Below are 55,220 nucleotides of genomic sequence, written 5' to 3' on the forward strand. Positions count from 1 at the left end.
CGGGGCTGGAGGCGCTGGCGCGGGACGCGGGGCTCGCCGGAGAGGCGCAAGCGCTTGTGGCGCTGGTCCGCGCGGTGCAGGATCGCCTCGCGGCCCGGCCGGGCACGCTGGAGGTGGCGCCGCTCTACCTCGGGCCCGGCGAGACGGCCGCGGGAGAGCTGCACCTCGGGACCCCGGGGGCGGCGAAACACGCCTGACCGGGAGAGGGAATGACCGAGGAAAAACGCTTTCTGACCAGCCTGTTCACCGAGGCCGTCGCGGCCGCGGACCCCGAGCGCGCGCTGCGCGCCGCGCTGCCCGAAAAGCCGAAGGGCCGGACCGTGGTCATCGGGCTGGGCAAGGGGGCGGCGCAGCTTGCGGCGGCCTTCGAGACGCTCTGGGGCGATCCGGTCGAGGGGCTGGTGGTGACGCGCTACGGCTATGCCGCGCCCTGCAAGCACCTGCCCGTCATGGAGGCCGCGCACCCGGTGCCCGACGCGGCGGGGCTCGAGGCGAGCGAGGCGATGTTCCGCGCGCTGGAGGGGCTGACCGAGGATGACCTCGTGGTCGCGCTGGTCTGCGGCGGCGGCTCGGCCCTGCTGCCGGCGCCGCCGGAGGGGCTGACGCTGGCGGACGAGCAGGCGCTGAACCGCGCGCTGCTGGCCTCGGGGGCGCCCATCGGGGTGATGAACGCGATCCGCAAGCATGCGAGCCGGATCAAGGGCGGGCGGCTGGCCGCGGCGGCGGCGCCCGCGAAGGTGGTGAGCCTCGTGGTCTCGGACGTGCCGGGGGACGACCCGGCGCAGGTGGCCTCGGGGCCGACGGTGCCCGACCGGGTGGACGGGCAGGCCGCGCTGAAGCTGATCGAGAGCTACGGCGTCCGGCTGCCGGACAACATCATGGCGCATATCCGGAGCGCGGCCTCGGCGGCGCCGCACCCGGACGACGCCTGTTTCGCGCGCAACGAGGTGCACGTCGTGGCCTCGGCGCGGATCTCGCTCGAGGCGGCGGCGGCGAAGGCCGAGGCCGAGGGCGTGCCGGCGGTGATCCTGTCGGATGCGATCGAGGGCGAGGCGCGCGAGGTCGGGCTGGTCCATGCCGCCATCGCGCGCGAGGTCGCGGCGCGGAACCGGCCCTTCGCGGCGCCGGTGGTCATGCTCTCGGGGGGCGAGACCACGGTGACGCTGCGCGGCGAGGGCGGCCGGGGCGGGCGCAACACCGAGTTCCTGCTGGGGCTGGCGCACGGCCTTGACGGCGCGGGCGACATCCACGCCATCGCGGCGGATACCGACGGCATCGACGGGTCCGAGGACAACGCGGGCGCCTTCGTCGACGGCAGCAGCGGGGCGCGGCTGCGCGCGGCGGGCGGCGACGTGATGGAGGCGCTGTCGCGCAACGACGCCTGGGGCGCCTTCGAGATGCTGGGGGATCTTTTCGTGCCGGGGCCCACCGGCACCAACGTCAACGACTTCCGGGCGATCTGGGTGCGGGGCGGCGGCTGAGCGCTGCGCCCGACTAGCAGAGCGCGCCGAGGAAGCGGGTCAGCGTTTCCGTCGAGAAGGGCTTGGGGCAGAACTTGGCGCCGGGATACTGCGCCTGGATCTCGTGGCTGAGCGCGTGGCCCGAGTGGAAGATCAGCGCGACGCCCTTTTCCTGGAGTTCGGTGGCGAGGGGGAAGACCTCGCCATCCTGCAGGCGCACGTCGAGGATCGCGGCGTGCACCGTCTCGGTCGCGGCGATGCGCCGCGCGTCCTCGATCCGGGCAACCGGCCCGAGGACGTCGAAGCCCAGGTCCTGGACGATGAGCTCGAGGTCGAGGGCCACGATGGCCTCGTCCTCGCAGATAAGTATGTTGCGGGCGCCTGTCGCGGTGTCCGCCTCAGAGTTCGCGGGGGTCATAGGTCAACCTCGTCGTGCGTTGCTCGACGCTGCTGTCCACGGTCACCTCTCCGCCAAGCTGCGTCGCGGCAAGGCGGACGAGCGTGGAGCCGAACCCGGCCTTGCCTTGCGTCACTTCACCAAGTGCTTCGGCGTAGATTTCGTTCCAGACGAGAGTCACCTTTCCGTCCTGCGCGTAGGCCCAGTGCACCTCGAGGCGGCCCTCGACCGGGCCAAGCACGCCGTATTTCGCGGCATTGGTGGCCCATTCGTGCAGCAGCAGCGAGAGCGCGGTCAGGTCCTTGGCCGCGATCAGGACCTGGGGGCCCTCGACCTCGGTCTCGGCGCTGTCGGTATAGGGTTCGAGCGCGGCGCCCACGGCGTCGGTCATGGTGACCGGCCCGCGTTCGGCCGGGCGTTGGGTCATGTCGTGGGACCGGGCGAGCGCGTTGACGCGGCTTTCGATGCCCTGGACGAGGTCGGGAACCGACTCCGAGGTGCGGCCGGCGACGCGGACCATGCCCGAGATGATGGAGAAGAAGTTCTTCACCCGGTGGTTCATCTCGCGGATCATGACCTCGCGCACGCGGCGGGCCTCGATCTCGGCGGTGACGTCGAAGACCACGCCGAGGAAGCGTGTCTCGCGGCCGTGGTCGGTCTGGTTGCCCACGAAGCGCAGCGAGCGGCCGTTGTGGCGCTCGGTCAGGGTGAAGGTCTCGTCCACCGGGGCGCCGTCGGAGGTGGCTTGCAGGGCCGCTTCGAGGCGCTCGCGGTCGCCTTCGCAGAGGGTGGCGAGGATGTCGGGAACGCGCGGCTCGGCACCGTCGGGGGCAAACTCGAAAAGCTCGCGGCCCTTGGAGTCGAGCATGAGCGTGCCCTTGCTCGGGTCGAGTTCCCAGACGCCCATCTCGGCGACCTCGAGGGCGAGCTGCAGGCGCTCGCGCTCGCGGTCGAGTTCGGCCTGCAGGTAGAGCGCGCGGGTCAGCTCGGTGAAGACGAGCGTCGCCCCCTCGCGCGAGCCGTCGCGCGACAGGTAGGGCGTGATCGCCAGCGTCCAGGTGCGGTCGCCCTCGATCTCGGTCACGCGCATGTTGCGCAGCTCGCTGGTGGCCATGACCTCCTCGATGGCGCCGATGACCTCGCGCGACTCGTTGAGCGCGCTGGTGACCTCGGCGAGCGGGCGGCCGCGGTCGGTCTTGCGCAGCGGGTAGATCGAGTTGATCGCCTCGGTGAAGTTGCGGATCTTGCCCTTGGCGTCGACCACCACCAGCGGCAGCGTGGTGGAGGCGAAGAAGTTCGACAGGTCGGCGTTGGCGACGGAAAGCTCGTCGACCTTGGTCTTGAGTTCGTCGTTGACGGTGGCGAGCTCCTCGTTCGTCGACTGGAGCTCCTCGTTCATCGACATCATTTCTTCGTTGGAGCTTTTCAGCTCCTCGTTCGCGGTCTCGAGTTCCTCGACCGTGGTGTGCAGCCGCGCGCGGGTCGAGCGCAGCTCGTCCTCGAGGCTCTGCACGTGGCTGTCGGAGGGCTCGACCTCTTCGACGTCGTCCTCGTCGTGCGCCTCGAAGCGGTCGCGGTCGCGGAAGACCAGGAGCAGGGTCCCGTCGGGCAGCGGATCGGCCACGAGGTCGAGTTGCTGGCGGCCGAACTCGGACTGCGCGACGAGATCGCGGGTGACCGACTTGTGGCTGACGCGGCCGGCCTTGCGGATCAGCGCAGAGACCGCCTCGCGCAGGCCGGGGCGGGCGATGGACTGCACGTGCTGATCCTCGACCTGGCCGGGCTGCAGTTCGACGTATTTGCCGAGGCGCCCGGTGGAAGCGAGGATCTGGCCGCTGGGGGTCAGGTGCAGCGTGGCGGGCGCGTAGCTTTGCAGCACGCGTTCGGCCACGTCGGTGTTCTCGAGCGTGTTGCGCGCCGCCTCGCGGCTGCCGCCGCCGAGCGCGCTGCGCCGGGGCGAGGGCAGCCGGTTGCTGGGCATGGTGCGCAGGTGCAGCGGGTATTCCGTGCGCGCGTTGTTGCGGCGGAAGATGCGCGCCTGCTGGTTGATGGGCGGGAACAGCTCGTCGAAGCGGCCGACCGTCTCGGAGGGGCCGAGAAAGAGGATGCCGCCGGGCTTGAGCGAGTAATGGAAGATCGGCAGGGCCTGGGTCTGCAGCTTTTCGCCGAAGTAGATCAGCAGGTTGCGGCAGGACAGCAGGTCGATGTTGGAGAACGGCGGATCGCGCACGACGCTGTGCACCGAGAACCGGATCATGTCGCGGATCTGCGCCGGGATCTGAAAGCTGCCCTCGCGCGCGATGGTGTAGCGGTCGCGCAGTTCCTCGGGCACGTCGGCCAGCGCGGCATGCGGGTAGACGCCCTCGCGGGCGATGCGCAGCATCTGCTCGTCGATGTCGGTGGCGAAGACCTGCACCTTGAAGGAGCGGCGCTGCTCGTGCAGCTCGTGGGCGAAGATCATGGCCATGGTATAGGCCTCTTCGCCGCTGGAGCAGCCCGGCACCCAGACGCGCAGTTCCTCGCCCTCGAAGTCGCGGACGAGATCGGGCACCACCTCGCGGCGGAGCGCCTCGAAATGCTCGGGGTCGCGGAAGAAGCGGGTGACGTTGATCAGCAGCTCGCGGAAGAGCACCTCGCACTCGTCGGAATCCGTGCGCACGCGGCGCAGGTAGTCCTCGGCGTCGCGCAGGTCGAGCACCTGGATGCGGCGCTGGATCCGGCGGACGAGCGTGGATTTCTTGTAGCCCGAGAAGTCGTGGCCGACGGTCTTTTTCAGTACCGCGCAGATGTCGTCGACGCTGTCCTCGATGGTGCGCGCGAGCTTTTCGTCGCTGATGCGGTAGACGGTGCGGGCGTAATACTGGTGGATGCTCTCGATGATGCGCGAGGGGCGGCGGACGAAATCCACCATGCCCGTGTTCTGCGCCGAGACCGGCATGCCGTCGTATTTCGCGGTGTCGGGGTCCTGCACGAGGCAGAGCCCGCCGTGTTCCTTGATCGCGCGCAGGCCCGCGCTGCCGTCGGCGCCGGTGCCCGACAGGATCACGCAGGCGGCGAAGCGGCCCTGGTCCTCGGCGAGGCTTTCGAAGAAGTCGTCGATGGGCCGGCGCAGCCCGCGCGGCTGTTCGAAGTCGGTGAGGGTGAGCTCGCCGTCGCGGACCAGAAGCCCGTGGCCGGGCGGGATGATGTAGACGCGGCCGCGCTGGATGCGCTCGCCGCCGGCGGCCTGCAGCACCTCGAGATCGGTGTGCCGGCCCAGGAGCTCGGCCAGCAGGCTTTCGTGGTTGGGGTCCAGGTGCTGGACCACGACATAGGCGAAGTTGCTGGAGGCGTCGGCCTCGCTCAGCATCTCGCGGATGGCCTCGAGCCCGCCGGCGGAGGCGCCGACGCCGACGATGCAGGTGCGTTCGCTGGCGGTTTCCGCCTCGGAGATGAGGCTTTCGTCAGGTCTGTCGTCGTGGCTCACCGGTCGTCGTCCATCGCAAGTTTGGCGATCATCGCCACCGAATCCGCAAGGCACTCGGCCGAGCCCTCCATCGCGAGGCCGTACTCCCGGCCAAGGGTTTGCACGTCCTCGAGGTGACGGTTGAGCTTCACGTCGTTCTCCTCGAGCCGCTGGCGGCGGCGCGCGGCCGTCATGTCGAACTGCGACGCGAGGATGAACTGCGTGTGGCCGAAACGGTCGCGCAGGCGCGACATGAAGACGAGGTTGAGGAAGGTCGAGCCGTCCTTGCGGTAGTTCAGCACGGCGAAGCGGCCGTCATCCTGGCTGTCGTCGTGGATGAAGTCGTGCAGTTCCTGGTGCGAGGCGGCGGCGGTTTCCTCGCCCTGCAGGAAGCGGCAGTTGCGGCCGATGACCTCGTCCTCGGAATAGCCGGTGAGACGGCAGAAGCCGTCGTTGACAAGCACGAGGGGCGTGTCGCCTCCGGTCTCGGACAGCGCGAGCGCGATGCTCGACGTCTCGAAATAGGCCGCGAGGGCCCTGGGCAGTTCCGCGGTGGTGGCACTCATGTAGGGATATTCGCTTTGGGGGTCTGCGCAGAAAAAAGACGTATCTTGCCTGTCATATGCGCCGGAATGGCCAGATGACAAGCCGATTGCGTTGCCTCGCGGTGCGTTGACCGGGGCTCGTGACGTAAGCGGCCGCGGGGTCGGCGACCGCGGGGCGCTTCTGCGCGCCCTTGGCACGGTGAACGCGGATACCCGGAATGTGGTTCCGGCCCGCGTTCGGGGCGGGGCCCGCGCGGTCCGGCGTGCGGTTGCAGGGAACGATCCGCGCGCCCGCGGTGTTGGCTGCGCATGGACCGGGACAGCCTGACAGCCAGAACCATCGCCATCGCGCGTTCCGTCGAACTGCAGATGCTCGCGATCAGCACCGGGATCATCGTCGGTGTCTGGGGCTTTGCGGAGCTTGCCGACGAGGTGATCGAGGGCGAGACGCAGGGCATCGACCGGCAGCTGCTGCTGCTGCTGCGCACGCCGGGCGACCTCGCGGACCCGCTGGGCCCGCCGGTGGCCGAGGAGATCGGCCGCGACCTGACGGCGCTTGGCGGGATCATCGCGCTGACGCTGGCCACGCTGGCGACCTGCGGCTTCTTCCTGCTGCTGCGGCGCTACGGCTCGGCCTTCTACATGGGCGCGACGGTCGGCGGGGGCATCCTGCTGTCGAGCGTCGCGAAGGGGCTGTTCGATCGCGCGCGGCCCGATCTCGTGCCGCACGGCTCGATCGTGCACACGGCGAGCTTTCCCTCGGGCCACTCGACCATGGCGGCGATCACCTACCTGACGCTGGCGGTGCTGATCGCGCGGGTGCTGCCGCAGCGACGGCTCAAGGTCTACGTGATGACCGTGGCTGTGCTGCTGACGGTGCTGGTCGGCGTGAGCCGCGTCTACCTTGGCGTGCACTGGCCGACGGACGTGCTGTCGGGCTGGCTGGTGGGGCTGGCCTGGGCGATGCTCTGCCTCCTCGGCGCGCGTCTGCTGGCGCGGCATGGCCGGGTCGAGCCCGATGCCGACGAGGGCGATCCGGAGACGGGCGCGCCGGGGCAGGGGCCCTGAGCGCCTGGCGGCGTGCCAGGGACATCCCGAAACGCCCGACCGCCCGCGCGCGCCGATGCCGCCCGGACGCAAGACAACAAGAAACGGAACAGACACCATGCGCCTGCTGATCACCATCGTTCTCGTCCTCGTCACCGGGATCCTGACCCTCGGCTCCTTCCTGCACCTGGCCGAGACCGATGTGTGGTGGGTGCGCACGACCGACTTCCCCCGCCTGCAATACGGCGCCGCGCTGCTGGTGCTGCTGGTGCTTCTGGCGCTGCTGGCACGGTGGGTCTCGCGCCCTGTGCGGGTGGTGCTGGTGGTCCTGGCGCTGGTCTCGCTGGGCTACAACGTGTTCAAGCTGGCGCCCTACATGCCGATCGGCGGGCGCGACGATGTGGCCAGCTGCGACGCGGAGGACAGCCTGACGGTGCTGGTGGCCAACGTGCAGATGGAGAACCGCGAAAGCGCGGGGCTGCTGGAGCTGGTGCAGGCGCGCGAGCCCGACCTCTTCCTCGCGCTCGAGACCGACGCGTGGTGGGACACCGAGCTCTCGCCCCTGGGCGAGGCGATGCCGCAGACCGTCTCGCACATCGACGACGATTTCTACGGCATGCATCTCTTCTCGCGCCTGCCGCTGAGCGAGACGCGGGTGATGTTCCCGGTCGAGACCGACACGCCCTCGATCCTGGCCAAGGTCGAGCTGCCCTCGGGCAACGAGGTGCAGTTCATGGGCCTGCACCCGCGGCCGCCGCACCCGGGGCAAAGCTCGGTCGGGCGCGACGCGGCGCTGATGTGGGCGGGGCTGCGGGCCTGGAACTCGAAGGTGCCGGTCGTGGCGGCGGGGGATCTGAACGCCGTCCCCTGGGAGCGCAGCGCCATGCGGATGCAGCGCATCGGCCAGTTCCTCGACCCACGCCGCAGCGAGGGCTTCAAGGCGAGCTTCAACTCAAGTTCGTGGTGGATGATCTGGCCACTGGACCAGGTGCTGCACCAGGCCGAGCTGAGCCTCGTGTCGCTGGACATCCTGTCGAGCTTCGGCTCGGACCACTACCCGGTCGAGGCGACGCTCTGCGACCGCCCCTCGGAGCACCGGCCGCCGTCGATCGTGGACGGCGACATGGACGAAGCCGAGGAGACCATCCGCGCGGTGCTGGACATGCAGCGGGAGAGCGAGGAGCGCGACCGCCGCGAAGCCTCGGACAGTTGACCGCGTGCGCGCGGGCGCACGCGCGCGCGAGGCTCAGGTGCGTTGAGCCGCGTCAATGATCCGCGGGCGGAGTTGCTCCACCCTCGTTCCGGGACGCCGGTGTCCCGCAACGAGGGGGAGATCACCATGACACGTTCCGGACCACTCGCGACGCTCGCCGTCGCAATCGCCCTGGCACTGGGCGGAGCCGCGGCCCTTGCCGACAGCGCGGGCGAAGAGGAATACCGTGTCGCCTGCGCGGGCTGCCACGGCGAGAGCGCAATGGGCGACGGGCCGCTCGCGGGGCTGCTGAACATCTCGCCCCCGAGCCTCGTGGGTCTGTCGCAGGCCAACGAGGGCAGCTTTCCCTTCGAGGCGGTGCTGAGCACCATCGACGGCCGCGACGGCGTCCGGGCACATGGCAGCCAGATGCCGGTCTGGGGCGAACGCTTCCAGGCCTCGGCGACAAGCCAGCGCGGCGAGACCGCCGACATGGTGGCGCGGGGGCGCATCCTGTCGCTGGTCTACTACCTGCAATCGATCCAGGAGTGATCCGGGCCGGGCGTGCGTGACGGCGACCCGCGGGGTGTCTTCACCTTCGGGTGAGCAGCGGGCGCCGGTTGCGGGTCTTTTCGGCGAGTCGCGGGGCAGGTGCCGGCTGTTCACGACAGGACGCGGGCCCGCCGGGTGCGGGGCTGCGGTGGCGCGCGCCGCGACTGCGTGGCAGCGACGCGGGCTGCACGCGGGGACGAAAGCCTGCACGGGCCCGCCCGTGGCGGGCTCGCGCGTTTTCCCGTGATTTTTCAGCTGCTTGGGAAATGGCGGAGAGACAGTCCGTCCGTCCGCGAACCGCATCCTGGATTATTGTGATAAAACAGTATCTTGTGAATCTACGTTGTCAGAAATGTGGACAAGAACATCTGCGAACGCCCCTGAGCATAGCGAATCGAACCCCCAAATGGAAAGCCCCCCGCCGGGACCAACGGCAGGGGGCTTGGGCAGGATTCCCAGCAGGGGAAGAACAGGAAGCCCCCTCATCACAAAGGACCTCTCAACATGAACAACCCTCAACACAAAGGCAGATCACATGAGGAACACTAATAATCTTTCGGCGGAATTGCAAGGCAATCTGGACGTGGCGCTGGCGTGGGCAGAGGCCGGGATTCCGATCTTCCCGGCGCTGGCTGAAAGCAAGCGGCCCCATGTCACCGGCTGGCAGGACAAGGCCACGACCGACCCGGATCAGCTCCGCCGCTGGTGGCGCAAGTGGCCCGACGCCATGCCCGCCATTCCGACCGGCAGCCGCTCCGGCGTGGCCGTGCTGGACCTTGACCGGAAGAATGGCAAGGACGGCTTCCAGACCTTGCGCGAGCTGGGGCACGACCCGGACGCGCTGAGCCCGCATGTCATCACCACGCCTTCTGGCGGGCAGCACCTCTATTTCCGGCACATGGAGGGCTTGAAGCAATCGGCTGGTCAGATTGGCCCCGGCGTGGACGTGCGGGCAGCGGGCAGCCTTGTCATTGCCCCGGGCGCGATCAACGGCAAGGGCAGCTATGGGCGTCTCAGCGGCCCGCTGAAGCGCGTCTTGGCTGATCTGAAGCCTTGGCCCACGACGGTCCAGCCGCCTGCTCGTGAGCCGCGCCAGAGCTCCGGCGACGTGACCGGGCTGCCCTTTGAAGAGTTCCGGGACGCGCTCATGGCGGTGCCCAACGACGACACCAACCCGGACGCCGATGGCCGGGACTGGTGGGTCAAGATGCTGGCGGCGGTCCACCACGAAACCGGCGGCTCCGAAGAGGGCTTGGATCTGGCGCAGGACTGGTCCGCTCAGCACGGCTCCTATGACCCGGAAGAGACCGACTCCGTCTGGCGGTCCTTCCTCCGCGACGATGGCGCGACCGGGGCCACGGTGCTGCGCGAAGCCCGCAAGCGGGGCTGGGCCTGAGCGGGCATAGCCTCCACCGTCCCCCATTTCCTGATGGCCGCCGCAATCAAGGCGCTCTGCTTCTTGTCGAACGCCCGGCGACGGCTCCGCTGCGAGCGGATGTGCCGGTCTTGTTTCGTCTTGCGGCCCCCAGCGCCCTGAATGGCGATTCCGAGGGGATACAGCGGCGCGGTCATGGTCCGTCCTGTCTGCTGGGGGTGGTGGGGGCCGCCCACCCAAAAGGCAGCCCCCGGGAGTGAGCCTCCCCGACATGGCCGTGAGGCTAGGAGAAAACGGGGCGGCGAATCCTCTATACCCTGAGCTGGCCTCCGAGTCGATGGTCAACGGAAAGTTTACTTTCAATAACAGTTGCTTAGGTAATTAACCAGTGAGGGCGACTCAGGGTGTGCCAAGGCATCCCGCAATGAGGAGTCCTGACAGATGGAAGATGCAGAAGAGTGGTATGGGGGCTTCACTGTCCCGAAGAAAATCCGCCGCCACACGGGCAAATATTCCGGCCTCATGACCGTTGCCGAGCTGGCGCGGGCTGTGACCCCGCCGGGCAAGGACAAGACCAAGGTTGCCGATCAACTCCGTTGGTATCTCCGGCAAGGCTACCTCACTCCCGTTGCCCGAGAGGAAGAGGGCCGCAAAGCCTTCCTGTTCCTTCCCGACCAAGCTCTTGTGGCCGAAGTCCTGTTCCGCATGGCTGAGTTCGGTATTGCTGAGACCGAAGCCGGGCTGGCGGCGAACCAAGCTTTCAACGTCTGGCGCGAAGACGACTTGCCCGAAGGCAAGCCGCCGCACCCGACTCCCGGGCTGATGGTCATCCGCGACTATGAGGCTGGGCACCGCGATTGGTCCTTTGAGCTCTGGTGCTTCATCGAAGTGTCCACTGGCCAGAAGCGTTTCCATGCCCGTCTGGCCGCAAATCAGCGCCGCATCGGCACCAGCCTGCGGTGGGGCAAGGAAAACGGGCATGACCCCCGGGCGGTCTTCGCGGTTGATCTGGTGGACGTGCTGGACCCCATCCACCCGCGCAACCGCAAGAAGCGGGAAGGCATGAACTAATGGCGTTCCCCTTCCTGCCCAAGCTCTTCCGCCGTGCCGCGAAGCCCACCCATGTCCGTCGTTTCGACGGGGCAGCCGGGGGACGGCGCGGCTGGGGCATGGGCACGATGGGGCGCATTAACCCGGAAGTCTCCGCCGCTGGTGCGTCTCTTCGGAGCCGCGCCCGCTACCTAGCCGCTAACAACCCTTGGCTGGCGCAAGCCGTCGCCAACTGGGCCGGGGCTCTAGTGGGGCCGGGCATCGTGCCCGCGCCGAAGCACCCTGACGCGGACACCCGGGCGGAGCTCACCGCCCATTTCAACCTCTGGGCTGACGAAGCCGACGCCGATGGGCGGACGGACTTCTGGGGTCTGCAATCCGACATTGGCCGTGGGCTGGTCATCGACGGCGAGTCCTTCGTCCAGCTCATCACAACGGAAGCCGGGCCGAAGCTCCGGTTGATCCCGCCCGAGCTGGTGGACGAGTCCCTGACCCGTGAGCTGGCGGACGGGGCCTGCATCGTGCAGGGCGTGGAATTTGATGCGGACGGCAACCGGGTGGCCTATCACGTCCTCCCGAGCCGCCCGCATGACCAGTTCGCCAACTATGCCCCGCCTGTCCGGGTCCCGGCGGATGACATTCTCCATGTGATGAAGCCGCTGGCGGCGGGGCAGGTTCGGGGTGTCTCTTGGCTGGCCCCCGTGATCCTGCCCGCTTCCGAATTTGACCAGCTCTGTGACGCGCTCTTGGTGGGCGTGAAGGTCGCGGCGATGCACTCCGCCTTCCTTGTGGACATGAACGGCACGGCGGGCGAGCCCTATGACGGCACGGAGACGGGCGGCATCATGGAGACCGGCCTTGAGCCCGGCACCATGAAGCGGCTGCCCACCGGCTATGACGTGAAGTTCAACACGCCCGGGCAGACGCAAGAGATTGGCGCGTTCCTCCGCCTCAACCTGCAACAGCTTGCCGCCGGTCTGGGGCTGCCCGAGCATCTGCTTTCCGGCGATCTGACCGGGGCCAACTATTCCAGCCTTCGGGCCGGGCTGCTGCCGTTCCGGCAGCGGGTTGAACAGGTGCAGTATGGCACCCTTGTTCCCCAGCTTCTCCGCCCGATCTGGCGGCGCGTCGTCACTTTTGGCGTCCTGTCCGGTGAGCTGGCGGCCCCGGACTTCGAGTCCAATCCCCGGGCCTATCTGGCCTGCGAATGGCTGCCCCCGAAGCCCATGCAGGTGGACCCGCTCAAGGATGTGCAAGCGACCGTGGCGGAGCTGGAAGCCGGGCTGACCAGCCGCCGCAAGGCCGTCGCCGAACGGGGCTGGGCTCTGGAAGACCTGGACTCGGAGATTGCCGCCGATCCGCACACCCCCAAGCCCAAGGAGTCCGACAATGCCGCTTGACCTCTTCACCCGCCGGGCGGCCTTCCGTCCGACGACGCTTGACCGCGAAAACCGCACCGTCCGCGTCACCGTCTCGACCGGGGCCGCCGTCCAGCGGCGCGGCTATATCGAACGGCTGACGCTGCCAGACCCGCAGAGCATCGTAGGGCTGCCCGTGCTCAACTCGCACCGGCAAGACGGGCTGGACAATCTGCTGGGCCGCGTGGTGGCGGCTGGCGTGGATGACGCGGGCCTCTGGGCAGACGTGCAAATCTCGCAGCGGGCCGAATGGCTCTTGGGCGAGATCGAAGCCGGAATCGTGACCAGCGCGAGCATCGGCTACCGCCAAGGGGCCGCGACCCGCTCCACCGATCCCGCCACCGGGCAGCCGGTGCGCACCATCGTCCCCGAAATCTCGGAAATCTCTTTCGTCCCCGTGCCCGCCGACAAGGGTGCCACAATCAGGAGTAACCAAGTGGAAAACGACGAAATCACGGTGGATGAAAACGCCACCGAAACCCGCGAAGATGACCGGGCGCAGACCCGTGCCGCAATCCGTCAGATTGCCCGTTCCGCTGGCATGACCAGCGAACAGGCCGACGACATGGTGGACCGTGAGCTGTCCATCAGCGAAGCCCGGGCGGAAGCCTTTGAGGCAATGCAGGACCGTGGCCGCACCACGCCGCGCATCCGCACGGCGACCCGCGAGGCAGACAACCCCGCCACGGTCCTGCAACTCCGCTCCGACGCGCTCTATGCGCGGACCTCTGGCGAAGCCCCGTCCGACGCGGCGCGGCCCTACATGGGCGAGACGCTGCGCGACATGGCGCGGGCTTGCGTGGAGGCCACCGGCACCAGCACCCGCGCGATGGACGCTGACCAGCTCTTCCGGGCTGCGATGCACACCACGTCCGACTTCCCCCAGCTTCTCACCAGCACCGGCAACCGAACGCTGGTGGCAGCCTATCAGGCGGCTCAGAGCCCGGTGAAGACGACGCTGGCGCGGCAATCGACCTTGGCCGACTTCCGGCCCGGGACGCGGCTCAAGCTCAGCGACATTGGCACTCTGGGCAAGGTGAGCGAGTCGGGTGAGATCAAGCACACCAGCCGGGCGGAAGCGTCCGAATCCTATGCGCTCGACACCTACGCCACGCAGTTCGCTATCAGCCGCAACGCGCTCATCAACGACGATCTGGGCGCGTTCCGCGACTGGGGCGCGACGGCGGGCCGGATGGCGGCGGAAACGGAAGCCAACCTGCTGCTGTCGCTGCTGCTGAGCAACCCGACGATGGGCGAAGACGCCACCGCGCTCTTCCATGCCGATCACGGCAACCTTGCCGCCGGGTCCGCTCTGGAAGTCGCGGCGCTGGATGCAGCCCGGAAGGCCATGCGCGGCATGAAGGCTCTGGACGGTGTGACCCCCATCAACGCCACGCCCAAATACCTGCTGGTGGGGCCGGAGCTGGAAACCACGGCGGAGCAAATCCTTGCTGCGATCTACGCCGCTACCGTGGCCGACGCCAACCCGTTCACGGGCCGTCTGACGCTGCTGGTGGAACCGCGCATCACGGACTCGTCCTTCTACATCTTCGCGGACCCCGCCGTCCTGCCCGTGCTCGAATACAGCTACCTGAGCTCCGCTCAGGGGCCGCAGATGGCGTCCCGCGAAGGCTGGGACGTGCTGGGCATGGAGTTCCGCGTGGTGCTGGACTTCGGCTGCGGTGCCGTCGACTGGCGCGGCGCTTACCTCAACCCGGGCGAGTGAGCATGGCGACCGTGGCTGAGCTGACCAAGATGCGGGCGGACCTCCATGCCGCCCGCATGACCGGGGCACGGGAGTATCAGGACCAGAACGGCGAAACCGTCGTCTACAAGTCCGACTCCGAGATGGCCCGGGCGCTGGCGGCGCTCGACGCCGAGATTGCGGCGGCTCAGTCCAAGCCGCCGTCCACCATCCTCTTCAAAACGAGCAAAGGACTCTGACGATGAAGAACTATGTGCAGAAGGGTGAGAACATCACCGTGACCGCGACCGCCGCCGCCAGTTCGGGCGAAGGCGTCCTTGTGGGCAGCCTCTTCGGCATCGCCGCCGGGGACGCCGCCATTGGCGAAGACCTCGACCTTGTGACGGTGGGCGTCTTCACCATGCCCAAGGTGAGCACCGACGCCTTCACCGTGGGGGCCGTCGTCTACTGGGACGACTCCGCCGGGCTGGTCACGACCGACGACGACACCGGCTCCAACCCGGAAATCGGGCTGGCCGTGACCGCCGCCGCCAACCCCAGCGGCACCGTCAACGTGCGGCTCAACGGCTGAGACGATGAACGCCCCGGCCACCATCACCTCCGACCTGCTGCGCCTCCACAGGGCGCGGGACAAGGTTGCGCGGCTGGTGGTGGCCGATCCGGTCTATGCGCCGATCTTCCAGCGCCTTGAAGCTGAGATTGCCGAAGCTGAGGCCGCCGAAGACATCGTGGCCCGCGCCCGGGCCGTCGCTCAGAAGGCCAGAGGCGACAAGACTTCGCGCTGATATTCCAGCGTGGCACCGTCGCCATACTCTTCCCGGGTGAGGCGATGACCCATCAAATCCCGCCGCACCCGCTCATCAACCTTGGCCGCAAGCAAGCGGTCCTCAAAAGCGTGTCGCAACGAGTAGAGCGAATGACTGTCAGTTTGCAGCAACCCGTTTTCCCGCAGGAACTTGTTCACGACACCGGACAGGCTGGCAGAGCTGTCGCGGTAGCGCGGGAAGCCGGCCGGGAAGCCGCGCATGGCTTCCAAGCTCACCCCGGTCAAGGCGATCTTCCGACGCGCCCGGCGGCTCTTGAGCTGGCGGCCTACGGGCTCAATCGAGATGTGGGGCACGTTGGCCTTGAGGTGAATCGTCTCGGGCGTCAGGGCGGCAATCTCCGAGGGCCTGCATCCGGTGTTGACCATCACCAGCAAGATGGCCCGGGCCTCATCGTTCAAGCCGTCCAGAGCCCCCGGAGCCAAGAGCCTTTCCCGAATCCACGTCTCCGAGAAGGGCGGGCGCTTTTTCTTCTCGCCTTCCTTCAAGGACAGGTCCGAGAGGGGCAAGACCAGCCCCAGCCGCTTCATGCGGTTCACCGTCTTGAGCACGTCGCCAAGGTGGATCAGGTCCTTGTTCGCGCTGTTGGGCGTCATGTCCTCTTCGGCGATGCGGTCAATCCACCAGTCCCGGAAGGCCAGCATGTCGTCTCCGGTTATCTCGGGCAGGGGCCTGTCGCCCACCACGTCCACGAAATTCTTCACCGCCTTCTTGCGCGGATTCTGCCAGCGCCGAAGCTGGTCTTCGCTCTTGCCCAAGGTCTTGTCCTTGGCGAGCCCCCAGTAGAGTTCCAGCGCCCGCGTCACCGTGATGGGCGGCTCAGAGACGCCACCCAAGAGGGCAGCGGCTTCCACCATGTTCGGTTCGCCCTTGTGCTCTGGCACGGCTTCTATGCGGTCCAGAAGGGCCGTGGTGGGCAGCTCCGCCACCTTGGCGGCGGGCATGAACCGGAAGCCCCGGCGCTCTGCCAGCTCCCGGGCCGCCTCAAAGCGGCGTTCCGCGTCCTCTGTGTCTCCCGCCAGCCGTGCTTCCCAAGCCTCTATCAGCTCCGCCCATGCGGCTTCCGCCTTGAGCTTGGCGAGCTGAGCCGAGTCAGTGTGAAGGCTCTGGGAGATCAGCTCACGCGGCTCAATGGGCGCGAACCGCTTGGGCACCCGGCGGCGCAGATGGTAGGTGTTTCCGATCTTCTTGAGAGACATGGGCAGGCCCCAGCGGCGGACAATGTAGCAAAAATGTGGACAAAAAAGTGGACCATTGTCAACCACGGGTTTACGATGACTTCGGCTAAGCGACTGAAATCACTCGTAAACTTGCTCATTTCTGGGAGGAAAAGTGGCGGAGAGACAGGGATTCGAACCCTGGGACCCCGTGAAGGGTCAACGGTTTTCGAGACCGCCCCGTTCGACCGCTCCGGCACCTCTCCGCGGGGGTCGTCGTGGGGGGCCGTTTAGCGTCCTGCGTCGGGCTGTGCAACCGGGAAAATGTCAGGAAATGTTCATCTGCGCATCGAGCGCCCGAGGCTGCGGCACGCGGCGCGTCGTGACTGGCGACTTCCCGCTTCCCCGGCTTGGAAAGCGGCGCCGCAGCGCCTAGGTTCCCGGCCAGCCGACAACGGAGATTCCCGATGCACCTGCGCCTTGCCGCCTGCCTTGCCGCCTGCCTTGCCGCCGCCACCCTGAGCGGCCCGGTCGCGGCGGACCCCACGGACGACCTGCTCGATGCGCTCGGCCTGGCCGAGATCGTGGAGATCATGCGCGAGGAGGGGATCGACTACGGCGGCGAGATGGCGGGCGACCTGATGCCCGGCAACTCGGCCTCGGGCTGGGATTCGGACGTCGAGCGAATCTACGACACCGAGGCGATGGAGGCCTCGGTGCGCGAGAATTTCCGCGCCAGCTTCGACGCGGAGCACGCGGCGCCGCTGCTGGAGTACTTCACCTCGGAGACCGGCGAGCGGGTGGTCGACCTCGAGCTCTCGGCCCGCCGGGCGATGATCGACGACGACGTCGAGACCACCGCGCGCGAGATGTTCCGCGACCTCGACGGCACCAGCGATCCGCGGCTCGACCTGCTGCACGATTTCGTCGACGCCAACGACCTGGTGGAGGCCAATGTCACCGGCGCGATGAACGCGAGCTACCAGTTCTACATGGGCCTGGTGGATGGCGGGGCGCTGGAGATGTCCGAGACCGAGATCCTGTCCGAAGTCTGGTCGCAGGAGGACGAGACGCGCCACGACACGCGCGAATGGCTCTATGCCTTCCTGCTGATGTCCTACCGGCCGCTCGAGGACGAAACGCTGGAGGACTATGTCGAGGTCTCGGCCACCGAGGAAGGGCAGGCGATGAACCGCGCGCTTTTTGCCGGGTTCAACGCCATGTACGACGACATCTCCTACGCGCTCGGGCTGGCGGCCGCACAGCAGATGCGCGGGCGCGATCTCTGAGGCGCGATTGCCCCTGGCGGGGCGCGCACAAGGCTTGACAAGCGGGGCGATCACGGGGATAAGCGCGCACTCGACCCGGGTTCGCCGAACGCCGGGACGATACCATTGACACCACAGCCCGGAAAGGGCGCGCCGTTCGAGGCGGGCGCGAGGCCCGGAAGACCCGCAAGTCGGGCGCCGAAGGACGCGGAAGACGAAGGAAGACGCAGATGTTCGCGGTGATGAAAACCGGCGGCAAGCAGTACAAGGTCCAGCCGGGCGATACGCTCCGGGTGGAGAAGCTGGCCGCAGACGCGGGTGAGACCGTGCAGTTCAACGAGATCCTCATGCTCGGCGGCGACAGCACCGTCGTGGGCGCGCCGCTCGTGGCAGGTGCCGCGGTGCAGGCCGAGGTGATCGACCAGATCAAGGGTGACAAGGTCATCCACTTCGTCAAGCGTCGCCGCAAGCACAGCTCGCAGCGCACCAAGGGCCACCGTCAGCACCTGACGCTGCTGCGCGTGACCGAGATCCTGTCGGACGGCGGCGACAAGACCGGCGTGAAGGCCGCGATCGGCGCGGGCGCCGCGGGTCTGCCGGGCACCGGCACCGACCGCTACGCCGAGAACCGTGACGACCAGTCCGAGATGATCGCACAGGTCAGGAACGACGAGGCGAAGGCGATGTCGGCCGGCGACGACCTGACCGCAATCACCGGCGTCGGCCCCGCAGCCGCCGCCAAGCTGAACGAAGCCGGCATCACGACCTACGCCGAGCTTGCCGCAGTGGATCCCGAGACCTTCGAGGGCACCAAGGTGAAGCCCGAGTGGGTCGAACAGGCCAAGACGCTGGCCTGAAGGTTAAGGAGAGAGAGTTATGGCACACAAGAAAGCAGGCGGTTCCTCCCGTAACGGGCGCGACTCCGCGGGTCGCCGCCTTGGCGTGAAGCTCTACGGCGGCCAGTCGGCCATCCCGGGCAACATCATCATCCGTCAGCGCGGCACCAAGTTCTGGCCGGGCGAAGGCGTCGGCATGGGCAAGGATCACACGATCTTCGCGACCGAAGAAGGCGCCGTGAGCTTCCACAAGGGGCTCAAGGGACGCACCTTCGTATCCGTGCTTCCCGTGGCGGAAGCCGCCGAGTAAGCCGATCTCGCAAACAGACATCTGAGGGGGATCGGCGGACCGCCGGTCCCCCTCGGTTTTCGGGGCCTGGCGGTCCTGATCCGCGGGGCGGGCGGCCCACCCGGCCGTCCCGCATCCCCCGGCGCGCGTGCTCCGGGGTCTCAGGTGCATAGGAGGAGAGTGCACATGAGCGTCGACCAGATCGATACCACCAACGCGCAACCCGTGATCGAGGCGGGGCGCTTTGTGCTGCGCCCGGTGCGCCGCTCGGACGCCGGGCTGATCTCGCACTACACCGCCGACGAGCGGCTGGCGCGGATGACCACTTCGATTCCCCATCCCCTGCCGCCCGGGTCGACCGAGGCCTTCATCGCGCGCGCCATCGCGGCCGACCGGGTCGAGGATATCTGGGCGATGGATGCCACGGGCCACAACGGCGACGAGCTGATGGGGGTGATCTCGCTCGAGCAGGTCGACGACGGCCGGGTGGAAATCGGCTACTGGGTGGCGCCGCCGTTCTGGAACACCGGCCATGCCTCCGAGGCGGTCGGCGCGCTGGTGGAGGCCAACCCGACGGGGGCCGAGACCATGTTCGCGAGCGTCTTCCAGGACAACCCGGCCTCGGCCAGGGTTCTTGTGAACCAAGGGTTCGAATACATCGGCGATGCCGAGGCCTTTTCGGTCGCGCGCAACGCCACCGTGCCGACCTGGACCTACCTGCGGCGGATGCGCTGAGGCGCGCTCTGTGCGCTGACGGCGTCCGGCCTGTGCGCTGACGGCCTTTGATTGGCCACCGGATCGGTTATGTCCTGACAATTAGAACACGAACTGTCAGGACATTCGATGCTGAGTTTTTTCCGCGACCGCCGCGCGGTGGCGCTGCTCATGGCAGCGTCCCTTACCGTGCTTTCGAACATGATCATCAGCCCGGCGCTGCCCGGTCTGCAGGCCAGCTTCGAGGGCACGGACAATGCCGAGCTTCTGACGCGGATGCTGGTCACCGCGCCGTCGCTGCTCGTGGCGATCTGCGCGCCCTTCGCGGGCATGAGCGCCGACCGCTTCGGGCGAAGGCGCCAGCTGCTGGCCGGCGCGCTGCTGTTCTCGATCGCGGGCTGCGCCGGGGCGGTGCTGCCCAGCCTCGAGCTGATCCTGGCAAGCCGGCTGCTGCTGGGCCTTGCCGTCGCGCTGGTGATGACCAGCCAGGCGGCGCTGATCGGCGACTACTTCTCGGGCGAGAGCAGGGGCCGCTTCATGGGGCTGCAGATCGCGGCGGTGAACTTCAGCGGTTTCGCCTTCGTGGGGCTGGCGGGCTGGCTGGCGGGGATCTCGCCGCGGCTGCCCTTCGGGATCTATGGGCTTGGGGCGCTGATCCTGCCGTTCCTGGTCATCGCCATCGTCGAGCCGCTGCGCGGGGCGCGCGCGGGGACCGCGTCGCCCGAGGCGCACCAGGCGCAGATCACCAGCGGGACCGATGGCGAATCCGACTGGGTCCTGACGCTGTCGGTCGTGGTGGTGCTTTCGGCGCTGAGCTTCGTGCTGTTCTACATGATCCCGACGCAGATGCCCTTCTACCTCGCCGAGCTGGGCCATTCCGAGCCCTCGGCCCCGGCGCAGGTGCTGGCCATGGTGACGCTGGCCGGCGGCGCCGCGGCGCTGGTCTTTGGCCCGGTGCGCGCGCGGCTGGGGCGCGGCATGACCCCGGCGCTGGGATATCTCTTGATGGCCGCGGGCTTTGCGGTGCTGGACTGGGCGCACGACATGACCTTCATCAGCATCGCGGCGATGCTGGTGGGCGGGGGATTCGGCTTCACCATGCCGACCTTCTTCTCGCTGGCGCTGGACGTCGCGCCGGCGGCGCGGCGCGGGCTGGCCTCCGGGGCGATCACCACGAGCATCTTCGTGGGGCAGTTCATCTCGCCCTTCTACAGCACGCCGCTGATCTCGGCCGTGGGCTACGAGGCGAGCTTTGCCGTCGGCGCGGTGATCCTGGTCATCATGGCCGTGGTGGTGATGCTGAAGTTCCACCGCCGCGGCGGGGCGCCCGTGCTGGCCTGAGGGCCGGCCGGGCAGGGCCCACACGAAAAAGGCGCCCCGCGGGGCGCCTTTTCCGATTCTCACTGTCCTGTAACGTCGGGCGCTGTTCAGCTGCCCCAGCTGCGGACCGGGCCGCAGTCCATGTGCACGAAGTCCGAGCCCGAGTAGCGGCCGACGCCGCCGGCGCGGCAGGCCTGGGCCGCGCGCGCCATCTGGTTGACCGAGCGCGAGCCGAGGTGCAGGTCGGCCGCCTCGCCGCGCAGGTGGCGCGAGTTCTTGGCCACGCCCGACGAGCGGCGACGCAGCATCGCGTTGGTCTTGGGGCTGCGGTAGCCCGAGATCAGCATGTAGGGTTCGCTGACGTCGAGAAGATTGTGCGCGGCGGTCATGATGTCGATCGTGCGCGCATCGATGTTCTTGACGTCATCGGTGCGCCAGTCGCGCATGAAGTAGTTGATTTCATTGAGGGCGTCGGTGATGTACTGCCCCTCGACCCAGTAGATCATGTCGAGTTTTTCGCCCGTGCGGGCCGAGTACATCTTGATCCGGCGAATATCTCCGCCTCCGCGAAGGAACCCTGCAGCATTTGCGTACGTTGGTGCTGCGGAAACCATGGTGGCGGCGAACGCGCCAAGAAGTCCGCGGCGCGTGAGGCCGCTTGCCGAGTTTTCAGTCATATCGAGCGCCTGTCCCGTATAGTCGCTTTACCTGTTCACCCGCCTCGTTGGGCGGGCCTGCCATCTCTCCCCAGATGCAGGTAGTGTATGCCATACCTTGTGGATCGTCGGAAGGCGCAGATGATGAGAATCCAAACTATCAAGAGTTTTCGGCAAGTTTCTGCGCAAACCGCGGGAAGCGTGGCACGATTGCGTCCGCAGGGCGTTGTGCGATGCACGCATGCCGCACAGTGATCTCCGATCCGCCTCTGGCGCAAAAGTGAGTAGACAGTTCAGAGGCTTGGTCGGATCATTTCACGAATACCGGACCCGTTTTGACAAGAGTTTGACCGCGATGAGAATTATGCCGACCCCGCGTCCCCTCCGCCTTGCCATGACCGCGCTCGGTGCCGCCTGCTTCCTGAGCCTGACGGCGCCGCTGCCAGCGGGCGCCCAGGGGCTGGGGCTGACCGCCTACAAGCAGGCGGTGGCGGAGACCCTCGACGACGACAGCATCGCGAGCTTCTACCGGGGACGTGACTTCGCGCCGCTCTGGACCGGGCCCGATGCCGCCTCGACCGCCCGGCGCGCGGCGCTGATCGAGGCGCTGCAGAAGGCGCCGCTGCACGGCCTGCCGGCGCGGCGCTACGACGTGCCGGGACTGATGCGCGCCATGCAGCGGGTGGAAGGCGAACGCGCGCGCGGCGAGCTGGAGGTGCGGCTGAGCCGGGCCTTCATCGATTTCGCGAATGACCTGCAGAGCGGGGCGCTGGAGCCCCGGCGCGTGGATTCGGGCATCAAGCGCGAGGCGCCGCGTCGCGACAGCGAGACGCTGCTGCGCATGCTGGCGGGCGGCGACGCCCGCGCGGCGATGCAGCAGCTTGCACCGCGCACGCCGGAATACGCGCGACTGATGCGTGCCAAGCTGATGCTGGAGCGCGACGTGGCCCGTGGCGGCTGGGGCGAGCCCATCCGCACCGGCGCGATCGAACCCGGCGAGAGCGGTGACGCGGTGGTGCGCCTGCGCGACCGGCTGATCGCGATGCACTACCTCAAGCCCACGCTTTCGGCGAGTTACGACGAACCGATGCAGGATGCCGTGGCGACCTTCCAGGAGGACCACGGCCTCAAGGTCGATGGGGTCGCGGGCTCCTCGACCCTGAGCGCGATCAACGTCTCGGCGCGGGACCGACTGAAATCGGTCATCGTGGCGATGGAGCGCGAGCGCTGGATGAACCTGCCCGACGGGCTGGGCAAGCGCCACATCAAGGTCAACCTGACCGACTTCCACGCGCAGATCATCGACGACGGCAAGGTGACCTTCCGCACGCGGTCGGTCGTGGGGCACCAAGACCCGGACCGGCGCACGCCCGAGTTCTCGGACGAGATGGACCACATGGTCATCAATCCGTCGTGGTACGTGCCGCGCTCGATCGTGGTGAACGAGTACCTGCCGCTGCTGCGCCGCAACCCCGGCGCGGTGAGCCATCTTCTGATCACCGACAGCCAGGGGCGTCGGGTGAACCGGGCGCGGGGCTTCTCGCAGTACTCGGCCTCGAGCTTTCCGTTCTCGATGCGCCAGCCGCCGGGGCCGAAGAACGCGCTCGGGCAGGTGAAGTTCATGTTCCCGAACAAGTACAACATCTACCTGCACGACACGCCCTCGAAGCATCTCTTCGACCGTCAGCAGCGAACTTACAGCCACGGCTGCGTGCGGCTGAGCGACCCCAAGGACTTCGCCTACGCGCTGCTTGCGCGGCAGACGGACGATCCGCAGGGTTTCTTCCAGTCGCGCCTGCGCACCGGGTCGGAAAGCCGGGTGAACCTGGACAAGCCGGTGCCGGTGCACCTGATCTACCGCACGGCCTACACCACGCCCAAGGGGCAGGTGCAGTTCCGTGACGACATCTACGGCCGCGACGCGCGCATTTGGAATGCGCTCGAGGCGGCGGGGGTGGCGCTCCTGCCTGTGCAGAGTTAAGCCTTCGGGGAGCGATCCCGGAGGTTTCCATGTCCCATACCATCGCAGAGATCGCCGCCGCGCTCGGGCTCGAGGCGGCCGGCGACAGCGGTCTGCGCGTCACCGGCGTGGCCGAGCCCGCGATGGCGGGGCCGGACGAGCTGGCCATGGCGATGAAGCCCGAGTTCGCGGCGCAGCTGGGCGAGGGCCGGGCGCGCGCGGCGATGCTCTGGAGCGGCGCCGACTGGCGGGAGATGGGGCTGGAGGCGGCGCTGCTGGCGCCGCGTCCGCGCTACGCCATGGCGGGCCTTTCGGCGATGATGGACCCGGGGCAGGGGCATGCGCCGGGCATCCACCCCTCGGCGGTGATCGACCCCTCGGCCGAGCTGGGCGAGGGCGTGAGCGTCGGGCCGCTGGCGGTCATCGGCCCCGAGGCGCTCATCGGCGCGGGCTCGGTCATCGGGCCGCAGTGCCACGTCGGCTGGCAGGCCGAGCTGGGCGCGGGCGCGCTGCTGCAGGCGGGCGTGCGGATCGGCGCGCGGGTGCGCATCGGCGCGCGCTTCATCGCGCAGCCGGGTGCGGTGGTTGGCGGCGACGGCTTTTCCTTCGTCACGCCGGAACCCTCGGGCGCCGAGCGGGCGCGCGGCTCGCTGGGACAGGAAGGCACCGAGAGCGAACAGGCCTGGGCGCGCATTCACTCGCTGGGCGCGGTGACGCTGGGCGACGACGTCGAGATCGGGGCCAACTCCTGCATCGACCGCGGGACGGTGCGCGACACGGCGATCGGCGACGGCACCAAGCTCGACAACCTCGTGCAGGTCGGCCACAACGTGGTCGTGGGCCGCAACTGCCTGCTCTGCGCGCAGGTGGGTATCGCGGGCTCGACCCGGGTGGGCGACAACGTGGTGATGGGCGGCCAGTCCGGCGTCTCGGACAACCTTTTCGTCGGCGACAACGTGGTTCTGGGCGGCGCCTCGGTCGTGCTGTCGAACGTGCCGGCGGGGCGCATGATGCTGGGCTACCCGGCCGTGAAGATGGACAGCCACGTGGAAACCTACAAGGCGATGCGCCGCCTTCCGCGCCTGCTCCGTGATGTCGCGGCTCTCAAGAAAGCGGTTTCCAAGCTGGGCGGGAATGAGTAGATCGGCGGCATCATCCGTGCGACGAAGAGGGAGCGCCGCGCCATGAGTGTCAAGGACAGGGTCATCGCGATCATCGCGGAACAGGCCGTGCTGGAGCCGTCCGACGTGACGATGGACAGCACCCTCGAGGACCTGGGGATCGACAGCCTCGGTCTCGTGGAGAGCATCTTCGCCATCGAGGAAGAATTCGACATCTCGGTTCCCTTCAACGCCAACGAGCCCGAGCAGAGCGATTTCGACATCTCGTCGGTCGCCAGCATCGTGGCCGGCATCGAGAAGCTGATCTCCGAGCAGGCGTCGTGAAACGGGTCGTCATCACCGGCGCGGGAACCATCAACGCGTTGGGACGGGGCGTTCCGGACACGCTCGAGGCCATGCGCGAGGGGCGCTGCGGCATCGGCGAGCTGGAATTCCGCGACGTCGAGCGCCTGGCGATCCGCATCGGCGGGCAGATCAAGGGCTACGTCCCCGAAGATACCTTCAACCGCCAGCAGCTCGCGCTATACGACCGCTTCACCCAGTTCGCGCTGATTTCGGCCCGCGAGGCCATCGGCCAGTCGGGCCTGAGCTTCAGCAACGGGCTGGCGGAGCGCACCGGCGTGGTCTTCGGCACCTCCGGCGGCGGTCTGAACACGCAGGACGAAAATTACCGTTCGGTCTACGAGGAGGGGAAGAACCGCGTTCATCCCTTCGTGGTGCCGAAGCTGATGAACAACGCGGCCGCGAGCCATGTCAGCATGGAGTTCGACCTCAAGGGCCCGACCTTCACGGTGGCGACGGCCTGTGCCAGCTCGAACCACGCCATGGGGCTCGCCTTCCAGATGGTGCGCTCGGGGGCCTGCCCGGCGATGATCACCGGCGGCACCGAGTCGATGCTGTGCTTCGGCGGGGTGAAGGCCTGGGAAGGCCTGCGCGTCATGTCGCGCGATGCCTGCCGGCCGTTCTCGGCCAATCGCAACGGCATGGTGCAGGGCGAGGGCGCCGGCGTTTTCGTCTTCGAGGACTACGACTACGCCCGCGCGCGCGGGGCCGAGATCCTGGCCGAGGTGGTGGGCTTTGCCATGACCTCGGACGCGTCGGACATCGTCATGCCCTCGAAGCAGGGCGCGGCCCGGGCGATCACCGGCGCGCTGGCCGACGCCGGGATCGACGCGGGCGAGGTGGGCTACATCAACGCGCACGGCACCGGCACGGCGGCCAACGACAAGACGGAATGCGCCGCCGTGGCCGACGCCATGGGCCAGCAGGCGGACCGGCTGATGATCTCCTCGACCAAGGCGATGCACGGCCACTGCATCGGCGGCACCGGCGCGGTCGAGCTGCTGGCCTGCATCATGGCGCTGCGCGACGGCATCGTGGCGCCGACCATCGGCTACGAGGAACCCGACGCGGAATGCGCGCTGGACGTGGTCCCCAACGAGGCGCGCGAGGCCGAGGTGGGCGTCGCGCTGTCGAACGCCTTCGCCTTCGGCGGGCTGAACGCCGTGCTGGCCCTGCGCAAGGCTGGATGACGGACGTCGCGGTCGCTGCCGCGCGGACCCGCGAGAGTGTTTCCCCGTTGCAAGGGCGACGAAGGTCTTCCCCGGCCGGGGCTGTTTGACGTTGAGTTCCGGGCCTTGCCCTGCAAACTCGGCCGCGAGGCAGACGGAGGGTGATCCTGCATGAACCACATCGATATCCTGGTCGGACGCCGAATCGCCGAGGCCCGCTCAAGACAGGGGCTGGCACGCGAGGCACTCGCGCGTGAGCTGAATATCGCTCCGTGGTTAATCGGTGAAATCGAGGATGGGCGCCGCAGGGCCTCCGCTCGGCAGCTTTTTGCCATCGGCGACCTTTTGGGGGTTGCCGTCACGAGATTCTTTATGGGAACCAAAGGGGGACAAGTGCAGAGTCTGTGCCCGGCCACATTGTTCAGACCCGGCCGGTGCAACCTCTGAGCCACTTTGGCGCGTTTTCCAGGTCGCATCCGGATGCGGTCTTTGCGTTTTTGGTTGCCTGCTGCCACAATCAGCACGAGACTCCGGACGAGACGTCCTGACCATCAGGGTTGGTCGCTCCGATATTGAAAGGCCTGTCTTGTCCGTTATTGACCTGAGCAAACTTCCGTTTCCGGAAAACGACCTCAAGTCTTTCCTCGACCAGGTTTGCGAGGCGAACGAGCTCGACTACGCGGCATACGCGGGGATCAACCCGATTGCCCAGACGGTGCACGGTTTCGTCAACTACCCGGACGAATGGCAGACGCTCTACGTCGACCAGGGATTTCAGAACAGGGACCCGGCGCTGCTGGCGGCGAGCCGCAGCATCGCGCCGGTCGATTGGCAGCGCCTGCGCGGCGAGCAGAGCTTCAAGTCGATCTTTCGCGCGGCGCATGATTTCGGCATCTCCGAGCAGGGGATGACCATCCCGGTACGCGGGCCCTATGGCGACATGGGCATGTTCAGCGTCACGCGCGACTGCCCGGACGAGGAATGGCGGCTGCTCAAGCGCAAGGTGCTGGGCGAGCTGCAGACCGCCGCCGTTCACCTGCATGACCATGTCATCAGTTCGCAGGCGCTCACGCGCGTGCTGCATCATCCGGCGCTGTCCAAGCGGGAAATCGAGATCCTGCAATGGATCGCGGCCGGAAAGACGCAGCAGGACGTGGCCGACATCTTGACGATTTCCAACCGTACGGTAGAAGTTCACCTTCGGTCAGGACGGAGCAAGCTGGGTGCGCTCACCACATCGCAAGCCGTCGGACGCGCAATCGGCCTTGGGTTGATTCACCCCCTGTGAACCATCCTACGGGATTTCCCCAATAGAAACATTCGCCGGTCCGAAGGAATATCTCCGTACAAACACGCTTACGGAGAGGCACCATGATCCTTGTTGTAGACGGGCTCAATCGACACCGATACACGAAACTGCTCGACCAGATGTTCGAACTGCGCGCGCGGGTTTTCCGCGATCGTCTTGGGTGGGACGTCAAGGTCGAGGACGGGAAGGAAATCGACGAGTTCGATGCCCTGGACCCGGCGTATATCCTCGGACTGAATGACGAAGGCCGCGTCGTGGCCTGCGTTCGCGCCCTGCAGACCACCGGTCCGCACATGCTGTCCGACGTCTTCTCGGCAATCCTCGACGGCGAGCCGCCGCTGCGCAGCGCGACGATCTGGGAATCGACCCGGTTCTGCGTCGACACCGACGTGCTCGACCGCGGCACATCGCGCCACTCGGTCAGCTTCGCGACCTGCGAGCTGATGGTCGGCGCCCTGGAGTACTCGCGAGACGCGGGCATCACGGACATCGTGACGGTCATCGACCCGATCATGAACCGCGTGCTCAAGCGCTCGGACTGCGCGCCCTACGACTATCTCGGCTCGACCACGCCGATGGGCAAGACCTCGGCCATGGCCGCGCTGCTCGACTGCACGGACGAGCGCATCGACCGGGTCCGGGCCTTTGCCGGGATCGAGGGCGACGTCTTTGCCGACGCCGAGACCGAGGCCGCGCTGGCCGACGATGCGCCCGCGCAGGGCGGCGGCGCGGACATGGGCTCGCTGTTCGACCTGGTGCAGGCTCAGCCGGAGCCGCAACCCACCGAGCTCGAGCAGTACTGCCTCGACCAGGTGGCGGCGGCCGAGACCGACGAGGAGCGTGACGCGGCGCGCCGCCTGGCGGCCGAGCTGTGCCGCGCCGGCATGGTGAGCGACCGGGCGCTGGCAGCCATCAACTGCTGAGCTCGGGGCCGGCCGGATAGCCCGGCCTTGCCAATCGATGCCGTGCGCGCCAGCGTGCGCGGACAGGACAAGACTGTTGCAGGTTGGATTTGCCTCTCCGCCTGCGGCAGGATTGCACGCGTATGTCCGGCTCTTGCGGGCGGCGCGCTGCGATCGTGACGAGGCAACCGACCCCTGCCGCCTTCGACCGTCATCGTCGGGGGCGTGATACCCGCGCGACTCCGGCTCTGCCCGGCGTCGGCCTGTTTTGGTGTGCACATGCAAACCGCCACGGTGCAGATGTGCCTCTCTGCCCGCGGCGGGATTGCAGACGTGCCATCAGATGCCGGCCGGCGCGACCCGCGCCGCGCCGGCTCTGGCCGGGCTAGCGCTGCTGCACGCGTCCCAGGCAGCCGGCGACATCCGCCATGCGTGCCGAGAAGCCCCACTCGTTGTCGTACCAGGCCAGCACGCGCACGGTGCGCTTGCCCACGACCTTGGTCTGGTCGGGCGCGAAGATCGAGCTGGCCGTGGTATGGTTGAAATCGACCGAGACCTTGGGCTCGGGATCGTAGTCCATCACCATGCCCATGTGGCCCGCCACCGCCTCGCGCACCACTTCGTTCACGTCCTCGACCGTCACGTCCTTGGAGGCCTGGAAGGTCAGGTCCACGGCGCTCACGTTGGGCGTGGGCACGCGCATGGCCGAGCCGTCGAGCTTGCCCCTGAGGTTGGGCAGCACCTCGCCGATGGCCTTCGCGGCGCCGGTCGAGGTCGGGATCATCGCCATGGCCGCCGCCCGTGCGCGGTAGAGATCGTTGTGCCGCCGGTCCAGCGTGGGCTGGTCGCCGGTGTAGGAGTGGATCGTGGTCATGATGCCGCTCTCGATGCCGATGGCCTCGTCCAGCACCTTGGCCAGCGGGGCGAGCCCGTTGGTGGTGCAGGAGCCGTTCGAGATCATCACGTCGCCCTCGACCAGATCGCGGTGGTTCACGCCATAGACCACGGTCTTCTGCACGTTCTTCGCGGGCGCCGAGATCAGCACCGACTTCGCGCCCTGGCGGACGTGCTGCATGGCCTTGTCGCCGTCGTTGAACTGGCCCGTGCACTCCAGCACCACGTCGCAGCCCGTCCAGTCGAGCGCGGTCATGTCGTAGGTCGACATCACCTCCATCGGGCCGCGGCCGAGGTCGAGCGTGCCGTCGCCCACGCGCACCTCTCCGCCGAAGCGGCCGTGCACGCTGTCGTAGCGCAGCAGGTGCGCCGCGGTCTCGAGCGGGCCGGTGGCGTTGATCTTGACCACCTGCACGTCGTTGCGCGCGCTCTCGGCGATATGGGCGAGGGTGCAGCGGCCGATGCGGCCGAATCCGTTGATGCCGACGGTGACGGTCATGGGGCGGGGTCTCCTTGCGCGGTCCGGGTTTCGGGGGTTCGTATACGGCTGTATGCCAGTCGGTGAAATGGAAAAAATCGATTTATGGCAATATGTTAGCGATAAACTCGGGGTTTGGGCGCTAACGGTGCCGCGCTTCCGGGCCATGCCCGCGCGGTGCAGCTCCCTTGCGCCCGTCGCCGCGCCCGCTAGGTTGGCGGGAAACCGGAACGGGAGACGGGCATGAGCGGGCTTCTGGCGCTACTCGACGACGTGGCGGGCATCGCCAAGATCGCGGCCGCCTCGGTCGACGACATCTCGGCCCATGCGGCCAAGGCGGGCTCCAAGGCTGCCGGCGTGGTGATCGACGACGCGGCGGTGACGCCGAAGTACATGCAGGGCTTCGCGCCCGCGCGCGAGCTGCCCATCGTCTGGCGCATCGCCCGCGGCTCGGTCGTCAACAAGCTGCTGATCCTGCTGCCCGCCGCGCTGCTGCTGGCGGCCTTCGCGCCCTGGGCGATCCCGGTGCTGCTGATCGCCGGCGGCTCCTACCTCTGCTTCGAGGGCGCCGAGAAGGTGCTGCACGTGCTGCTGCCGAAGGGCGAGCACTCCGGCGGCCCGGACGGCAGCCACGACGTTGGCGATCCGGCGCATCTCGAGGAAAAGCGGGTGAAGGGCGCGATCAAGACCGACTTCATCCTCTCGGCCGAGATCATGACGATCTCGCTCTCGACCATCGAGGCGCCCGAGATCTGGATCCAGGCCCTGGTGCTGGCCCTGGTGGCCGTGGGCATCACCGCGCTCGTCTACGGCGCGGTGGCGCTCATCGTGAAGATGGACGACATCGGCCTCTGGCTCAGCCGGGTCGGCCGCCTCGGCGCCACCCGCGCGCTTGGGCGCGGCATCGTCAAGGGCATGCCCTGGGTGATGAAACTCATCGCCTTCGTGGGCACCATCGCCATGCTCTGGGTCGGCGGCTCGATCATCGTGCACTCGCTGGCGCAGATGGGCTGGCACTGGCCCGAGGAGATGATCCACCACGCCGCCGAGGCGGCCGCCCATGCCGCGGGCGAGGATCTCGCCGCCAGCGCCACCTGGACCGTGACCGCGCTGATCGACGGCCTGCTCGGCCTGCTCTGGGGCGCCATTCTCGTGCCCGTGGTCACGAAACTCGTCCTGCCGCTCTTCCCCGGCAAGGCCGGCGCCGCCGGTCACTGAGCCTCGCCACGAAAAGGGGCGCGGCCCATCGGCCCGCGCCCCCGTGCTTCTTCTTGTTCCAAATACGCAAATCGCGCCGCCGCAGGCGGCGCGGCCCGCGCTTGCGGCTCAGAGCAGCCCCTTGACCTTCGCCGCCACGTTCTCGGCGGTGATGCCGAACTTCTCGAAGAGCTCGCCCGCCGGCGCCGAGGCGCCGAAGCTGTCCATGCCGACGAAGCCGGCCTTGGCCTCGCGGCCGCGCTCGCCCAGCAGCCAGCGGTCCCAGCCCATGCGGACCGCCGCCTCGACGCCGACGCGGACCGGGCCCGCGGGCAGCACGCGCTTGCGGTAGGCCTCGTCCTGCTCGGCGAAGAGCTCCCAGCAGGGCATGGAGACGACGCGGGTGCCGATGCCCTCGGCCTGCAGCGCCTCGCGCGCCGCGAGCGCCAGCGAGACCTCCGAGCCCGTCGCGAGCAGGATGGCCTGTCGCTTGCCCTCGGCCTCGGCCAGCACGTAGGCGCCGCGCTCCACGAGGTTGCCGGTCTTGTGCTCGGTCCGCACGGTGGGCAGCCCCTGGCGCGTCAGCGAGAGCACCGAGGGGCGCGAACCCTGGCGCAGGGCGATCTCCCAGCTCTCGGCGGTCTCGACCGCGTCCGCGGGGCGGAAGACCAGCGTGTTGGGCGTGGCCCGGCTGATCGCCAGGTGCTCGACCGGCTGGTGCGTCGGGCCGTCCTCGCCGAGGCCGATGCTGTCGTGGGTCATCACGTAGACCGTGGGAACCTGCATCAGCGCCGAGAGGCGCATCGCGGGGCGCGCGTAGTCGGTGAAGCACATGAAGGTGCCGCCGTAGGGCCGGATGCCGCCGTGCAGCGCCATGCCGTTCATCGCCGCGGCCATGCCGTGTTCGCGGATGCCCCAGCGCACGTAGCGGCCCTTGCGGTTGGTCTCGTCGAAATCGCCGAGGTCCGCGGTCAGCGTGTTGTTCGAGCCGGTGAGGTCGGCCGAGCCGCCCACGGTCTCGGGCATGATCGGGTTCACCACCTCGAGCACCATCTCGGAGGCCTTGCGCGTGGCGACCTTGGGCTGGGTCTCGGAGACCTGCTTCTTCAGCGCCTTGATGGTGGCCGAGAGCTTTTTCGGGGCCTCGCCGGACATGACGCGGTCGAACTCGGCGCGGCGGCGCTCGGAGAGCTCGCCCATGCGCGCCTCCCAGGCCTCGCGGTCGGCGGCGCCGCGGCTGCCGACGCCTTCCCACCAGGACTTGATCTCGGCGGGCACGTCGAAGGGCCCGGCGGTCCAGCCCCAGCCCTGCTTGGCGGTGGCGTTGGCCTCGTCGTCGGTCAGCGCGCCGTGGCCCTTGGCGGTGTCCTGCGCGGCGTGGCCGAGCGCGATATGCGTCTTGCAGGCGATCATCGAGGGCTTGCGCGACTTCTTCGCGGCGGTGATGGCGGCGTCGATGGCCTCGGGATCGTGGCCGTCGATCTCCTGCACGTGCCAGCCCGCGGCCTTGAAGCGCTGCACCTGGTTGGTGCGGTCGGCCATCGAGACCTTGCCGTCGATGGTGATGTCGTTGTTGTCCCAGAAGACCACCATCTTGCCCAGCTGGTAGCGGCCGGCCAGCGAGATCGCCTCGTGGCTGATGCCCTCCATCAGGCAGCCGTCGCCGGCAAAGACGTAGGTCATGTGATCCACGGCCTTCTTGCCGAAGCGGGCGCGCAGCATCTCCTCGGCCATGGCGAAGCCCACCGCGTTGCTGATGCCCTGGCCGAGCGGGCCGGTCGTGGTCTCGATGGCGTCGGCGTGGAAGTTCTCGGGGTGGCCGGCGGTGCGGGCGCCCCACTGGCGGAAGTTCTTCACCTCCTCCAGCGTGATCTGCGGATCGCCCGAGAGGTAGAGCAGCGCGTAGAGCAGCATCGAGCCGTGGCCGTTCGACAGGATGAACCGGTCGCGGTCGGGCCAGGTGGGATTGGCCGCGTCGAATTTCATGTGCTTCGACCAGAGCACCGTCGCGATGTCGGCCATGCCGATGGGCATGCCGGAGTGGCCGGAGTTGGCTTCGGCGACCGCGTCGAGTGCGAGCGCGCGGATCGCGGTGGCGCGCATCCAGTGATCGGGGTGGGCGTTGCGCAGGGCGTCGATATCCACGGGGTGCGTCCTCTCTGTCCCGGAACTGTTGGCCGGGTGCATAGCAGCGTGGCGTTAAAGTGCAAGCTTGGCCGGCAGCTCGCCGGCAGGATGAAGCCCGCCGCGTAAGGCCTTGGAACATATGGGGCGCAATTTGCCGCGGCGCTTGGTAGACTTGTCCCCAAAGGGGCGGAGCCGATTCGTCAGGCCAGACAGCCCCGTCAGGCAAGGCATGAAAGGGGCAAGATGACCCAGATCGACGAGTTTCAGTCGAGGATCTCGCGGGCCCTCGACCGCATCGCGCAGGGCGTGGAGGGGCTGAGCCAGCGCCCCGCCGAGGCGCCCGCGCCGGAGCCCGAGGCGCTGGAGGCGGAGCCGCAGCCGGCTGCCGTGGCAGAGCCGGCCCCGGCGGACGACGAGGAGATCGCCGCGCTGCGCGAGGCGCTCGACGAGGAGCGGCTGGCGAACGCCCAGCTCGAGGAACGCAACAAGGTGCTGAACGCGCGGCTGACGGAACAGGCCGAGCCCGCGCCGGACGCCGCCCAGCAGGAGCAGCTGGCCGCGCAGCGCGAGATGCTGGCCGATCTCGACGCCGAGCTGCAGCGCCTGCGCGCCTCGAACGACATGCTGCGAGAGACCAACCAGGAGATGCGCGCGGCGCTCGAGGCGGGCGTCGGCGAGCCGCATCTCATCAACCAGGCGATGCTGGCCGAGCTCGAGGGCCTGCGCGCCACGCGCGCGGCCGAAAGCTCGGAGGCGCGCGCCGTGCTGAGCGCGATCGAGCCGCTGCTGGCGGCCAACGAGGGCGCGACCGGGGAGGCGATGTGATGGCGCAGACCGAGATCGGAATCACCATTGGCGGCCGCACCTTCGACGTGGCCTGCCAGGAGGGCGAGGAACAGTTCCTGCTGACCGCCGCGCGGATGCTCGACACCGAGGCGCAGGTGCTGGTCGAGCAGATCGGCCGGATGCCGGAGTCGCGCATGCTGCTGATGTCGGGGCTGATGCTGGCCGACAAGACCGCCGGGCTCGAGGACCGGCTGCGCGAGGCCGAGGAGCGGCTGACGCGGATGTCCGAGGAGCTCAAGGCGCTGCGCGAGCGTCCGGCGCCGGCGCCGGAGCAGGTCGAGGTGCCGGTCATTCCCGCCGGCGTGAGCGAGGCCATGGCCGAGATCGCCGCCCGCGCCGAGGCGCTGGCCGACGAGGTCGAGGAAAAGGCCGCGGGCTGACGCGGGCCGGGCAGGGCGCAGCGACCGCCCTGCGCGTGACCCCGGAACGAGACGGCGCGCCCCCTCGAGGACGCGCCTGATTTTTTGGTCGAGTGTCCGCAGGTGCCTCAGCGCAGGATCGACTTGCCCGCGTATTCCGCGACCTCGCCCAGCATCTGCTCGATGCGGATGAGCTGGTTGTACTTCGCCAGCCGGTCCGAGCGCGCGAGCGACCCGGTCTTGATCTGACCGCAGTTGGTGGCGACGGCGAGATCGGCGATGGTCGCGTCCTCGGTCTCGCCCGAACGGTGCGACATCACGTTGGTGTATCGGGCGCGGTGGGCCATATCGACGGCCTTGAGCGTCTCGGAGAGCGAGCCGATCTGGTTCACCTTGACCAGCATCGAGTTGGCGATGCCCTTCTCGATGCCCTGCGCGAGGCGGGTGGGGTTGGTGACGAAGAGGTCGTCGCCCACGAGTTGCACGGTGTCGCCCAGCTTTTCGGTCAGCAGCTTCCAGCCGTCCCAGTCGTCCTCGGCGCAGCCGTCCTCGATCGAGATGATCGGGTAGTCGGCGCACAGACCGGCCAGATAGTCGACGTTCTCCTGCGCGGTGAGCGACAGGCCCTCGCCCTTCATCTCGTACTTGCCGTTCTCGAAATACTCGGTCGAGGCGGCGTCGAGCGCGAGGCAGATGTCCTCGCCCGGCTTGTAGCCGGCCTTTTCCACGGCCTTGAGGATGAAGTCGAGCGCCTCGCGGGTGCCGCCGAGCTCGGGGGCGAAGCCGCCCTCGTCACCGAGGCCGGTGGACATGCCGGCCGACGACAGTTCCTTCTTGAGGGTGTGGAAGACCTCGGAGCCCATGCGCACCGCCTCGCGGATGTTCTCCGCGCTGACGGGCATGATCATGAATTCCTGGATGTCGATCGGGTTGTCGGCGTGTTCGCCGCCGTTGATGATGTTCATCATCGGAACGGGCAGGACGCGCGCCGAGGTGCCGCCGACGTAGCGGAAGAGCGGCTGGCCGGTGAAATCGGCGGCCGCCTTGGCGACGGCGAGCGAGACGCCCAGGATCGCGTTGGCGCCCAGCCGGCCCTTGTTGTCGGTGCCGTCCATCTCGATCATGGCGGCATCGATGGCCTGCTGCTCGGTCGCGTCGAAGCCCACGATGGTGCCGGCGATCTCGCCGTTGACGGCCTCGACCGCCTCGAGCACGCCCTTGCCCATGTAGCGGCTCTTGTCGCCGTCGCGGCGCTCGACCGCTTCGTGCACGCCGGTGGAGGCGCCCGAGGGCACCGCGGCGCGGCCCATGGTGCCGTCCTCGAGCGTGACGTCGACCTCGACGGTCGGGTTGCCCCGGCTGTCCAGAATCTCGCGGGCGTGGATGTCGATGATGAGGCTCATGGCGTGCGTCCCTCGCAACGGTTTCGCGTTGCCATGGCTATAACAGGGTGCCGCGCGGGAAGTAAACGATCATGCTAACGCTAACACCCATGCCGGTCAGGGGGTTGCGCTAACAAAGGGCAGGCGGGCCGGAGGGATGCCGGCCCGGGCGGACTTCAGCCGTTGCCGGTGCCCGTGAAGCGCGCCGCGTCCGCCGCCGCGCGCCGGATGGCGTTCGACTTGTGGACGGTCTCCTGGTACTCGGCCTCGGGGTCGCTGTCGTAGACCACGCCGCCGCCGGCCTGGATGTAGAGCTTCTCGTCCTTCACGATGGCGGTGCGCAGGGCGATGCACATGTCCATGTCGCCGCCCGCCGAGAAATAGCCCACGCCGCCGCCGTAGACGCCGCGCTTTTCCGGTTCCAGCTCGTCGATGATCTCCATCGCGCGAACCTTGGGGGCGCCCGAGACGGTGCCCGCGGGCATCCCAGCGAAGAAGGCCGAGAGCGCGTCCTCGTCCTCGCGCAGCTCGCCCACGACGTTCGAGACGATGTGCATGACGTGGCTGTAGCGCTCGACGATGAACTTCTCGGTCGGACGCACGGTGCCGGTTTTCGACACGCGGCCCACGTCGTTGCGGCCGAGGTCGAGCAGCATGAGGTGCTCGGCCAGTTCCTTCTTGTCGGCCAGCAGGTCGGCCTCGAGCTCGCGGTCGGCCTCGGGCGTGGCGCCGCGCGGCCGGGTGCCGGCGATGGGCCGGATCGTGACCTCGTTGCCGAAGACCCGCACGAGGATCTCGGGGCTGGCGCCGATGACCTGGAAGCCGCCGAAGTTGAAGAAGAACATGAAGGGCGAGGGGTTCGTGCGCCGCAGCGAGCGGTAGAGCGCGAAGGGCGGCAGGGGGAAGTCCTGCGTCCAGCGTTGCGCGGGCACCACCTGGAAGATGTCGCCGGCGCGGATGTATTCCTTGGCCGCCTCGACCGCCGCCTTGTAGCCCTCGTGGGTGAAGTTCGACACCGGCGGCGCCACTTCGCGGGCCTCGCCCAGCTCGCGCCCGGCCTGCGGCAGCGCGCGTTCGAGGTCGCGGACCGCGTCCATGACGCGCTCGGCCGCGCGGGCATAGGCCGCGCGGGCCGACTCGCCGTCCTGCACCCAGGCGGGCGAGACCACCGTGACCTCGCCCTTCACGCCGTCGAGCACCGCCACGACCGAGGGGCGCATCATCACCGCGTCGGGCAGGCCGAGCGGATCGGGGTTGGCCTCGGGCAGACGCTCGACAAGGCGGATCATGTCGTAGCCGAGATAGCCGAAGAGCCCGGCGGAGGACTGCGGCAGGTCGTCGGGCAGGTCGATGCGGCTTTCCGCGATGAGCGCGCGCAGCGCCTCGAGCGGCGGCATCTCCTGCGTCTCGAAGCCCTCGGGATCGAAGCGCGCCTGCCGGTTGATGCGGCTGCTCTCGCCGTGGCACTGCCAGACGAGGTCGGGCTTCATGCCGATGATCGAGTAGCGGCCGCGGACCTCGCCGCCGGTCACCGATTCCAGCATGAAGGCGTCCTTGGCCGCCCCCGTGAGCTTGAGCATCAGCGAGACAGGCGTGTCGAGATCGGCGGCAAGCCGGGCGTAGACGACCTGGTTCTGCCCGGCCTCGTAGCCGGGCGCGAAGTCTTCGAAGGAGGGCGTGAGCACGGCCATGGCGTTACTGGAAGTTGGCCAGCACGGCGTTCACCGCCTGCTGGTCGATCTCGATGCCCAGACGCCGGCGGATGTCCGTGTTGAGCGCGGTGTAGAGATCCTGCGACAGGCTCTCGGTGGTCCGCTCGCGCAGGGCCTGCGTCAGCTGTGCGCTGCGCTCGTCCTGCATGTCGGCGGCGTTGACCGCGTCGATGCGCAGCACGATCGCGGCGCCCGAGGCGGGCACGGCCTGCACGGCGCCCTCGGCCATGTCGAAGGCCTGGCCGCTCACCTGCGAGGGCACGCCCTCGCGCTGGCCGTTGCGGGTCAGGGCATCCATGCTCTGCGGGGCGAGGCCCAGCTCCTCGAAGCTCGCGCCGCCCTCGATGCGCTGCGCGAGATCCTCGGCCTGGGCGACAAGCGCCTCGGTGGCCTGTGCCTGCTCCCAGCCGGCCTCGACCTCGGCGCGCACCTCGGCGAAGGGGCGCGGCTCGGGCGGGCGGACCTCGTCGAGGCGCAGCGCGAAGAGGCCGCCGTCGCCCAGCGTCTCGATCTCGGGATAGTCCTCGACGGTGACGCTGCGCGCGGCCTCGTCGAAGGTGGCGTAGCCGGCGATGCCGCTGTTGCTCTGCTCGGTCCAGTCGATCTGGCCAAGCTCGAGGTCGGTGCCCTCGGCCAGCTCCTCGAGCGTGGCACCGGCGGCAAGCTCGTCGTCGAGGCTCTGGGCCAGACCCTCGATCACGCGGCGGGCGCGGTCGAGCGCGAGGGCGTCCATCAGCGCCGGGCGGGCCTCCTCGAACGTGGTTTCCTGCGCGTCGAGCACGCCGTTCACGCGGAAGAGCGCGGGTCCGAGCGGCGACTCGGCGGGGCCCACGACCTCGCCCGTTTCGGCAAAGAAGACGGCCTCGCCTGCGGCGCCGAGATCGTCCTTGGCCACGTCGCCCATGTCGGCGTCGGCCAGCTGCAGGCCGCGCTCCTCGACCAGGGTCTCGAAGTCGGTGTCCCCGGCGCGGATGGCGCTCATGGCCTCCTGCGCGGCGGTATCGTTCTCGAAGACCAGCCGCTCGACGAGGCGCCGCTCGGGCTGGTTGAACTCGTCGAACCGCTCGTCATAGGCGGCGCGCAGGCGCTCGGGGTCGACCTCGACGCTGTCCACGATCATGTCCGGCGTCACCCAGGCGTAGGTGATCGCGCGGGTCTCGGGACGGGTGAAACGGTCGATGTTCTCGTCGTACCAGGCGCGCAGGTCCTCGTCGGTGGGGACCGGCAGACCGGTGTTCAGCGCATCGCGCCCGAGCCGCGCCCAGGTCACGTCGCGCGTCTCTGCGGCGAAGGAGACCAGCGTCTCGGTGTAGGTGTCGGGCAGGGCGGTGCCGCTGAGAACGGCGGCCTGCAGCAGGGACCGGGCGGCGCCGGCGCGGATGTCGGCCTCGAAGTCGGCCTCGTCGAGGCCGGCGTTCTGCAGCGCGAAGGCATAGGCCTCGCGGTCGAAGTTGCGGTCGGGGCCCTGGAAGGCCTGGATGGCGCGCAGCTCCTCGGCGACGCGTTCGTCGCCGACCGAGAGGCCCATGCGGCGCGCTTCCTCGTCGAGGGCGGCCTCGGTCACCAGCCGCGCGAGCACCTGGTCGGTGATGCCGAACTGGCGCAGCTGCTCGAGCGTCACGGCCTGGCCGGTCTGCTGCTGCAGGCGCTGCATCTCGTTCTGCAGGGCGCGGGCATAGTCGTTGGCGGTGATCTCGGTATCGCCGACGTTGCCGATCCGGGCGGTGCCGCCCGAGAAGTTGACCGCGCCGAAGCCGCCGAAGCCGATGATCGCCAGCAGCGGGATCACCCAGATCAGCGCTTTCTTACTGCTCTTGCCGGTAGCCATGGCCTCTCTTTCCGCATGTTCCGCGCGGCTGTCTACGCCGGGCGAGGGTCCCCCGCAAGGGGCCAGTCCAGAGCCGCGAGCCGCTCGAAGAGCTGGCCGATGGTGGCCCGGTCCACATTGGCGAAGGCGAGCCGCAGGCAGCGCTCGCCGCTGGCGTCGTCCTCGGGCACGAACATGGTCGCGGGCAGGGCCATCACGCCCGCCTCGCGCACCAGCCGCGGGGCAAGGGTCGAGGCGCCCTCGGCGAAGGGATGCTCGAGGTAGGCGAAGAAGGCGCCGAGCCCGCGCAGGCGCCAGCCCCGGGGCTCGATCAGCGCCATGCCCTCGGCGATGGCGGCGCGGCGGTCGAGGATCTCGGCGCGTTCGCCGGCGACCCACTGCGCGAGGTTCTCCAGCCCCCAGAGCGCGGCGCGCTGGCCGAGCTGGGGCGCGCAGATCTGCACGGTGTCCTGGAATTTCTCGATCTCGGCCAGCAGGCCTGGGGCGCCGATCACCGCGCCGACGCGGTGGCCGGTGAGGCGGTAGGCCTTGGAAAAGCTGTAGAGCTGGACCAGCGTCTCGTCGTGCCCCTCGCGTTTCAGCAGGTCGTGCGGCGCGCCGGGGCGGCTGTCGAAGTCCTTGTAGGTCTCGTCGACGATGAGCTTCAGCCCCGCCTCGCGCGCGAGGTCGTGGAAGCCGTGCAGCACCTCGGCGGGGTATTCGGTGCCGCAGGGGTTGTTGGGCGAGACCAGCACGATGGCGCGGGTGCGCGGTCCGATGAGGGCGCGGGCGGTCTCGGGGCGCGGGATCATCTCGTCGTCGGTGCCGAGCGGGACGGCCGTCACGCCCTGCATGTCGAGCCACATCTTGTTGTTGAAGTACCAAGGGGTTGGCAGGAGAACTTCATCCCCTTCGGTACAGATCGCGGCGAGGGTGGCGGCGAAGGCCTGGTTGCAGCCGGCGGTGATCGCGACGCTCTCGGCGCCGATCCTGCCGCCGTAGTGCGCCGACCAATGCTCCGCGAGCCGCTCGCGCAGCGCGGGCAGGCCCAGCACGGGACCGTAGAGATGGGTCGACGGGTCGTCGAGCATGCCGGCCATGGCGCGCCGCAGCGGCTCGGGCGGTGCCTCGACCGGGGCGGCCTGGCTCACGTTGATGAGCGGGCGCTCGGGCGGAAACGTCACCCCCTCGAGCCAGCGCTGCGCGGCCGGAATGGGCGGCGGAAAGGTGGATTCGGTGCGGCTGGTGTGTCGGGTCATGCGGTCTCCGTCGCGATCCGCAGGACGCTACCGCCCGCGCGGGGAAAGGAAAAGCCCGGGGCTCAGCCTTCCGCCGCGTCGTAGGCCGCGCGGGCGTCGCGAATCCGGTCGTGGTGCGTCTCGGCCCAGTCCATGAGCGCCGCGATGGGCGCCAGCGCCGAGCGGCCCAGCGGCGTCAGCGCGTATTCGACCGAGGGCGGCTTGGTCGGAAAGACCTCGCGCGAGATCAGCCCGTCGCGTTCGAGCTGGCGCAGCGTCTGCGTGAGCATCCGCTTGGAGATGTCGCCGACCGCCCGTTGCAGCGCCGAGAAGCGCGCCGGGCCGGTTTCGAGCCCGGCGAGGATCAGCAGCGTCCATTTCTGCCCGACGCGGTCGAGCACGTCGCGCACCGGGCAGGCGCCCGGCGGTGGTGCGCCGCGGTAGCCCGCGATGCGCTGCAGCACCGCGTGGCTGTCGTCGTGGTTACCCGGCTGTGCCCTGGTCATGGGAAAGTGCCTCCTTCACGGGGAATGGGATGCGGTCTACATCTGAGACCATATCACGATTCGAGACTTATGGCAGGAGATACGGACAATGACGACATGCATGGTCACGGGCGCCTCGGGACAGCTGGGCGCGCTTGTCATCGATGCGCTGCTGGCGCGGGTGCCCGCCGGGCAGGTGCGCGCCCTGGTGCGCCGCGAAGAGGCCGCCGCGCCGCTGCGCGAGAAGGGCGTCGATGTGCGGATCGCCGACTACGGCGACAGCGCGGCGCTTGAGAGTGCGTTCTCGGGCGTGGACCGGCTGCTGCTGATCTCGTCGAGCGAGGTGGGCCAGCGCGCGGCGCAGCACGCCAACGTGATCGCGGCCGCCAAGGCCGCGGGCGTCGGCTTCATCGCCTATACCTCGATCCTGCGCGCCGAGAGCTCGCCGCTGACCGTGCTTCCGGGCGAACACCGCGAGACCGAGGCCGCGCTTGCCGCCTCGGGGCTGCCCTACGCGCTGCTGCGCAACGGCTGGTACACCGAGAACTACACGGGTCAGGCGGGCATGATCCTTGGGCAGGGCGGCATGATCGGCGCCGCGGGTGATGGGCGCATCTCGAGCGCGCCGCGCGCGGATTACGCCGAGGCCGCCGCGCGCGTGCTTAGCGGCGATCTGCCGGCCTCGGGCACGGTCTTCGAACTGGCGGGGGACGAGAGCTTCACCCTGGCCGAGTTCGCCGCCGCGCTGTCGGAGCTTTCGGGACAGGAGATCGGCTATACCGACATGAGCCCGGGCGACTTCGAGGCCGCGCTTGCCGGCGCCGGACTGCCCGCGCCGGTGGCCGGGATGCTGGCCGACAGCGAGGCCGGCGCCGCGAAGGGCGGTCTGCACAGCGAGGACCGGACGCTGTCGCAGCTGCTGGGCCGGCCGACGACGCCCTGGCGCGAGACCCTGAAGGCCGCGCTCTGAGCGGCGGGCGCGTCGCCGTCCATGGAGGGCGGCGCGCAGATTTTCCGAAAAGGTCCGGGCTGGCGCTCAGTCGAGGCCGCGGTAGGGTTTGACGTATTGCAGCGCCATGTCCCAGGGGAAGAAAATCCAGGTGTCCTGGCTGACCTCGGTGACATAGGTGTCGACCATCGGCTTGCCCTTGGGCTTGGCGTAGACGGTCGCCACATGCGCTTTCGGCAGGTGCGCGCGCACCACCTCGAGCGTCTTGCCCGTGTCGACGAGGTCGTCGACGATCAGCACGCCGGTGCCGTCGCCCATGACCTCCATGTCGGGGAACTTGATGACATGTGGCTCGCTCTGGGTCTGGTGGTCGTAGCTCTTGACCGAGATCGTGTCGACGAGGCGGATGTTCAGCTCGCGCGCGACGATCATCGCGGGGGCCATGCCGCCGCGGGTGATGGCCACGACGGCACGCCAGCCGCCCTCGGCGGGCCCGTGTCCCTGCAGCCGCCAGGCGAGGGCCCGGGCATCGCGGTGAAGCTGGTCCCAGCTGACGTGGAATCCCTTTTCGTGCGGCAGGCGGTCGTCGGACATCGGGGTCTCCTAGCGGTCGAGTAGCAGGCGCAGCCCCAGCGCGCCCAGAACGGCGGCGGCCACGCGGTCGAGAACGGGTTTCAGGCGCAGGTAGCCCGCCCGCGCCGGGGGCGCGGCGAGCAGAGCGGCGAAGGCGGTGTAGACGCAGAGCTCGATGACGAAATGGTCGAGCACGATCAGGGCCTTGTCGGCCAGCGTCATGTCCTGCGGAAAGATCACCGCGAGGACCGAGGCGGCGAACAGCACCGACTTCGGGTTCGAGAGGTTCACCAGCACGCCGCCGAGGAAGGCGCGGGCGCCGGGATGGGCGCTGTCGGCGACCGGGGCGTAGGCATCGCGCCAGAGCGTCCAGGCCACGCGCATCAGGTAGAGCGCGCCCGTGATCTTGAGCGCGAGGTAGGCCCAGGGCACCAGCGCGAAGAGCGCGCCGAGCCCCAGCAGCGCCGCCGCGGTCCAGCCCGCGGCCACGAGGCCCAGCCCCGCCCCGGTGGCGACCCCGGTGCGGAAGCCGCCCGCGATGGACTGGCGCAGCGCGAAGAGCAGCGCGGGCCCGGGCGCGGCCATCGCGGCCAGCAGGGCCGCGTTGAAGGCCAGCAGGTGCGCCCAGCCCATAGTCTCAGGCCTTGGTGATGTCGGGAGCGTCCACGGCCTTCATGCCGACGACGTGATAGCCCGCGTCAACGTGGTGCGTCTCGCCTGTGACGCCGCTGCCGAGGTCCGACAGCAGGTAGAGCGCCGAGCCGCCGACGTCCTCGGTGGTCACGTTGCGGCGCAGCGGCGAATTGAACTCGTTCCACTTCATGATGTAGCGGAAATCGCCGATGCCCGAGGCCGCGAGCGTCTTGATCGGGCCGGCGCTGATCGCGTTGACGCGGATGCCGTCCTTGCCGAGATCCTCCGCGAGGTAGCGCACCGATGCCTCGAGCGCGGCCTTGGCCACACCCATGACGTTGTAGTGCGGCATGATGCGTTCGGCGCCGTAGTAGGTGAGCGTGAGCGCCGATCCGCCCTCGGTCATCATCTTCTCGGCGCGCTGCATCACGGCGGTGAAGGAATAGACCGAGATGTCCATCGTGGTCGCGAAGTTTCCGCGCGAGGTGTCGACGTAGCGGCCGCGCAGCTCGGACTTGTCCGAGAAGCCGATGGCATGAACCACGAAGTCGATCTTGTCCCAGCGTTCCTTCAGGCCATCGAAGAGCGCGTCGATCGAGTCCTCGTCGCCCACGTCGCAGGGCAGGACGATGTCCGAGCCCAGCTGTGCGGCCAGCGGCCCCACGCGTTTCTTCAGGGCCTCGCCCTGGTACGAGAAGGCCAGCTCGGCCCCGGCATCGGCAAGCGCCTTCGCGATGCCCCAGGCGATCGACTTGTCGTTCGCGAGGCCCATGATGAGGCCCCGTTTGCCCGCCATCAGAGTGTTTGACATACCCGTCCTCCGCCCGACATTGGTTTTGTCCGTGTCCTTTAGGCGATCGCCAAGGGGGCATCAAGAGATCGTGCCCGCTGCATGGACGACAATATGAAGCCGCGTCCGGCACGACACTCTCCGTCCCGCTGTCCCGGGGGACGGATCGCGCCGTTCACGTGAAATTAACATGGAAGCGCGCGTTGGCGCGCCAGTTTACCGAACGAGCGCGCGCAGGCGCGCGGATTTACAGCAAGAGGCGCGCGCAGGCGCGCAACGCAGCGCAGGAGAATATGCATGACCGACCGCACCGGAATCTTTGCCGGAGACGATCCCTTCGAGATCGCCCGCCGGTGGCTGGGCGAGGCCGAGGAGAGCGAGATCAACGATCCCAACGCCATCGCGCTGGCGACCGTGGACGAAACCGGCATGCCCAACGCCCGCATGGTGCTGCTCAAGGAGATCGAGGCCGGGGCCTTTGTCTTCTACACCAACTACGAGAGCGCGAAGGCCCGGGAGATCGGTGCCTCGGGGACGGCGGCCTTCGTGATGCACTGGAAATCGCTGCGCCGCCAGATTCGCGTCCGGGGCACCGTGGAACGCGAGGACGGGCCGCAGGCCGACGACTACTACAATTCGCGGTCGCTGAAGTCGCGGCTGGGCGCCTGGGCGTCGCTGCAGTCGCAGCCGCTCGACAGCCGCGCGTCTCTCATGGCCGAGGTCGCCAAGGTGACCGCGACCAAGGGCACGAACCCGTCCCGGCCGCCGTTCTGGGGAGGCTTCCGTATTCAACCTATAGAGATAGAGTTTTGGGCCGATGGTGCCTTCAGGTTGCACGACCGGTTCCGCTGGCGTCGGCAGGACACCGCCGACGACTGGGTCGTACAGCGGTTGAATCCGTGAATTTCACGTCACGTGAAATGCAACCCGACACAAATTACAGGTGCGATCCTCTTGCAATGTCGGCATTCTCTGGCGCAAGACACAACAGGGAAACGCGATATAACCAGTGGAACCACATTTGATGCACAAGGACAGCGACGTGCAGCGTGTGCGCGGAAGGGTGAAATGGTTCGATCCGGCCAAGGGGTTCGGTTTCGTCATTGCAGACGAGGGTGGGCCGGACATCCTTCTGCACGCCAACGTGTTGCGCAACTTCGGACAGAGTTCCGTTGCCGATGGCGCGTGCGTCGAGATCGGGGTGCAGCGGACAGAACGCGGCATGCAGGCCGTCGAGGTCTATTCCATCGAGCCGCCGGAGGCCCCCACGGGCGCGCCGCTCGCGGACTTCGAGGATATCGATCCCGATGTCTTGAAGTCCGCGCCTCTTGAACCGGCGCGGGTCAAGTGGTTTGACAAGGGCAAGGGGTTCGGCTTCGCCAACGTGTTCGGCCGGCCCGAGGACGTGTTCGTCCATATCGAGGTTCTGCGCCGCTCTGGCCTTGCCGACCTGCAGCCCGGCGAGGCGCTGGCGATCCGGGTGATCGACGGCAAGCGCGGCAAGATGGCGACGGAGGTCTGCGCATGGGAAGCCGCTCTGCCCTGATCGGCCTGTTGATGGCTCTTGCGGCGGCACCGGCCTGGGCCGCCTGCCGCGACGATACCGTCTCGCTGAGGGGGGACTGGGGCAGTGCGCGGTTTCGCGTGGTCGTGGCCGACGAGGCCGCAGAACGCGCGCGGGGGCTCATGCATGTCGAGCAGATGCCCGCCGGAGCGGGCATGCTTTTCGTCTACGAGCAGGAGCGGCCGGTCGCCTTCTGGATGAAGAACACGCTGATCCCGCTCGACATGATCTTCGCCGACGAGACGGGCCGCGTGGTCAAGGTCCACGAAGAGGCGGTCCCGCACGACGAGACGCCGATTCCGAGCGACGCGCCCGCGCGCTACGTACTCGAGATCAACGGCGGACTCGCGGCGCGGATGGGCATCGAGCCCGGCAGCGAGATGCAGCATCCCGCCATCGTCGATCCCGCCTGGCCCTGCGAGTGATTGGGCCTTTTCAAACCTTCGTGCAGCAAGTATTGGCGTCGCACGTCGGGGCGTAGCGCAGCCTGGTAGCGCGTCTGTTTTGGGTACAGAAGGTCGTGAGTTCGAATCTCGCCGCCCCGACCACTTCCATGACCATCGCCGGATTGCCGCGGAGCGCCACAAGATGTGGGGCCCGATCGGCCAAGCACGGGCCAGTGCCCGATTTTTCGGCGTTGACCTGTGGCATCGCTGCACAGGGTCTGCGGCAAGAGCCGCATGACACCCCGGGTTGAACCTTTTCATCAACAGCTGTGGATAACTGCGCGCCGAACGGGGCCTTTTCGCAGGATTCATTCGCGGACCGGGCAGGGGGGCTGTGTGGACGACTCGCGGACAAGTCATAGCCCTAGTGGGGGCCATCATGGTCAACACAAAATATATGGCGTGCTCGCGAATAATGGCGTTGACCAGTGACGGCGTTTTGCGTCAGTTTGTGCAGGCCGGGTGACACACCACTAGATGTAGTGACCCAGGCGGGGACAGAGACCATCATCGCAGCATGTCGGGCAGACGCGGATTGGGCCGCGCTGCATCGGTCTTTCTGTCCCTGCCGCCCGGCGCGCGACGTGACACAAGCTCGGAAGAGGCAGCGATGAAGATCGAGAGAAAATACACCACCGCGGGACAGGACGCCTACGCAGGCATCGAGTTCGTCACCACGACCTCGGAGATCCGCAACCCGGACGGCAGCACGGTCTTCAAGCTCGAGAACCTCGAGGTTCCGGCAAGCTGGAGCCAGGTGGCAAGCGACGTCATCGCGCAGAAATACTTCCGCAAGGCGGGCGTTCCGGCCGAGCTGGCGCCGGTTTCCGAAGACGATGTGCCCGAGTTCCTGTGGCGCCGCACCGCCGCGGCCAAGGACACGCCGCGCACCGGCGAGACCAGCGCCAAGCAGGTCTTCGACCGTCTGGCCGGCGCCTGGGCCTACTGGGGCTGGAAGGGTGGCTACTTCACCACCGAAGACGACGCGCGCGCCTACTACGACGAAATGCGCCACATGCTGGCCACACAGACCGCGGCGCCCAACTCGCCGCAGTGGTTCAACACGGGCCTGCACTGGGCCTACGGCATCGACGGCCCCTCGCAGGGGCACCACTACGTCGACCACGTCACCGGCAAGGTGACCAAGTCGAAGTCGGCCTACGAGCACCCGCAGCCGCACGCCTGCTTCATCCAGTCGGTTCAGGACGACCTCGTCAACGAGGGCGGCATCATGGATCTCTGGGTCCGCGAGGCGCGCCTCTTCAAATACGGCTCGGGCACCGGCACCAACTTCTCGTCGCTGCGCGGCGAGGGCGAGCCGCTTTCCGGCGGGGGCAAGTCCTCGGGCCTGATGGGCTTCCTCAAGATCGGCGACCGTGCCGCGGGCTCGATCAAGTCGGGCGGCACCACGCGCCGCGCGGCCAAGATGGTGATCTGCGACGCCGATCACCCCGACATCGAGGAATTCATCAGCTGGAAGGTGCGCGAGGAGCAGAAGGTCGCGAGCATTGTCGCGGGCTCCAAGATGCACGAGAAGATGCTCAACGAGATCTTCGCGGCGATCCGCAACTGGGACGGGCTGGAGTCCGACGCCTACGAGGCCAACGCGAACCTCGGCCTGAAAAAGGCGATCCGCGAGGCCAAGAAGGTCGCGATCCCCGAGACCTACATCAAGCGCGTGCTGGACTACGCCAAGCAGGGCTATGCCTCGATCGAGTTCCCGACCTATGACACCGACTGGGACTCCGAGGCCTATGCGACCGTGTCCGGCCAGAACTCGAACAACTCGATCCGCGTGACCGACGCCTTCCTCGAGGCGGTCCGCGAGGGCAAGCCCTGGGAGCTGATCCGCCGCACCGACGGCTCGGTCGCCAAGACCGTGGACGCCAAGGAGCTTTGGGAGCAGATCGGCCACGCGGCCTGGGCCTGCGCCGATCCGGGCATCCAGTTCCACGACACCGTGAACGCCTGGCACACCTGCCCGGAGGACGGGCAGATCCGCGGCTCGAACCCCTGCTCGGAGTACATGTTCCTCGACGACACGGCCTGCAACCTCGCGTCGATGAACCTGCTGACCTTCCTGCACGACGGCAAGTTCGACGCCGAGGGCTACATGCATGCCACGCGTCTGTGGACCCTGACGCTGGAAATCTCGGTGCTCATGGCGCAGTTCCCGTCCAGGGAAATCGCCAAGCTGTCCTACGACTTCCGCACGCTGGGCCTGGGCTATGCCAACATCGGCGGCCTGCTGATGAACATGGGCTACAGCTACGACTCGGCCGAGGGCCGGGCGCTCTGCGGCGCGCTGACCGCGATCATGACCGGCGTGTCCTACGCCACTTCGGCCGAGATCGCCGGCGAGCTGGGCGCCTTCCCGGGCTACAAGCGCAACGCCGACCACATGCTGCGCGTGATCCGCAACCACCGCACCGCCGCGCACGGCAAGGCCGAGGGCTACGAGGACCTCGCGGTCAAGCCGGTGCCGCTGGATCACGCCAACTGCCCCGACGCGGAGCTGGTGGCGCTGGCCGCCTCGACCTGGGACGAGGCGCTGCGCCTCGGCGAGACCCACGGCTACCGCAACGCGCAGGTTTCGGTCATCGCGCCGACGGGCACCATCGGCCTTGTCATGGACTGCGACACCACCGGCATCGAGCCCGACTTCGCGCTGGTGAAGTTCAAGAAGCTCGCGGGCGGCGGCTACTTCAAGATCATCAACCGCTCGGTTCCGGGCGCGCTCGAGAAGCTGGGCTACAGCTCGGCCCAGATCGAGGAGATCGTCAGCTACGCGGTGGGTCACGGCTCGCTCGGCAACGCGCCGGGGATCAACCACACGGCGCTGATCGGCCACGGCTTCGGCCCCGCGCAGATCCAGAAGGTCGAGCAGGCGCTCGCCACCGCCTTCGACATCCGCTTCGTGTTCAACCAGTGGACGCTGGGCGAGGAGTTCTGCCGCGAGACGCTGGGCATCCCGGCCGAGAAGCTGAACGACCCGACCTTCGACCTGCTGCGTCACCTCGGGTTCTCGAAGACCGAGATCGACGCGGCCAACGACCACGTCTGCGGGACCATGACGCTGGAGGGCGCGCCGCACCTGAAGGACGAGCACCTGCCGATTTTCGACTGCGCCAACCCCTGCGGCAAGAAGGGCAAGCGCTACCTGTCGGTCGACAGCCACATCCGCATGATGGCGGCGGCGCAGAGCTTCATCTCGGGCGCGATCTCGAAGACGATCAACATGCCCAACGACGCCACCATCGAGGACTGCCAGAAGGCCTATGAACTCTCGTGGTCGCTGGGCGTGAAGGCCAACGCGCTCTACCGCGACGGCTCGAAGCTGAGCCAGCCGCTGGCCGCCGCGCTCGTCGAGGACGACGAGGAGGCCGCAGAGGTGCTGGAGACGGGCTCGACCCATGAGAAGGCGCAGGTGCTGGCCGAGAAGATCGTCGAGAAGGTCGTCGTCAAGGAGGTGGTCCGGGCCGGCCGCACCAAGATGCCGGAGCGGCGCAAGGGCTACACCCAGAAGGCCATCGTCGGCGGGCACAAGGTCTACCTGCGCACCGGCGAATACGAGGACGGCAATCTCGGCGAGATCTTCATCGACATGCACAAGGAAGGCGCCGGCTTCCGTGCGATGATGAACAACTTCGCCATCGCCGTCTCGGTCGGCCTGCAGTACGGCGTGCCGCTCGAGGAGTTCGTGGATGCCTTCACCTTCACCAAGTTCGAGCCCGCGGGCATGGTGCAGGGCAACGACAGCATCAAGAACGCGACCTCGATCCTCGACTACATCTTCCGCGAGCTGGCGGTGAGCTACCTCGATCGGACGGACCTGGCGCATGTGAAGCCCGAGGGCGCGTCCTTCGACGATCTCGGCCGCGGCGAGGACGAGGGCGTGTCGAACCTGCGCGAGCTTTCCGACACCGGCGCCTCGCGCTCGCTGGAGGTGCTCAAGCAGATCAGCTCGACGGGCTACCTGCGCAAGCGGCTCCCGCAGGAGCTGGTGGTGCTGCAGGGCGGCCAGGACGGCGTGACCATGCGCGGCACCGACACGGGCACCGCGACCGAGACAAGCGCCTCGGTGGCCACGATTACGGCCTCGACCTCGTCGCTGGCGATGGATGCGCGCACCAAGGCGCGAATGCAGGGCTTCGAGGGCGACCCCTGCGGCGAGTGCGGCAACTACACGCTGGTGCGCAACGGCACCTGCATGAAGTGCAACACCTGCGGCGGCACCTCGGGCTGCAGCTGAGCTGACCGTCCCGGACCGGCCGGGGGCGCCACGCGCCCGGCTTCCGAGACTGGAAAGGCCTCCCCACCGGGGAGGCCTTTTTTCGTCAGTAGATCGTCAGCCGGAGGCGGAATTCCTCGTAGCTGGGACTGCGCAGCAGCTGGTAAACGCCGATGCGGTAGGTCTGGCGGTTGGTGGTGAAGCGGTACTCGGCCCGGCAGTCGACCACGCCCGCGATGGTGAAACAGGCGTTGCCGGTGCTGAAAAGCTCGACCGTGGCGGTCTGGCCGGCGCCCGAGCCGAAGGTGTAGCAGCGCGGTTCGCCGTCGATTGTGTAGCCCGAGACCTCGCCCGAGCTGGCGCCGCGGGCAAAGCGGATCTCGGAGCAGCTTTGGGCGGCGGAGGCCTGGGCCACGAATCCGAGGCCGATGGCAAGAAGAATGGCACGCATGGAAATGACCTTTCGAAAACGAGCGCGACGCTGGCGCGCCCCGGCAAAAGGCTAGCGCAGGAGCCCACGTCCGGTCCAGCTGCGTCAGGCCGGCGCGGTCTTTCCATCCGCCGGACGCGGGGCTAAGGCTTGGCCCGTCCAAGGGGAGGCCCCATGCTCGCACCGCTCATCCAGCTTCTGCCGATCTACCTGCTGATCCTGCTGGGATTCGGCATGATCCGTTCCGGCCTCGTCTCGGCCGAGGCGCTGCCGCAGCTCGGGCGCTTCACGCTGATCGTCTGCATCCCGGTGCTGGTCTTCTCGGCGGTGTCGGGGTCCGGGGACCTCACGAGCTTCGACTGGCGCTTCATCGGCGCCTACGCGGGGGCCTCGGGCATGGTGCTCTGGGCGACGCAGCTGACGCTGCGCCACCTGTTCAAGCTGCGCCGGGGGCAGAGCTGGGTCGTCGCGCTGGGGGGCGTGGTGCCGAACACGATCTTCCTGGGCTATCCCGTGGCCTCGGTGGTCTTTCCCGAGGATGCCGAGCGGCTCTTTGCCTGGATCATGACGGTCGAGAACATGATCCTGATCCCGCTCGCGGTGACGCTGGCCGACGTCGTGGCACGGCAGGGCGGCCAGCCACTGGGCGCCTCGCTTCGGAGCACGGCGCACAGCACCTTCAGCAACCCCACGGTGCTGGGGCTGGTCGCGGGGCTCGCATTCGCCGCGACGGGCTGGATCATGCCGGGGCCGCTCGACAAGACGCTGGGCATGATCATCGCCGCAGCCCCGGTGCTCTCGCTGGTGCTGGTGGGCGGCAACGTCGCGCGCACGCCGCTGACCGAAGTCGACGTGCCGGTCTTCTTCATGGCCTTCGTGAAGCTGGTGATGCACCCGGCCGCGATGTTCGCGGTCCTGAGCCTGGTGCCGGGCGTGGGCCACGACATCGCGGTGGTGGCGACGCTTTTCGCGGCGATGCCGATGTTCTCGATCTGGGTGATCTTCGCCGGCCGCCACGCGGGCGAGCGGCTGGCCTCCTCGGCGCTGGTGGTGACCACGCTGCTGGGCGCGGTGACCGTGGGCGGGCTGGTGCTGCTGATCTCGAGCTAGGCCGCGATCACGAAATGGCGTGATCCTTCAGTGCCTTGCGGATCATCTTTCCGTTGGGATTGCGGGGCAGGGCATCGACGCGCACCCAGGCGCGCGGCTGCTTGTAGCGTGCGAGGCGTTCGGCGGCCTCGGCCATGAGCGCCTCTTCGTCCAGCTCGCTGTCGGAGACGTAGAAGGCCGCGATCACGCGCACGCCTTCTTTGACCTCGACATCGGTGACGCCGATCTCGGCGATGCCGGGCAGGTCGGCCAGCGCCGCCTCGACCTCGAGCGGCGAGACGCGGTAGCCGCCGGCATTCATCATGTCGTCGTCGCGGCCGAGATAGTCGATCTGCCCGTCCTCGCGCATCGCGCCCTGGTCGCCCGTCACGAACCAGTCGCCGGCGAATTTCGCAGCCGTCTCCTCGGGCGCGTGGAGGTATTCCAGCATGAGGCCCGGGTCGGTCCGGTGCACGGCGATGGTGCCCGGCGTGCCGCGTTCGACCGGCGTGCCCTCGGGGTCGATGATCGCGACACGGCGGCCCTCCTGAGGTGCGCCGATGGCGCCAGAGGCGGCCGGGCGCGACGGGGCCGAGGAGATGAAGGTCGAGCATTCCGACATCCCGTAGGCCTCGTAGATCTCGGTGCCCGTGGCCTCGCGCCAGGCGTCGCGGATCGGTGCGGCGAGCTTTTCGCCCGCCGCGAGGCCGTGGCGCAGCTTGGGCAGCGGCGGCACGGGATACTTCAGGACATTGCGATAAACGCCCGGGGCCGCTGCGAAAATCGTCGCGTCGTTGCGCTTCATCAGGAGCGAAAGCTGCGCCGGGTCGGTGCCGGCGGTGGGGATGAGCGCGGTCGCGCCCATGGTCCAGGGGTCCATGAGCCCGGTGCCCAGCGTGTAGGTCCAGTTGAAGGCCCCGGCGTGCAGCAGCCGGTCCTCGGGGCGCAGATCGTACCAGCCCTGCATCATCATCTGCCGTGCCCAGATGGCGCGATGCGCATGCCCCACGGCGCGCGGGCGTCCGGAGGTGCCCGAGGTGTAGACGACATAGGCCAATCGTTCGGGATCGCCCATGTCGTAGTCTGCGGGCGGCAGGTCACGCCAGGCGCGGAAGCTTGCCTCGCCGAGAACGGGCGTTGCAGTTCCGGGGCAGGCCACGCCGTCGCCCCGCAGGATGGCCTTGGGCGACAGGTGATCGAGGATGCCCGCGACCTCTTTTTCGGTCAGCTGCGAGGAGGTCGGCACCGGAACGATGCCCGCCGCGATGGCGCCGAGGTAGGCGATGGGGAAATCCACCGTGTTGCCCAGCCGCAGGAGCAGCAGGTCGCCCGGCACCAGCCCTTCACGCAGAAGCCCCGTCGCGGTGCCGCGCACCGCCGCCGTGAGCCGTGCGTAGGACCAGCGCTCGGCCCCGGTGGGCTTGACGATCGAGAGCGCGATCTTGTCCGGCACCGCGGCGCCGGCTCTCAGCACATGGGCGGCGAGGTTGAAAGGTGCGGGGCATGGGGCGAAGGCGCCCTCGTCGAAAACGGAATGCATGACCCGGGATTAGGGCGCCGCAGCCCGTGTTGCAAGCGGCGGGACGCGGGCCTATAGCATGGCCCATGACGCGCGATCCCCGGTCCCTGATCCGCCTCGCCCGGGAAACCGGCGAGGACGCCCAGCCCGAGCCCCTCGACCTGGGCGCGCGGGTGCGCGACCTGCGCAAGGAACGCGACTGGACGCTGGAGCAGGCCGCGAAACAGGCCGGACTTGCCCGGTCGACGCTGTCGAAGATCGAGAACGGGCAGATGTCGCCCACCTACGACGCGCTGCGCAAGCTGGCGGTGGGCCTCGGGATTTCGGTGCCGCAGCTCTTCACGCCGCCCAAGCGCGAGCAGGTCTCGGGCCGCATGGTGCATCTGCGCGACGGCGAGGCGCCCAAGCAGGTGACGCCCACCTACGAGCACGAGCTTCTGGCCGAGGCCCTGACACGCAAGAAGATGCTGCCCTACAGGGCGCGGGTGCGGGCGCGCTCGATGGAGGAGTTCGACGGCTGGGTGCGTCACGACGGCGAGGAGTTCCTCTACGTCCTGACCGGCATCATCCGGCTCTACACCGAGTTCTACGAGCCCATCGAGATGAAGCGCGGCGACAGCGCCTATTACGACGCGACCATGGGGCACAATGTCGTGTCCGTCAGCCCCGAGGATGCCACGATCCTCTGGGTCACCTCGCTTGGCTGAGGGCGGGACCTAGCCGGCGAGCTGCTCCTGCCGCGTCTCGAGACTCTGGAACATCAGCCAGTCGTCGAGCGCCTCGCGCGCCTCGGACTGGGTGAGATCGTGCCGCTCGGCGATATGGGCGGTGACGACCTCCTTGTCCGTGCGCTGCGCGAGGGCGCCGCGATCGAGATGGGGGAAGCGGCGCTGCAGACGCTCGAGCGTCTGCGGCCATGTGCGGGTGAGGGCTGTCCAGGTCATCGTCATAACTCCCGAACCGCGCGGATTGCGCGGAGTTCCATGCCGCCGGGACGTCGCGCGGAAATCCGCGCAGGCGGCACGTCCGGGACAGAATGGCGCCCGCGTTTTAAGGAAGCGTTATCAGCGCTCCGGCAGGAGCCCGCGCGGGGCAAAGCGCAGCACCACCAGCAGCACCAGCCCCATGGTCAGGAGCCGCATGTGCTGCACGCTGCCCAGCAGGTGGTCGCGCAGCGCCGAATCCTCTGCCATGCCCGCGGTCACGAAGCCCATGATCGCCTGTCCTATTGGCTCGACCTGGACCCAGAGGAACCAGATCAGGAAGCCGCCCAGCACCGCGCCGAGGTTGTTGCCCGAGCCGCCCACGATCACCATCACCCAGATCAGGAAGGTGTAGCGCAGCGGCTGGTAGGTCGTCGGCACGAGCTGCCCGTCGAGCGTGGTCATCATGGCACCCGCCAGCCCGCAGAGTGCCGAGCCCAGGATGAAGACCTGCAGGTGCCGGCCGGTGACGTCCTTGCCCATGGCCTCGGCCGCCTCCTCGTTGTCGCGGATCGCGCGCATCATGCGGCCCCAGGGCGAGTTCAGCGCCAGCTGCGCCAGCACCAGCAGCACGATCAGAACGGCGGCAAAGAGCAGCCCGTAGCCCAGCTTGACCGTCAGCGTCGAGGCGGTGGTGGGATCGAGCCCCAGCCCGGCGGCACGTTCGACGAAGGCGGCGTCGTTCTGCAGGTCGATCTCGTAGGGCACGGGGCGGGGCAGGCCGATCACGTTCTTGACGCCCCGCGCCAGCCAGTCCTCGTTCTTGAGCACGGCGATGATGATCTCGGCGATCCCCAGCGTGGCGATGGCCAGGTAGTCCGAGCGCAGCCCCAGCGCGGTCTTGCCGATGACCCAGGCCACGCCGGCGGCCAGCAGCCCGCCCACCGGCCAGGCCAGCAGCACGGGCAGGCCCAGCCCGCCGAGATAGCCCGTCGCGGCCGGGTTCACGTCCTCGACCGCGCCCACGGCCGGGTCCAGCACCGCGCGGTAGACGAAGAATCCCGCCAGCAGGATCGCCGCCAGCGCCCAGCCGCGCCACCCGCGCGGCAGCCGCTTCCAGGCGGCCACGCCCGCCGCGATCACGGCCATGCCCAGCACCAGCGCGCCGATCAGCCGCGCGCCGCCGGCCGACCAGGCCTCGGGCACCGGCGGCATCGAGACCAGCACCACCGCCAGACCGCCGGTCGCGACAAAGCCCATGACGCCCACGTTGAAGAGCCCGGCGAGCCCCCATTGCAGGTTCACGCCCAGCGACATCACGGCGCTCACCAGCCCCATGTTGAGGATCACCAGCGCGGTGTTCCAGCTCTGCAGGACCCCGGTGCCCAGGATCAGCAGCGCCACCAGCGCGAAGAGAAGGACGGTGCGCATGGTCATACCGATTTCCCCCGGAAGAGCCCCGTCGGCCGGAACAGCAACACGATCACCAGGATCA

Annotated in this window: 54 protein-coding genes and 2 tRNA genes (1 of these 56 running past the window's edge); 35 read left to right on the forward strand and 21 right to left on the reverse strand. The window is 68.4% G+C overall.

All coding sequences use genetic code 11. The features are described from left to right. Together SALMUC_RS30570 and SALMUC_RS18640 are read left to right on the forward strand one after the other, a co-directional pair. Positions 1–197 (forward strand): hypothetical protein (locus SALMUC_RS30570; protein WP_037372314.1); only part of this gene is annotated, 197 nt, incomplete at its 5' end. A 12-nt stretch (positions 198–209) separates the two neighbouring features. Next, the gene (locus tag SALMUC_RS18640) at positions 210–1,481 is read left to right on the forward strand and encodes a glycerate kinase type-2 family protein (RefSeq protein ID WP_020039148.1); all 1,272 of its coding nucleotides are present in this window, start codon (positions 210–212) and stop codon (positions 1,479–1,481) included. A gap of 13 nt (positions 1,482–1,494) precedes the next feature. On the opposite strand, the gene SALMUC_RS18645 is transcribed toward SALMUC_RS18640, so the two are convergent. Genes SALMUC_RS18645 through SALMUC_RS18655 form a run of 3 tightly spaced genes read right to left on the reverse strand, consistent with a single transcriptional unit; the run spans position 1,495 to position 5,868 of the window. Further along, entirely contained in the window at positions 1,495–1,878 is a 384-nt protein-coding gene (locus SALMUC_RS18645; RefSeq protein WP_020039149.1) for a response regulator, read from the reverse strand. Then, on the reverse strand, positions 1,859–5,323 hold the full coding sequence (locus SALMUC_RS18650) for a CheR family methyltransferase (RefSeq protein ID WP_020039150.1): 3,465 nt from the start codon (positions 5,321–5,323) through the stop codon (positions 1,859–1,861). The genes SALMUC_RS18645 and SALMUC_RS18650 overlap by 20 nt, the downstream gene beginning before the upstream one ends. After that, positions 5,320–5,868: a PAS domain-containing protein gene (locus tag SALMUC_RS18655; RefSeq protein ID WP_020039151.1), complete on the reverse strand. Its 549-nt coding sequence runs from the start codon at positions 5,866–5,868 to the stop codon at positions 5,320–5,322. The genes SALMUC_RS18650 and SALMUC_RS18655 overlap by 4 nt, the downstream gene beginning before the upstream one ends. Before the next feature lie 288 nt (positions 5,869–6,156). On the opposite strand from SALMUC_RS18655, the gene SALMUC_RS18660 reads away from it, so the two are divergent. The 10 genes from SALMUC_RS18660 (at position 6,157) to SALMUC_RS18705 (ending at position 14,971) form a co-directional block, all read left to right on the forward strand. Beyond that, complete coding sequence (locus SALMUC_RS18660; RefSeq protein WP_020039152.1) at positions 6,157–6,915, forward strand: phosphatase PAP2 family protein; 759 nt, start codon at positions 6,157–6,159, stop codon at positions 6,913–6,915. A gap of 97 nt (positions 6,916–7,012) precedes the next feature. Then, positions 7,013–8,107, forward strand: coding sequence for an endonuclease/exonuclease/phosphatase family protein (locus SALMUC_RS18665; RefSeq protein WP_020039153.1), 1,095 nt, complete (start codon positions 7,013–7,015; stop codon positions 8,105–8,107). A gap of 126 nt (positions 8,108–8,233) precedes the next feature. Next, a complete protein-coding gene (locus SALMUC_RS18670; RefSeq protein ID WP_037372364.1) occupies positions 8,234–8,638 on the forward strand; it encodes a c-type cytochrome in 405 nt (134 codons plus the stop codon). 583 nt (positions 8,639–9,221) lie between these two features. Next, complete coding sequence (locus tag SALMUC_RS28355) at positions 9,222–10,034, forward strand: bifunctional DNA primase/polymerase (RefSeq protein WP_021120629.1); 813 nt, start codon at positions 9,222–9,224, stop codon at positions 10,032–10,034. A gap of 420 nt (positions 10,035–10,454) precedes the next feature. Next, a complete protein-coding gene (locus SALMUC_RS18680) occupies positions 10,455–11,084 on the forward strand; it encodes a hypothetical protein (protein ID WP_020039156.1) in 630 nt (209 codons plus the stop codon). Continuing rightward, positions 11,084–12,463 carry a phage portal protein gene (locus tag SALMUC_RS18685; RefSeq protein ID WP_020039157.1) on the forward strand — a complete coding sequence of 460 codons (1,380 nt, stop codon included), beginning with the start codon at positions 11,084–11,086 and terminating at the stop codon, positions 12,461–12,463. Before SALMUC_RS18680 ends, SALMUC_RS18685 begins: the two co-directional genes overlap by 1 nt. Then, positions 12,453–14,207: a prohead protease/major capsid protein fusion protein gene (locus SALMUC_RS18690; RefSeq protein WP_020039158.1), complete on the forward strand. Its 1,755-nt coding sequence runs from the start codon at positions 12,453–12,455 to the stop codon at positions 14,205–14,207. Before SALMUC_RS18685 ends, SALMUC_RS18690 begins: the two co-directional genes overlap by 11 nt. A gap of 2 nt (positions 14,208–14,209) precedes the next feature. After that, positions 14,210–14,425 carry a phage head-tail joining protein gene (locus tag SALMUC_RS18695; RefSeq protein ID WP_020039159.1) on the forward strand — a complete coding sequence of 72 codons (216 nt, stop codon included), beginning with the start codon at positions 14,210–14,212 and terminating at the stop codon, positions 14,423–14,425. Positions 14,426–14,427: 2 nt separating this feature from the next. Then, entirely contained in the window at positions 14,428–14,757 is a 330-nt protein-coding gene (locus SALMUC_RS18700) for a DUF2190 family protein (RefSeq protein WP_020039160.1), read from the forward strand. 4 nt (positions 14,758–14,761) lie between these two features. Further along, the gene (locus SALMUC_RS18705) at positions 14,762–14,971 is read left to right on the forward strand and encodes a hypothetical protein (RefSeq protein WP_020039161.1); all 210 of its coding nucleotides are present in this window, start codon (positions 14,762–14,764) and stop codon (positions 14,969–14,971) included. On the opposite strand, the gene SALMUC_RS18710 is transcribed toward SALMUC_RS18705, so the two are convergent. Continuing rightward, positions 14,938–16,209 carry a DUF6538 domain-containing protein gene (locus SALMUC_RS18710; RefSeq protein WP_020039162.1) on the reverse strand — a complete coding sequence of 424 codons (1,272 nt, stop codon included), beginning with the start codon at positions 16,207–16,209 and terminating at the stop codon, positions 14,938–14,940. The genes SALMUC_RS18705 and SALMUC_RS18710 overlap by 34 nt on opposite strands. 134 nt (positions 16,210–16,343) lie before the next feature. Continuing rightward, positions 16,344–16,433: transfer RNA gene (locus SALMUC_RS18715), tRNA-Ser, on the reverse strand. Positions 16,434–16,634: 201 nt separating this feature from the next. Here SALMUC_RS18715 and SALMUC_RS18720 point away from each other — a divergent pair. From SALMUC_RS18720 to SALMUC_RS18740, 5 genes are all read left to right on the forward strand, one after another. Continuing rightward, a complete protein-coding gene (locus SALMUC_RS18720; protein WP_021120631.1) occupies positions 16,635–17,456 on the forward strand; it encodes a DUF2059 domain-containing protein in 822 nt (273 codons plus the stop codon). A gap of 209 nt (positions 17,457–17,665) precedes the next feature. Continuing rightward, positions 17,666–18,292 carry a 50S ribosomal protein L21 gene (locus SALMUC_RS18725; RefSeq protein WP_020039164.1) on the forward strand — a complete coding sequence of 209 codons (627 nt, stop codon included), beginning with the start codon at positions 17,666–17,668 and terminating at the stop codon, positions 18,290–18,292. 19 nt (positions 18,293–18,311) lie between these two features. Next, positions 18,312–18,581, forward strand: a complete 270-nt coding sequence (gene rpmA, locus SALMUC_RS18730) for a 50S ribosomal protein L27 (protein ID WP_020039165.1) — start codon at positions 18,312–18,314, stop codon at positions 18,579–18,581. A 165-nt stretch (positions 18,582–18,746) separates the two neighbouring features. Then, positions 18,747–19,295: a GNAT family N-acetyltransferase gene (locus SALMUC_RS18735; RefSeq protein WP_020039166.1), complete on the forward strand. Its 549-nt coding sequence runs from the start codon at positions 18,747–18,749 to the stop codon at positions 19,293–19,295. 108 nt (positions 19,296–19,403) lie between these two features. Then, positions 19,404–20,615 (forward strand): MFS transporter, encoded by a 1,212-nt coding sequence (locus SALMUC_RS18740; RefSeq protein WP_020039167.1) that lies wholly within the window; start codon positions 19,404–19,406, stop codon positions 20,613–20,615. Positions 20,616–20,701: 86 nt separating this feature from the next. Here the strand turns inward: SALMUC_RS18740 and mepK are convergent, their stop codons facing one another. Next, positions 20,702–21,271: a peptidoglycan L,D-endopeptidase MepK gene (gene mepK / locus SALMUC_RS18745; protein WP_037372318.1), complete on the reverse strand. Its 570-nt coding sequence runs from the start codon at positions 21,269–21,271 to the stop codon at positions 20,702–20,704. Between the two features lie 343 nt (positions 21,272–21,614). Here mepK and SALMUC_RS18750 point away from each other — a divergent pair, with 343 nt between their 5' ends. The 7 genes from SALMUC_RS18750 (at position 21,615) to SALMUC_RS18780 (ending at position 28,074) form a co-directional block, all read left to right on the forward strand. Further along, positions 21,615–23,231: a L,D-transpeptidase family protein gene (locus SALMUC_RS18750; RefSeq protein ID WP_051155954.1), complete on the forward strand. Its 1,617-nt coding sequence runs from the start codon at positions 21,615–21,617 to the stop codon at positions 23,229–23,231. Positions 23,232–23,260: 29 nt separating this feature from the next. After that, the gene (gene lpxD / locus SALMUC_RS18755) at positions 23,261–24,352 is read left to right on the forward strand and encodes a UDP-3-O-(3-hydroxymyristoyl)glucosamine N-acyltransferase (RefSeq protein WP_020039170.1); all 1,092 of its coding nucleotides are present in this window, start codon (positions 23,261–23,263) and stop codon (positions 24,350–24,352) included. Between the two features lie 42 nt (positions 24,353–24,394). After that, positions 24,395–24,655, forward strand: a complete 261-nt coding sequence (locus SALMUC_RS18760) for an acyl carrier protein (RefSeq protein WP_020039171.1) — start codon at positions 24,395–24,397, stop codon at positions 24,653–24,655. Beyond that, a complete protein-coding gene (locus SALMUC_RS18765; RefSeq protein ID WP_020039172.1) occupies positions 24,652–25,863 on the forward strand; it encodes a beta-ketoacyl-[acyl-carrier-protein] synthase family protein in 1,212 nt (403 codons plus the stop codon). Before SALMUC_RS18760 ends, SALMUC_RS18765 begins: the two co-directional genes overlap by 4 nt. Before the next feature lie 150 nt (positions 25,864–26,013). Next, a complete protein-coding gene (locus tag SALMUC_RS31225; RefSeq protein WP_037372320.1) occupies positions 26,014–26,289 on the forward strand; it encodes a helix-turn-helix domain-containing protein in 276 nt (91 codons plus the stop codon). Positions 26,290–26,428: 139 nt separating this feature from the next. Continuing rightward, complete coding sequence (locus SALMUC_RS18775) at positions 26,429–27,130, forward strand: autoinducer binding domain-containing protein (protein WP_020039174.1); 702 nt, start codon at positions 26,429–26,431, stop codon at positions 27,128–27,130. 83 nt (positions 27,131–27,213) lie between these two features. Beyond that, on the forward strand, positions 27,214–28,074 hold the full coding sequence (locus SALMUC_RS18780; protein ID WP_020039175.1) for an acyl-homoserine-lactone synthase: 861 nt from the start codon (positions 27,214–27,216) through the stop codon (positions 28,072–28,074). 364 nt (positions 28,075–28,438) lie between these two features. Here SALMUC_RS18780 and gap read toward each other — a convergent pair whose 3' ends face one another. Beyond that, positions 28,439–29,446 (reverse strand): type I glyceraldehyde-3-phosphate dehydrogenase, encoded by a 1,008-nt coding sequence (gap, locus tag SALMUC_RS18785; RefSeq protein ID WP_020039176.1) that lies wholly within the window; start codon positions 29,444–29,446, stop codon positions 28,439–28,441. 222 nt (positions 29,447–29,668) lie between these two features. Here gap and SALMUC_RS18790 point away from each other — a divergent pair, with 222 nt between their 5' ends. Then, entirely contained in the window at positions 29,669–30,643 is a 975-nt protein-coding gene (locus SALMUC_RS18790) for a DUF808 domain-containing protein (RefSeq protein WP_020039177.1), read from the forward strand. A 108-nt stretch (positions 30,644–30,751) separates the two neighbouring features. Here the strand turns inward: SALMUC_RS18790 and tkt are convergent, their stop codons facing one another. Continuing rightward, on the reverse strand, positions 30,752–32,767 hold the full coding sequence (gene tkt / locus SALMUC_RS18795) for a transketolase (protein WP_020039178.1): 2,016 nt from the start codon (positions 32,765–32,767) through the stop codon (positions 30,752–30,754). 225 nt (positions 32,768–32,992) lie between these two features. Between tkt and SALMUC_RS18800 the strand changes: the two genes are divergently transcribed. Both SALMUC_RS18800 and SALMUC_RS18805 read left to right on the forward strand, forming a co-directional pair. After that, positions 32,993–33,574 (forward strand): hypothetical protein, encoded by a 582-nt coding sequence (locus SALMUC_RS18800; protein ID WP_020039179.1) that lies wholly within the window; start codon positions 32,993–32,995, stop codon positions 33,572–33,574. Next, on the forward strand, positions 33,574–33,975 hold the full coding sequence (locus SALMUC_RS18805) for a cell division protein ZapA (protein WP_020039180.1): 402 nt from the start codon (positions 33,574–33,576) through the stop codon (positions 33,973–33,975). The genes SALMUC_RS18800 and SALMUC_RS18805 overlap by 1 nt, the downstream gene beginning before the upstream one ends. 107 nt (positions 33,976–34,082) lie before the next feature. Here the strand turns inward: SALMUC_RS18805 and eno are convergent, their stop codons facing one another. The 5 genes from eno to SALMUC_RS18830 all read right to left on the reverse strand — a co-directional run bounded on the left by eno (position 34,083) and on the right by SALMUC_RS18830 (position 40,599). Next, positions 34,083–35,357 carry a phosphopyruvate hydratase gene (gene eno, locus SALMUC_RS18810; RefSeq protein ID WP_020039181.1) on the reverse strand — a complete coding sequence of 425 codons (1,275 nt, stop codon included), beginning with the start codon at positions 35,355–35,357 and terminating at the stop codon, positions 34,083–34,085. 155 nt (positions 35,358–35,512) lie between these two features. Beyond that, positions 35,513–37,027: an anthranilate synthase component I gene (gene trpE, locus SALMUC_RS18815; protein WP_020039182.1), complete on the reverse strand. Its 1,515-nt coding sequence runs from the start codon at positions 37,025–37,027 to the stop codon at positions 35,513–35,515. A gap of 4 nt (positions 37,028–37,031) precedes the next feature. Beyond that, on the reverse strand, positions 37,032–38,876 hold the full coding sequence (locus SALMUC_RS18820; RefSeq protein WP_020039183.1) for a peptidyl-prolyl cis-trans isomerase: 1,845 nt from the start codon (positions 38,874–38,876) through the stop codon (positions 37,032–37,034). A 32-nt stretch (positions 38,877–38,908) separates the two neighbouring features. Then, on the reverse strand, positions 38,909–40,114 hold the full coding sequence (locus SALMUC_RS18825) for an aminotransferase (protein WP_020039184.1): 1,206 nt from the start codon (positions 40,112–40,114) through the stop codon (positions 38,909–38,911). 62 nt (positions 40,115–40,176) lie between these two features. Further along, complete coding sequence (locus SALMUC_RS18830; RefSeq protein WP_020039185.1) at positions 40,177–40,599, reverse strand: winged helix-turn-helix transcriptional regulator; 423 nt, start codon at positions 40,597–40,599, stop codon at positions 40,177–40,179. A gap of 88 nt (positions 40,600–40,687) precedes the next feature. Between SALMUC_RS18830 and SALMUC_RS18835 the strand changes: the two genes are divergently transcribed. Beyond that, positions 40,688–41,548: an SDR family oxidoreductase gene (locus SALMUC_RS18835; protein ID WP_020039186.1), complete on the forward strand. Its 861-nt coding sequence runs from the start codon at positions 40,688–40,690 to the stop codon at positions 41,546–41,548. 66 nt (positions 41,549–41,614) lie between these two features. Here the strand turns inward: SALMUC_RS18835 and gpt are convergent, their stop codons facing one another. Genes gpt through fabI form a run of 3 tightly spaced genes read right to left on the reverse strand, consistent with a single transcriptional unit; the run spans position 41,615 to position 43,544 of the window. After that, positions 41,615–42,121, reverse strand: coding sequence for a xanthine phosphoribosyltransferase (gene gpt, locus SALMUC_RS18840; RefSeq protein ID WP_020039187.1), 507 nt, complete (start codon positions 42,119–42,121; stop codon positions 41,615–41,617). A 9-nt stretch (positions 42,122–42,130) separates the two neighbouring features. Continuing rightward, complete coding sequence (locus SALMUC_RS18845) at positions 42,131–42,733, reverse strand: LysE family translocator (protein ID WP_020039188.1); 603 nt, start codon at positions 42,731–42,733, stop codon at positions 42,131–42,133. A gap of 4 nt (positions 42,734–42,737) precedes the next feature. Continuing rightward, positions 42,738–43,544 (reverse strand): enoyl-ACP reductase FabI, encoded by an 807-nt coding sequence (gene fabI / locus SALMUC_RS18850; RefSeq protein WP_020039189.1) that lies wholly within the window; start codon positions 43,542–43,544, stop codon positions 42,738–42,740. A 276-nt stretch (positions 43,545–43,820) separates the two neighbouring features. Between fabI and pdxH the strand changes: the two genes are divergently transcribed. From pdxH to SALMUC_RS18875, 5 genes are all read left to right on the forward strand, one after another. Beyond that, positions 43,821–44,426 (forward strand): pyridoxamine 5'-phosphate oxidase, encoded by a 606-nt coding sequence (gene pdxH, locus SALMUC_RS18855; RefSeq protein ID WP_020039190.1) that lies wholly within the window; start codon positions 43,821–43,823, stop codon positions 44,424–44,426. Between the two features lie 121 nt (positions 44,427–44,547). Further along, positions 44,548–45,069, forward strand: coding sequence for a cold-shock protein (locus SALMUC_RS18860; RefSeq protein WP_020039191.1), 522 nt, complete (start codon positions 44,548–44,550; stop codon positions 45,067–45,069). Continuing rightward, entirely contained in the window at positions 45,048–45,512 is a 465-nt protein-coding gene (locus SALMUC_RS18865) for a DUF192 domain-containing protein (protein WP_020039192.1), read from the forward strand. The genes SALMUC_RS18860 and SALMUC_RS18865 overlap by 22 nt, the downstream gene beginning before the upstream one ends. A 46-nt stretch (positions 45,513–45,558) precedes the next feature. Continuing rightward, positions 45,559–45,635 (forward strand) — tRNA-Pro (locus SALMUC_RS18870). Positions 45,636–46,143: 508 nt separating this feature from the next. Then, on the forward strand, positions 46,144–49,785 hold the full coding sequence (locus SALMUC_RS18875) for a vitamin B12-dependent ribonucleotide reductase (RefSeq protein WP_020039193.1): 3,642 nt from the start codon (positions 46,144–46,146) through the stop codon (positions 49,783–49,785). An 85-nt stretch (positions 49,786–49,870) separates the two neighbouring features. Here the strand turns inward: SALMUC_RS18875 and SALMUC_RS18880 are convergent, their stop codons facing one another. After that, positions 49,871–50,215 (reverse strand): hypothetical protein, encoded by a 345-nt coding sequence (locus SALMUC_RS18880; protein WP_020039194.1) that lies wholly within the window; start codon positions 50,213–50,215, stop codon positions 49,871–49,873. A gap of 153 nt (positions 50,216–50,368) precedes the next feature. Here SALMUC_RS18880 and SALMUC_RS18885 point away from each other — a divergent pair, with 153 nt between their 5' ends. Beyond that, entirely contained in the window at positions 50,369–51,304 is a 936-nt protein-coding gene (locus tag SALMUC_RS18885; RefSeq protein WP_020039195.1) for an AEC family transporter, read from the forward strand. A 7-nt stretch (positions 51,305–51,311) separates the two neighbouring features. Here the strand turns inward: SALMUC_RS18885 and SALMUC_RS18890 are convergent, their stop codons facing one another. After that, positions 51,312–52,823 carry a class I adenylate-forming enzyme family protein gene (locus SALMUC_RS18890; RefSeq protein ID WP_020039196.1) on the reverse strand — a complete coding sequence of 504 codons (1,512 nt, stop codon included), beginning with the start codon at positions 52,821–52,823 and terminating at the stop codon, positions 51,312–51,314. Between the two features lie 65 nt (positions 52,824–52,888). Here SALMUC_RS18890 and SALMUC_RS18895 point away from each other — a divergent pair, with 65 nt between their 5' ends. Then, positions 52,889–53,509 carry a helix-turn-helix domain-containing protein gene (locus tag SALMUC_RS18895; RefSeq protein WP_020039197.1) on the forward strand — a complete coding sequence of 207 codons (621 nt, stop codon included), beginning with the start codon at positions 52,889–52,891 and terminating at the stop codon, positions 53,507–53,509. A gap of 9 nt (positions 53,510–53,518) precedes the next feature. Here SALMUC_RS18895 and SALMUC_RS18900 read toward each other — a convergent pair whose 3' ends face one another. From SALMUC_RS18900 to SALMUC_RS18910, 3 genes are all read right to left on the reverse strand, one after another. Next, positions 53,519–53,746 carry a hypothetical protein gene (locus SALMUC_RS18900; RefSeq protein WP_037372325.1) on the reverse strand — a complete coding sequence of 76 codons (228 nt, stop codon included), beginning with the start codon at positions 53,744–53,746 and terminating at the stop codon, positions 53,519–53,521. A 120-nt stretch (positions 53,747–53,866) separates the two neighbouring features. After that, positions 53,867–55,156, reverse strand: a complete 1,290-nt coding sequence (locus SALMUC_RS18905; RefSeq protein ID WP_037372369.1) for a branched-chain amino acid ABC transporter permease — start codon at positions 55,154–55,156, stop codon at positions 53,867–53,869. 2 nt (positions 55,157–55,158) lie between these two features. Continuing rightward, a protein-coding gene (locus SALMUC_RS18910) for a branched-chain amino acid ABC transporter permease (RefSeq protein ID WP_020039200.1) crosses the window boundary here: on the reverse strand, positions 55,159–55,220 show its 3' end. Its footprint extends 949 nt past the window's final position; only the last 62 of its 1,011 coding nucleotides appear in the window; its start codon lies off the right edge, out of view — the gene reads right to left on this strand; the stop codon is at positions 55,159–55,161.

The sequence above is a fragment of the Salipiger mucosus DSM 16094 genome, from assembly GCF_000442255.1.
Taxonomy (GTDB): Bacteria; Pseudomonadota; Alphaproteobacteria; order Rhodobacterales; family Rhodobacteraceae; genus Salipiger; species Salipiger mucosus.

Excerpts from the sequence above, each read along its gene's own strand:
- SALMUC_RS18640 (WP_020039148.1), top strand. The coding sequence starts at position 210 with ATGACCGAGGAAAAACGCTTTCTGACCAGCCTGTTCACCGAGGCCGTC.
- SALMUC_RS18645 (WP_020039149.1), bottom strand. The coding sequence starts at position 1,878 with ATGACCCCCGCGAACTCTGAGGCGGACACCGCGACAGGCGCCCGCAAC.
- SALMUC_RS18655 (WP_020039151.1), bottom strand. The coding sequence starts at position 5,868 with ATGAGTGCCACCACCGCGGAACTGCCCAGGGCCCTCGCGGCCTATTTC.
- SALMUC_RS18660 (WP_020039152.1), top strand. The coding sequence starts at position 6,157 with ATGGACCGGGACAGCCTGACAGCCAGAACCATCGCCATCGCGCGTTCC.
- SALMUC_RS18665 (WP_020039153.1), top strand. The coding sequence starts at position 7,013 with ATGCGCCTGCTGATCACCATCGTTCTCGTCCTCGTCACCGGGATCCTG.
- SALMUC_RS18670 (WP_037372364.1), top strand. The coding sequence starts at position 8,234 with ATGACACGTTCCGGACCACTCGCGACGCTCGCCGTCGCAATCGCCCTG.
- SALMUC_RS18680 (WP_020039156.1), top strand. The coding sequence starts at position 10,455 with ATGGAAGATGCAGAAGAGTGGTATGGGGGCTTCACTGTCCCGAAGAAA.
- SALMUC_RS18685 (WP_020039157.1), top strand. The coding sequence starts at position 11,084 with ATGGCGTTCCCCTTCCTGCCCAAGCTCTTCCGCCGTGCCGCGAAGCCC.
- SALMUC_RS18690 (WP_020039158.1), top strand. The coding sequence starts at position 12,453 with ATGCCGCTTGACCTCTTCACCCGCCGGGCGGCCTTCCGTCCGACGACG.
- SALMUC_RS18695 (WP_020039159.1), top strand. The coding sequence starts at position 14,210 with ATGGCGACCGTGGCTGAGCTGACCAAGATGCGGGCGGACCTCCATGCC.
- SALMUC_RS18700 (WP_020039160.1), top strand. The coding sequence starts at position 14,428 with ATGAAGAACTATGTGCAGAAGGGTGAGAACATCACCGTGACCGCGACC.
- SALMUC_RS18705 (WP_020039161.1), top strand. The coding sequence starts at position 14,762 with ATGAACGCCCCGGCCACCATCACCTCCGACCTGCTGCGCCTCCACAGG.
- SALMUC_RS18710 (WP_020039162.1), bottom strand. The coding sequence starts at position 16,209 with ATGTCTCTCAAGAAGATCGGAAACACCTACCATCTGCGCCGCCGGGTG.
- SALMUC_RS18720 (WP_021120631.1), top strand. The coding sequence starts at position 16,635 with ATGCACCTGCGCCTTGCCGCCTGCCTTGCCGCCTGCCTTGCCGCCGCC.
- SALMUC_RS18725 (WP_020039164.1), top strand. The coding sequence starts at position 17,666 with ATGTTCGCGGTGATGAAAACCGGCGGCAAGCAGTACAAGGTCCAGCCG.
- rpmA (WP_020039165.1), top strand. The coding sequence starts at position 18,312 with ATGGCACACAAGAAAGCAGGCGGTTCCTCCCGTAACGGGCGCGACTCC.
- SALMUC_RS18735 (WP_020039166.1), top strand. The coding sequence starts at position 18,747 with ATGAGCGTCGACCAGATCGATACCACCAACGCGCAACCCGTGATCGAG.
- SALMUC_RS18740 (WP_020039167.1), top strand. The coding sequence starts at position 19,404 with ATGCTGAGTTTTTTCCGCGACCGCCGCGCGGTGGCGCTGCTCATGGCA.
- mepK (WP_037372318.1), bottom strand. The coding sequence starts at position 21,271 with ATGACTGAAAACTCGGCAAGCGGCCTCACGCGCCGCGGACTTCTTGGC.
- SALMUC_RS18750 (WP_051155954.1), top strand. The coding sequence starts at position 21,615 with ATGCCGACCCCGCGTCCCCTCCGCCTTGCCATGACCGCGCTCGGTGCC.
- lpxD (WP_020039170.1), top strand. The coding sequence starts at position 23,261 with ATGTCCCATACCATCGCAGAGATCGCCGCCGCGCTCGGGCTCGAGGCG.
- SALMUC_RS18760 (WP_020039171.1), top strand. The coding sequence starts at position 24,395 with ATGAGTGTCAAGGACAGGGTCATCGCGATCATCGCGGAACAGGCCGTG.
- SALMUC_RS31225 (WP_037372320.1), top strand. The coding sequence starts at position 26,014 with ATGAACCACATCGATATCCTGGTCGGACGCCGAATCGCCGAGGCCCGC.
- SALMUC_RS18780 (WP_020039175.1), top strand. The coding sequence starts at position 27,214 with ATGATCCTTGTTGTAGACGGGCTCAATCGACACCGATACACGAAACTG.
- gap (WP_020039176.1), bottom strand. The coding sequence starts at position 29,446 with ATGACCGTCACCGTCGGCATCAACGGATTCGGCCGCATCGGCCGCTGC.
- SALMUC_RS18790 (WP_020039177.1), top strand. The coding sequence starts at position 29,669 with ATGAGCGGGCTTCTGGCGCTACTCGACGACGTGGCGGGCATCGCCAAG.
- SALMUC_RS18800 (WP_020039179.1), top strand. The coding sequence starts at position 32,993 with ATGACCCAGATCGACGAGTTTCAGTCGAGGATCTCGCGGGCCCTCGAC.
- SALMUC_RS18805 (WP_020039180.1), top strand. The coding sequence starts at position 33,574 with ATGGCGCAGACCGAGATCGGAATCACCATTGGCGGCCGCACCTTCGAC.
- eno (WP_020039181.1), bottom strand. The coding sequence starts at position 35,357 with ATGAGCCTCATCATCGACATCCACGCCCGCGAGATTCTGGACAGCCGG.
- trpE (WP_020039182.1), bottom strand. The coding sequence starts at position 37,027 with ATGGCCGTGCTCACGCCCTCCTTCGAAGACTTCGCGCCCGGCTACGAG.
- SALMUC_RS18820 (WP_020039183.1), bottom strand. The coding sequence starts at position 38,876 with ATGGCTACCGGCAAGAGCAGTAAGAAAGCGCTGATCTGGGTGATCCCG.
- SALMUC_RS18825 (WP_020039184.1), bottom strand. The coding sequence starts at position 40,114 with ATGACCCGACACACCAGCCGCACCGAATCCACCTTTCCGCCGCCCATT.
- SALMUC_RS18830 (WP_020039185.1), bottom strand. The coding sequence starts at position 40,599 with ATGACCAGGGCACAGCCGGGTAACCACGACGACAGCCACGCGGTGCTG.
- SALMUC_RS18835 (WP_020039186.1), top strand. The coding sequence starts at position 40,688 with ATGACGACATGCATGGTCACGGGCGCCTCGGGACAGCTGGGCGCGCTT.
- gpt (WP_020039187.1), bottom strand. The coding sequence starts at position 42,121 with ATGTCCGACGACCGCCTGCCGCACGAAAAGGGATTCCACGTCAGCTGG.
- SALMUC_RS18845 (WP_020039188.1), bottom strand. The coding sequence starts at position 42,733 with ATGGGCTGGGCGCACCTGCTGGCCTTCAACGCGGCCCTGCTGGCCGCG.
- fabI (WP_020039189.1), bottom strand. The coding sequence starts at position 43,544 with ATGTCAAACACTCTGATGGCGGGCAAACGGGGCCTCATCATGGGCCTC.
- pdxH (WP_020039190.1), top strand. The coding sequence starts at position 43,821 with ATGACCGACCGCACCGGAATCTTTGCCGGAGACGATCCCTTCGAGATC.
- SALMUC_RS18860 (WP_020039191.1), top strand. The coding sequence starts at position 44,548 with ATGCACAAGGACAGCGACGTGCAGCGTGTGCGCGGAAGGGTGAAATGG.
- SALMUC_RS18865 (WP_020039192.1), top strand. The coding sequence starts at position 45,048 with ATGGGAAGCCGCTCTGCCCTGATCGGCCTGTTGATGGCTCTTGCGGCG.
- SALMUC_RS18875 (WP_020039193.1), top strand. The coding sequence starts at position 46,144 with ATGAAGATCGAGAGAAAATACACCACCGCGGGACAGGACGCCTACGCA.
- SALMUC_RS18880 (WP_020039194.1), bottom strand. The coding sequence starts at position 50,215 with ATGCGTGCCATTCTTCTTGCCATCGGCCTCGGATTCGTGGCCCAGGCC.
- SALMUC_RS18885 (WP_020039195.1), top strand. The coding sequence starts at position 50,369 with ATGCTCGCACCGCTCATCCAGCTTCTGCCGATCTACCTGCTGATCCTG.
- SALMUC_RS18890 (WP_020039196.1), bottom strand. The coding sequence starts at position 52,823 with ATGCATTCCGTTTTCGACGAGGGCGCCTTCGCCCCATGCCCCGCACCT.
- SALMUC_RS18895 (WP_020039197.1), top strand. The coding sequence starts at position 52,889 with ATGACGCGCGATCCCCGGTCCCTGATCCGCCTCGCCCGGGAAACCGGC.
- SALMUC_RS18900 (WP_037372325.1), bottom strand. The coding sequence starts at position 53,746 with ATGACCTGGACAGCCCTCACCCGCACATGGCCGCAGACGCTCGAGCGT.
- SALMUC_RS18905 (WP_037372369.1), bottom strand. The coding sequence starts at position 55,156 with ATGCGCACCGTCCTTCTCTTCGCGCTGGTGGCGCTGCTGATCCTGGGC.